Origin of the sequence: Vibrio sp. 10N.286.51.B11 (assembly GCF_041469245.1) — a bacterium.
Taxonomy (GTDB): domain Bacteria; phylum Pseudomonadota; class Gammaproteobacteria; order Enterobacterales; family Vibrionaceae; genus Vibrio; species Vibrio crassostreae_C.
Window position 1 is genome coordinate 8652 of sequence record NZ_JBFRKI010000005.1, and the last position, 57671, is coordinate 66322.

Genomic DNA, 57671 nt, shown 5'->3' on the forward strand with positions numbered 1-57671 from the left:
ACAGATACTTATCTGTCGCCCTTTTGTTTATTTCATCTCAGTGAATAAGCTAAAGCCAATTAAGCCGATACCAACTTAGTCGTCGGCATAAATCTTCACTTCAACACGACCTTGAGTATCAACGCTTGCACGATACATTCCTGAGCTGTTCATACCAAAATGTATATCGCCTTGGCCATCGATAGCGATCAAGCCACCTTCTCCACCCATGGTTTTCAATTCACCTTGAATGATCGTTTCACAAGCGGTGTGCACATCTTCTTTCAGATAACGCATTCGTGCTGCGACATCACTGGCGACCATTTTACGTAGGAAGAACTCACCCATCCCGGTTGTTGAGACGGCAACATTGCCATTTTCAGCGATGGTTCCTGCACCAATGATCGGAGAGTCACCCACACGACCGTATTTCTTATTGGTCACGCCACCGGTACTGGTTGCTGCCGCTAAGTTACCCGCTTGGTCTAATGCGACCGCACCAACCGTGCCGTACTTTTTATCGTCAGGGTATTTCTCAGCTTGCTGTTCATCATATTTCGCTTCAGACAGAGCAAAGATGCCTTTCTCTTTCATCGACTGAAGTTGGTCATAGCGGCGCTCAGTAAAGAAGTAGTCTTGCTCGGTAAAGGTGTAGTCATGCTCAAACGCAAACTTCTCGGCACCTTCACCAATCAGCAACACATGGTCGCTTTTCCGCATCACATCACGTGCAAGCTCAATTGGGTTTTTGATATGGCGAACGCCTGCAATAGCACCTGCATCCATTTCGCGGCCATGCATCACAGAAGCGTCCATCTCAACAAATTCATCATGCGTTAAAACAGAGCCCCTACCGGCATTAAAGTGCGGGCTGTCTTCCATCACCTTAACCGATGCCACTACCGCATCCAGAGCATCACCACCCGATTGCAATATTTGATAACCAGCCAAAACCGATTTTTCCAAAGCCTCGGTAATACCCGCTTTTAATTCATAGCTCATTTGCTCGCGCAAGATGGTTCCTGCACCACCATGAATGGCAATTGAAAAAGGCTGTGACATACAAACTCTCCACTGACGTCGTCTTATAATGTTGTGCTATCAATACCACATCCATGGTTCGATGTCTGATAACGAAAACCAAACTTTTACGAATGCTTAGATTTGCGGACACTTAGTTTGGTAGAGAAAAGCGAGGTCAAAAAGCGAGACTCCTAAACGCAAAAAGCCTCCACAAGGGAGGCTTTCAAGATTCTTAAACTAAACCGTTAATTCGGTATTAGTGAGAACCACAGCTACCGCCGCCGCAGCAGCCGTCTTTTTTCTCTTCACCGTGGTCATGGCCTTCGCCACCACAGCAACCGCCTTCGTGGTCATGATCGTAGTCGTGACCGCCACAGCCGCCTTCTTGGTGTACGTGACCGTGTTGAACTTCTTCTTCAGTCGCTTCACGAACCGCTACAACTTCAACGTCAAACGTTAGAGTTTGGCCAGCTAGCATGTGGTTACCATCAACAACAACTTCGTCGCCATCTACTTCAGTAACTTCAACTGGGATTGGACCTTGGTCAGTATCCGCTAGGAAACGCATGCCAACTTCGATTTGCTCAACACCTTGGAATACGTCAGCAGGAACACGTTGAACTAGTGCGTCGTTGTGTTCGCCGTATGCGTCTTCTGGAGTAACAGTTGCAGAGAACTTGTCGCCAGCTACTTTGCCTTCAAGCTCTTTTTCAAGACCTGTAATTAGGTTGTTGTGACCGTGAAGGTAATCTAGTGGAGCTTCTGCAGTTGATTGGTCAACTACTACGCCATCTTCAAGTTTCACTTGATATGCAACACTAACTACTACGTTCTTTTCAATTTTCATGAGAGCTCCAAGGAGGTTTGGACTAAGCTCGAACAGTTGAGCTTAGGAAAAATTCTGTACCGGGATATTATGGGGATCAATCAACGAAACTCAATCATTCTGGCTTAAAAATACCGATCATTTCTTGATTCGCGTGTTCAGATTTCTCTACAGTTTTCGGTTTACGCTGTTCTGTGAAGTCACAATCGACACATTCCACCAGCTCGATATTATTTTCAATCCACCAACGGAGTGTGTCTTGAGTGTTGCAACTTGGGCAGCTTGCCCCTGCGATAAAGCGTTTTTTCTGTTTCACGTTCATATCCTTTACTGCTCTGGATTCGCGGTTCTTCCCACTCACTTTATTGATAAGTTAAGCAGAGACCGCGTTTATTATTAGGTTAGTTCTATAGTCTGTTATTTCTATGCCCAAGCTCAAGCATGAGTTATCACTTCAAGCTACTGCCAATAGTTTCGAGATTGGTGATCGTTTTCCATCTCGTGTCCAAAGATCTCTTCAAGTTCTTTACGAGCCTCTTTCGCTCTTTGGGCTAACTCGGCATCTTCGTTATGCTGAGGCAGCAACTCTTTCAGCATACCATTATCCAACTTTCTAAAGTGTGCTTCTGCTCGCTTCGCTTTATATGGATGCATGCCAAGTTCAGTCAATGTTTGACGACCTAAATCCAATGCTCCAAGGAAGGTTTCACGCGAATAGTTACTCACACCGTGGTTAAGTAGTTGATACGCTTCAACACGGCTTCGTGCACGCGCCAAGATCTTTAAGCGTGGGAAGTGCTGCTTACATAAATCGACGGTTTTCATGATTTCATCTGGGGAGTCAGTACACAACACAATCGCCTCTGCTTTATCAGCACCGGCTGCGCGTAATAGCTCTAGGTGAGTCGAGTCTCCGTAAAACACCTTGTAGCCGAACTTTCTAAGGATGTGTATTTGGCTGGCATCACTTTCAAGGACAGTGATACGAATCTTGTTGGCATACATCAGACGACCAATGATCTGACCAAAACGACCAAAGCCCGCAATAATCACTCGAGGGCTGCGATCAACCACATCCGAAGACATCGCACTTTCACTGATTTGATTAAGCTGACGTGCAAAGAATCGGTCTTGCAGTTTAAGCATCAATGGCGTGGTCACCATAGAAAGGCTCACAACCACCAGTAAGAACGACACTTGTTCGCCACTTAAGATGCCTTGAGCACTCGCCGCAGTAAAAATAACGAAAGCGAACTCACCACCTTGGCTAAGGATCATCGCCATTCGGCTGCGTGCTTTAGCTTGAGTGCCGAAGATACGAGCCAGCGCATACAGCACCAAACCTTTCAATACGACTAGCGACGACACTGCAATAAGTATTGCGAATGGGCTTTCTGCCAGTAGACCTAGGTTTACCGCCATACCCACAGAGATAAAGAACAGACCAAGCAGTAAACCTTTGAATGGATCAATCGCGATCTCAAGCTCGTGTCGATATTCACTTTCAGCCAGAAGTACGCCCGCTAGGAAGGTACCTAATGCCATCGACAAGCCAATCCGTTGCATGATCACAGCAATACCAATCACAAGTAACAGCGCCGCGACGGTGAATAACTCACGCACACCACTCATCACTACGTATCGGAAAAGTGGTCTCAACAAGAAGTGGCCACCGACCAGTAGGCCAATCACGCCACCCAGCATCCACAGCATGTCAGCCCAGCTACCGCCGGTATTACCCGCAAGTAGAGGCAACATTGCTAGCATTGGAATAACAGCGATATCTTGGAAAAGCAGTACTGCAAAGCCCGACTGCCCTGCTTCTTTGCCGCCGAGCTCTCGCTCTTCAATAACACGCAAGGCAATCGCAGTCGAAGACAGCGCCAAACCCATACCTATCACGAGACTGGTTTGCCAGGTTAATCCAAATAGACAGGCGATGGCGGTAATAATTAGAGTGGTGATCAGCACTTGCGCGCCGCCCAACCCGAGAATGGGGGCTCGCATCTGCCACAGTTTTTTCGGGTTAAGCTCTAAACCAATCAGGAAGAGCAGCAGTACCACCCCGAATTCGGAGAAGTGCAGAATCGCCTCTACATCACTGATTAAGCCCAGCCCCCATGGGCCAATTGCCACACCTGCTAATAGGTAACCGAGTACTGAACCCAAACCGGCGCGCTGTGCGATAGGAACCGCAACCACAGCAGCCGCTAAAAATATAACGCTACTTTGTAGAAAATCATTAGTCAGAGCCATCATCTGCTCCTATATCTTGTAGCGGGTCTCGCAACCAATTTCGATACGCTTCGGCGTGTTGGTAACGCGTCATATCGGTGACATTTCGTGCCCAGTGTAAAACCAAAGGGGATATCCAGTTCATTTGACACAAAGCAGCGGTGAGCTCGAATGGTTGCAAGATCTCTTGTAATGGATATTTATTATAACCTGCGGCACCAAACGCCTCTTCTTTACCACCGGTAGTAATCACACTGCGCCAGTGTTTGCCTTTAAGCGCACTTTGCTCACCAAAAGCAAAGCCCTTGCCTAACACGCGATCAAACCACTCTTTTAACAATGAAGGACAGGAATACATGAACAGAGGATGCTGAAACACGATCACATCGTACTGAAGGAGCAATTCATGCTCATAAGGCACATCAATAAAGAAGTCAGGGTAGATGGCGTAGAGATCATGAACTTTGACATGACCGAGCGACTCTACCTTCTTAACCATCATCTGGTTAGCAATAGAGGTTTGCGGCTCTGGGTGCGCGTAGATGATCAACACCTTTGGCACGACTTTGTCTGTCGAGGGAGTATTACTCATTCCTTTGAAACATTCCTTTGAGGGCTAAACGGTGGCAAGGCCACAAGAATTTAAGCAAAAGTTATTAATATGTTATTGGCATCATAACGCAAATTGCATTGTGATCGACTTTTATCTGGTTTCAGCCTACTATGCAGGCGTCTGTTCACCTCTAATTTCTATGCTATTTCAATTATGATTACTTTCTCTGATATTCAATTGCTACGCGGCGGTAAGCCACTCCTCGACCAAGCATCTGCGACTTTTCACCCTGGCGACAAGATCGGTTTGGTTGGTAAAAACGGCTGTGGTAAATCTACGCTATTCGCCTTAATTAAGGACGAACTGTCTATTGATGCGGGCTCATTCAGCAAACCTGCCCATTGGGAAATGGCTTGGGTTGCTCAAGAAACCCCTGCATTAGAAAGAACAGCAATTGAATACGTGATTGATGGTGACCGTGAATACCGCGGCCTTGAAGATCAACTAGAGAAAGCTGAACAAGCCGACAATGGCACATTGGTAGCAGAGATCCACGGCAAGATTGAAACCATTGGTGGTTACAGCATAAAGGCACGTGCTGCCGAGTTACTGGATGGCCTAGGCTTTAGCCAAGAACAAATGACATGGAACCTGACTCAATTCTCAGGTGGTTGGCGTATGCGTTTGAACCTAGCGCAAGCCCTACTGTGTCGCAGTGACCTACTGCTACTCGATGAGCCTACCAACCACTTGGATTTAGACGCAGTAATGTGGTTAGAGCGTTGGTTACAAAGCTACCCTGGCACGCTAGTGCTTATCTCGCACGATAGAGACTTCTTAGACCCTATCGTCAACCGCATCGTGCACGTTGAAAACCAACAGCTCAATGAGTACACGGGTAACTACTCATCGTTCGAAACCCAACGAGCGCAAAAACTGATTCTGCAACAAGCGATGTACCAAAAGCAGCAGAAACAGATGTCTCACATGCAGAGCTACATTGACCGTTTCCGTTACAAAGCTTCAAAGGCTCGCCAAGCGCAAAGCCGTATTAAAGCGCTAGAGAAAATGGAACAAGTGCTGCCTGCTCAGTTTGATAATCCATTCAGCTTTGAGTTTAGAGAACCAGACGCGCTACCAAATCCAATCATGATGATGGATGAAGTATCAGCGGGCTATGATGACAATCTGATTCTAGAGAAAATTCGCCTGAACCTAGTACCGGGTAGCCGTATTGGTCTACTTGGTCGAAATGGTGCTGGTAAATCAACACTGATTAAACTGCTTTCTGGCGAACTTAAACAGCAAGGCGGTGAACTGAGTTATTCGCAAGGCGTTAAGATTGGTTACTTTGCACAGCACCAGTTAGAAACGTTGCACCCAGAAGAAACACCGCTGCAGCACATGATGCAGATTGCCCCTAAACACACCGAGCAACAATTGCGTGATTACCTAGGTAGCTTCGGTTTCCAAGGTGAAAAAGCACTTGATAAAGTAGCACCCTTCTCAGGTGGTGAAAAAGCGCGTTTAGTTCTGGCGCTACTGGTATGGCAAAAACCGAACCTGTTGCTACTCGATGAACCAACCAACCACTTGGATCTCGACATGCGTCAAGCGCTGACTTTTGCCCTGCAGACGTTTGAAGGCGCAATGGTTATCGTATCGCACGACCGTTACCTACTGCGTGCAACTACCGATGATTTATACCTTGTACACGACCGCCAAGTCGCACCGTTTGATGGTGACTTAAGCGATTACTACAAGTGGCTAACCGAGCAACAGAAAGTTGAGCGCAAAGAAGCACAAGCATTGGCACCAGCCAAAGACGGCGCCAACAGTGCAGCAGCGAAAAAAGAGCAGAAACGTAAAGAAGCCGAGTTCCGTAAACTGACGGCACCACTTCGTAAAAAGCTCACTCAATTTGAAAAGCAGATGGATAAATTAACGCAGGCTCTTGAAGAAGCTGAGCAAGAATTATCCGACACATCACTGTATGAAGCTGAAAATAAGGCTAAACTGAATAAAGTACTCGCTCTCCAAGCGAGCAGTAAGTCACAGCTAGAAGAAGTTGAAATGGATTGGATGTCCACTCAAGAAGAGCTTGAGCAGATGGAACAGGATATGGATAGCTTATGAGCCCAGAGCACGCCCCAATATCACTAACACTGGAACGACTATGGCAATTTAGCCTTCAGTATTACAGTGTGCGCGGTGTAAAGGATGTGTGCTTAGCTTTGCAAAACCAGTTCCACGGCAACGTCAATCTACTGCTGCTTCTCAAATGGCTTGATGAGCAGCAATTGTCTTTTGCTGAAGAAGAGTGGCATAAAGTTCAACAGTGTTTAAGCCGCTCTGAAACCCTGCTTCATAGCTATCGAGAGCTACGTAAACATCTCAAAGCACACGTTGTCGACTCTCTATACCGTGAAGCGCTAAAGTTTGAGTTACAGCTTGAAAAGCAACAACAGTCCGATCTGGTCGACTGTATAAACTCCCTACAGCTGTACGCTAACCAGCAATCACCGCTCACTTTTCAGTACTGTCGTTTATTAGGGGCTGAAAACCTCTACGACGCTTTTTCTGAACCAGCACCACAGCCCTAGCTCATTCTCTTTCCCTTTTATTCAATGAAGATCCAAGCTTAACCTTGATATTATTCAAACGGTTACCCATAGCCTGTTTTTGTATCTCGTATAAGTGAAGCCTTGCGCTTATGCCGAGAATCAACCAAGCTCAAATAAAAACGTGGGCGTTTCGTTACAAACTCAACACGTTATCAAAACCCGTAAAAGAAGCATGGATCGTTTTTATGACAATATTTACCGCAGCTGCTGGTCTCTCTAATCCGCACTTACAAACCTTAGTGCCACGGTTTATTCGAAAGCAGGCGCTGTTTCATCCTCACTGGCAAACCTTAGAAACACCCGATGGTGACTTTCTTGATCTTGCTTGGAGCGAATCACCAGACGGTGACACCTCAAATAAGAATGATCGCAGTAGCAAGCCGATATTCGTTCTATTCCACGGTTTAGAAGGTAGCTTTGAGAGCCCTTATGCCAATGGATTAATGAATGCGTTTGCTAAAGATGGTTGGTTGTCCGTGATGATGCACTTCAGAGGCTGCAGCGGAAAACCCAATCGCCTGGCTCGCGCTTACCATTCAGGTGAAGTCGAAGATGCGCGCTTTTTTCTAAGACACCTGCACGCCCAGTTTCCGAATAACCCTAAGGTTGCGGTTGGCATATCTTTAGGTGGAAACATGCTGGCGAACTATTTGGCTGAGTACGCAGACTACCCATTGCTGTCGGCGGCGACCATCGTATCTGCTCCTTTTGACTTAGCGTGTTGCTCTAGTCGCATTGAGCGCGGTTTCTCCAAGCTCTATAAGAAGTACCTGCTCAACTCTCTAAAATCGAATGCGCTAAAAAAGGTTAACCTGCTACAGGAAAAACTTGGCATCACCGCTGAAGCCATCAAGAACATCACCAAACTGTATGAGTTTGATGAACGAATCACTGCGCCTCTGCACGGCTTCAAAAATGCTCAGGACTACTATGCTCAGTGCTCAGCGCTTCCTAAACTTAATAAGATTAAACTACCGACTCAGATCATCCATGCCAAAGACGATCCGTTTATGACAGACGACGTAATTCCAAAGTTCGTGTTGCCTGACAACATCGACTATCGCCTGTTTCAAAAAGGCGGCCATGTGGGGTTCATTACCGGTAGCACGCTCAAACCAAGGTTTTGGTTAGAAGAAGCATTACCCGCCTACTATGAAAGTATTCAAGATTCGGCATAATGACCGAGCCTTTTTTAAGGACTGAGTAGTAGACGTCACTAGACACAGTAATCAACACATCAATAAACCTATTTATGAACATAAAAGAGAGAAGTATTTATGATCATCCCATGGCAAGACATTGCACCAGAAACACTGGAAAACCTCATTAAAGAATTCGTGCTGCGTGAAGGCACAGACTACGGCGACGTAGAGGTTTCACTGCAAAACAAGATTGATCAAGTGAAACATCAATTAGCCTCAAAGGAAGTCAGCATCGTATTTTCTGAGCTGCATGAAACCGTTGATATTCAAGTCACAAAACGCTTCTAGGCTGCGCTCATAAAGGAGCCGTGTTATAGTGGTAAACGATTGCTAACAAGTAAGTTACTCAAAAGACAAGGGTTGTCATGTCCGCTAAACATCCAATTATTGCGGTGACGGGTTCATCAGGAGCCGGCACCACCACTACCTCAGAAGCCTTCCGAAAAATGTTCAATATGATGGACGTGAAGGCCGCTTGGGTTGAAGGGGATAGTTTCCATCGCTTCACTCGACCAGAGATGGATGTCGAGATCCGTAAGGCTCGCGAGCAAGGTAAGCACATCAGCTACTTTGGTCCACAAGCCAACGATTTTGGCGCATTAGAAGAGTTCTTCCGTCAATACGGTAATGAAGGTACCGGTAAAGTCCGTAGCTATCTACATACCTTCGATGAAGCCGTGCCTTACAATCAAATGCCGGGCACCTTTACGCCATGGCAAGAGATCCCCGAAAATTCCGATGTGATGTTCTACGAAGGTCTTCATGGTGGCGTGGTAGATTGCGACATCAATGTCTCACAACACGTCGACTTGCTGATCGGCATGGTGCCAATCGTCAACCTTGAGTGGATCCAAAAATTCGTTCGTGACACACGCGATCGTGGCCACTCACGCGAAGCAGTAATGGATTCCATTGTTCGCTCAATGGATGATTACCTTAATTACATCACCCCACAATTTTCGCGTACTCACATCAACTTTCAGCGTGTCCCAACCGTAGATACATCGAACCCACTTAACGCTAAAGGGATTCCAAGTTTAGACGAAAGCTTCGTGGTTATACGTTTGCGTGGCATCAAAAACGTCGATTTCCCCTACCTTCTGGCTATGATAGATGGCTCATTTATGTCACGCCACAACACGCTTGTGGTGCCAGGCGGCAAGATGAGTTTTGCTATGGAGCTCATTGTAAGGCCCATCCTACAACAGCTCATCGAAACCGGAAAAATAGGCTAACAAGACGCCATTCTGGTTGATTACTTTTCATACCGTGATCATGTGCACAATTTTGCGTAAAAAATCGTAGCTTGGTCACGATTAAAATCAAGAAATAGTACCTGAAAAAGGATACTATTCTTAAACGAAACACAAGATAGCTTGCAGCGCTCAACGAGTGCTCTTATCCTACAAGTCAATCCAGGCTTAGCTAAAATACGGAAAGCGGCAAGCATACCCTGCAGAGGAAGTAAGATATTATGGTTCTAGGTAAACCCCAAACCGATCCAACATTAGAGTGGTTCCTTTCACACTGTCATATTCATAAGTACCCTTCAAAAAGTACTTTGATTCATGCTGGTGAAAAGGCAGAAACCTTGTACTACATCGTTAAAGGTTCTGTGGCAGTTCTTATCAAAGACGAAGAAGGTAAGGAAATGATTCTTTCTTACCTAAACCAAGGTGACTTCATTGGTGAACTTGGCCTCTTCGAAGAAGACCAAGAGCGTACTGCATGGGTTCGTGCAAAATCTCCTTGTGAAGTAGCTGAAATTTCTTTCAAGAAATTCCGTCAACTTATCCAAGTGAACCCAGATATCCTAATGCGCCTTTCAGCGCAAATGGCAAACCGTCTACAAGTAACTAGCCAAAAGGTTGGTGACTTAGCGTTCCTTGACGTAACAGGTCGTATCGCTCAAACGCTACTTAACCTAGCGAAACAGCCAGATGCAATGACTCACCCTGACGGCATGCAAATCAAGATCACTCGTCAAGAGATTGGCCAGATCGTTGGTTGTTCTCGTGAGACAGTAGGTCGTATCTTGAAGATGCTAGAAGAGCAGAACCTAATTTCTGCACACGGTAAAACTATCGTGGTATACGGCACTCGTTAATCTCGATTAACTGAGCCAAAAATTTGAAAGCCACCAAATGCAAATTTGGTGGCTTTTTTGTTTTCTAAAGATCTAGAGAGCAGATGCGAGATACGAGAAGAACTCACAAAATCCTATTTGTAAACTTCCTCGAAGCGAAGCGTACTCGAATCTCTAGGACAAAGTCCGTGCTCGTACCTTTTGTTAACCGTTGGTGCTCTCAAAGATTTTGTCAGCTGATGCTGCAACAAAACCTGTGTAAAGCTCACCGTTGACCATCGCATAACGCTTAGCGAACTCATAGAAGCCGCCAGGAATCATCTCATTGCCTTCAACAAATGAAACTGGGACTTTGTCTGCCATTGTTGATGATTGCTCTAATAAGACCTCTGGAGAGCCTTTAACCTGACCGCCAGATGCATTGATCGTAAAGCCTGACTCGCTCAGGTAGTCATTCACCGCCTGCACTTCATCAAATTCATTTAGCTGGTTCACACTCACCGTAAAGTGGTTTGCACCATATCCATGAGCCGCGAGCCAAGACGCGTATTCGCTCTCTTTCGCTAGTACTTGGAAGTCAGCGAAGCTCAAATCCCAAAGACGACCACCAAACAAGAACTCATGACCTTGAAGCTTACTTGAGTCCACTTGCTCAACCAACTTAGCAACGATCTGTTGCAAGTCACTTGAACACTCTTCGACCTTCAACTCACTAATGAACACTTTTGGTTGTTTTGGATCTGGGTGCTCGTAATGCTTAGCCACCAACTTCTTGCTCTCAAACAAGTAGTCGCCACACGCCTTATAGCCTAACTCTAGGAAAGGCTTCGCTAATGTTTCAATACCCAAAGGAGCAACATTGAAAGTACGCAATGCAATGTGATCATTAATCAGCGCTTCGTCTTCTTTCAGCAAGTGATGCACTTTCTCAGCCGATGGACAAAGCCTGTGAATGTAATCGTCCCAAAGTGATTTAAAGAGTAGATCGGGCGTCATGGTGACTCCTTGTCAAAGGTTCTAGCAAGCTAGTAATTTGGATAAGAGAGGGAGAGGCTGAGACACAGAGTCAGCAGCCATCAGCCTGTGACATACTTTTTCTATTATTATCTACCGCCCAATCTAGGTGTCGGACGTGATGGAAAAGGAAAGCGATAACACCACTTCCCTATTTCAAGCTTAACGCATGAGCCTAAGACTCATTAGCCTAAATTAAAGCTCAATACCCGGGCTAAACGTTGCTGGAAGTTGAGTTTCACCGCCTTCCATTGAAGCCATAGGATAAGCACAGTAGTCCGCCGCATAGTAAGCACTTGGGCGTAGGTTGCCTGAAGCACCCGGACCACCAAATGGTGCATCACCACTTGCGCCTGTTAGCTGACGGTTACGGTTAACAATACCCGCACGGATATGGTCAACGAAGTATTCCCATTCAGAATCATCTGTTGATACAAGACCCGCAGACAAACCAAAACGAGTGTCGTTAGCTAGCTCAACCGCTTGCTTTAGCGATTGGTAACGAACCACTTGTAGCAGTGGACCGAAGTACTCTTCATCTGGCAGTTCGGCAATGTTGGTTGCGTCGATAATACCCGGAGAAACAAACGCCGCTTGACCCGCTTTTGCTTCTACTAGGCTGACGCCGCCTAACGATTGTAGATTCGCTTGCGCGTCCAGAATGAACTTAGCCGCCGCTTCAGAGATCTGAGGACCCATGAAGGGTGCTGGTTCAGCGAATGGCTGATCAACACGAATCTTTTGCGTCGCTGCGACCAGCTTATCGAGTAGCAGATCCCCCTTCTCGCCAACAGGAACATACAAACGACGAGCACATGTACAACGTTGACCTGCACTGATGAAAGCCGATTGGATAATCGTATAAACCGTTGCGTCTGCATCACCATATTGGTCACTGATCACCATAGGGTTATTGCCACCCATCTCTAGTGCCAGCATCTTGCCCGGTTGGCCCGCGAATTGACGGTGAAGGATATGACCGGTATTTGCACTACCTGTGAACAGCACGCCATCAAGACCTTTAGCATCGGCTAGTGCGATACCTGTCTCTTTAGCGCCTTGTACTAGGTTGATTACGCCAGCTGGAAGGCCCGCTTCTTGCCATAGTTTCATCGTAAACTCACCCGTCCAAGGTGTCTGCTCTGAAGGCTTAAATACCACGGTATTACCCGATAGCAGTGCAGGAACAATATGACCGTTTGGTAGGTGACCAGGGAAGTTATAAGGGCCAAATACTGCCATCACGCCTAATGGACGGTGACGAAGTACAATCTGGTTGCCTGCCGCTTCACGTGAAGCTTCCCCGGTACGCTCATGGTAAGCACGAATGGAAATAGCAATCTTGCCCGCCATTGCGCCCGCTTCAGTGCGAGTTTCCCAAATCGGTTTACCCGTCTCTTTAGCGATGATTTGTGCGATTTCTTCGCTGTTCTCTTTAACTTTTTCAGCAAAGTTCAACACGATCGCTTCACGCTCTGCAAAGCTCAGTTTTTTCCAAACCAAGAAGGCTTCACGAGCTGATGCTACTGCAGATTCAACCTGTGCTGGTGTCGCGCTATCACCCTGCCACACTACTTCATTGTTGTATGGGCTTACTGATGTCATGGCGTCACCTTGACCTGCCACCCACTGTCCTGCTATCCACTGAGTCATACTTCTATCCTTAAAATCTTCGACAGATAATCGCCGCTCTTATTGAGCCAACATGCGAACGAATTCGCCTTCTTTTACTTCAAGAGCGCTTGCTACTTCAGATGATAAAATCACTGTGTCACTTGCTTGGTCATACGCACCTTTCGCGGCTACTGCGCGGAAGTTCTCAAACGAGGTATTACCAATTAGGAAGTCTTTAGAGCTAGAGTGCTCTGCAATTTGAACCTGTGCTCGAATTGAGTGACGCACAGATTCGATGTTTCTTAGATCACACTCAACCGTTGGGCCTGCATCAAAGATGTCGACATAACCACGGTTGGTGAAACCTTCACGTTCCAGCAACTTAAGTGCAGGGCGCGTATTGTCATGTACCTCTCCGATCACCGCTTGAGCTTCTTTGCTCAGTAGGTTCACGTAGATAGGTAGCTTAGGCATTAGGTCAGCAATGAAGCCTTTCTTACCAATACCGGTTAGGTAATCGGCAAGCGTGAAGTCAATCGAGAAGAAATGTTCTTGCAGCCATTGCCAGAAAGGAGAATTGCCTTCCGCATCTGATACACCACGCATCTCAGCAAAGATCGTTTTTGAGAAACGCTCTGGGTGCTCAGCCATCAGTAGGAAACGACACTTAGACATCAGTCGACCGTTTAAGCCTTTGCGGTAATCAGGACGTAAGAACAGCGTACAAATTTCGCTGCAGCCTGTGTAGTTATTACCAAACGTCAACAGCTTAACCACGTTATTCACTTTAAGGCGCTGTGAAGAGTGAACCACTTTACTGATGTGGTACGAGTAAAAAGGCACATCCCAGCCAATGGAAGCTTCGATACCCGTTGTACCAGCAACTTCGCCAGTTTCAGCGTCGAAACCCACCATTAGATAGCCTTCATCACCGGGTTTGGTCACGTCTGCTTTCGCAAAGCTGTATTCAGAATGGGTAATTCGGTTAGTTAACAATTCTTCGTTAACCGGAAGAGATGTGAATCCATGTCCTGACTCAACAGCGCAGGTATGCAACGCGTCGTAATCAGATAGTTTAATTGGGCGAACAACTAGCATCAATATTCCCTCCAGATGCAAAATAGGCCCAAAACCAGAAGCTTGGGCCTTTAGCAAAACGTCATGGGATCGCTCTAATGGCGATCATTCCTATGACGCCGCTTAGGCTAAACTAGCGTAGCGATTGCTTTGTCTAGTTTTGATAAGCCTTCTTCAATTTCTTGTGTAGTAATAACCAGTGATGGCGTAAAACGAACCACGTTTGCACCCGCAACCAGTACCATCAAGCCTTGTTCGCCTGCCGCTACTAATACGTCACGTGCACGTCCTTGCCACTCGTCATTTAGTGCAGCGCCTAACAATAGGCCTTTACCACGAACTTCACTGAATATTTGATATTTGTCATTAATCTTAGCTAAGCCGTCACGAAACAGCGCTTCACGCTCTTTTACGCCAGCTAAGGTTTCTGGTTGGCTAACGACGTCAACAACCGCTTCAGCAACGGCACACGCTAGTGGGTTACCGCCGTATGTTGAACCGTGCGTACCGACTTTTAGGTGTGTCGCGAGTTCAGTCGTTGTTAGCATCGCGCCGATAGGGAAACCACCACCGAGTGATTTTGCTGTACTTAAGATATCAGGTGTCACACCTAGGCCTTGATACGCATAAAAATTGCCCGTACGGCCATTACCTGTTTGCACTTCATCAAAAATAAGCAGCGCATTGTGCTTGTCACACAGCTCACGAACCGTGTTCACAAACTCAGAGGTTGGAGAGATGATGCCACCCTCACCTTGCAGAGGTTCCATCATGATTGCACATGTGCGATCAGAGATGTGCGCTTCTAGCGCGGCAATATCATTGTAAGGCAGGTGAGTTACATCGCCCGGTTTAGGACCGAAGCCGTCAGAATAAGCTTCTTGACCACCTACAGTTACAGTAAAGAAAGTACGACCATGGAAACCTTGTTTGAATGCAATGATTTCAGATTTCTCAGGGCCATGAACATCTGCCGCCCAACGACGAGCCAACTTCAATGCTGCTTCATTCGCTTCTGCGCCAGAGTTGGCAAAAAATACTTTTTCTGCAAAACATACGTCGGTTAGCTTCTTCGCTAGACGCAGTGCAGGTTCGTTGGTCATCACGTTACTCAGATGCCAAATCTTGTTTGCTTGCTCAGTAACGGCATTCACCATTGCTGGGTGACAGTGACCCAAGCAGCTCACAGCGATACCGCCAGCAAAGTCGATATACTCTCGGCCTTGTTGGTCCCAAACGCGTGCGCCTTCCCCTTTTACCGGGATCATTTCCATTGGGTTATAACAAGGCACCATCACCTCATTAAAAAGACTACGTTCTACATTATTTTCCACTGTCATCGTACATTCCTTCTCGATACCGCAAGCTTCGCAAATAAGCGTAATGGTTCATAAGTGAGATAAAGATATTTTGTCCCGCCATAATCCCGCTGCAGCATTATATTTACATTTAATTAACCTTTTCAATAGTAGATTATTCTTTAGCCATCCCTAACAACCAGCTAAACGTCACTACCTATGACTATTTATGCATCAAACAATCTGTTTTATGAAGCTTTTTTTAACTAAACGTCTATCCATCAACAGCAAAGCCTTACTGGTACAGCGGTATAAGGGGTTCGAGAGGAAATAAGGCGAATAATATTGCATAGACTAAAAACTTAGCCTGAAGAGGGAGAAATGTTATAAAAAGTGATCGGCGTCAGAGGGATGAAGACGCGGCGCGCCCGAATTAAAACGCTTAACGAACGAGGTAATACGTTTAACTGGCTTATTTGAACGAATGAAAAGCCAAATTTAAACACTCAACGCGCTAAGAAGTTAGCAAGAAGCTGGTGTCCTTGCTCTGTTTTAATCGATTCAGGGTGAAATTGGACGGCATCAATCGGCAAGGTTTTGTGTTGATAACCCATGATCTCATCCATACTGCCATCTTCAAATTCTGTCCAAGAAGTGAGTTCAAAGCAGTCAGGGAGCGTACCATTTTTCACCACTAAAGAGTGGTAACGAGTCACAGTCAGAGGATTATTGAGACCTTGAAAAACGCTCTTACCGTTATGACGGATCGGAGAGGTTTTACCATGCATCACTTGTCTGGCTCTCACCACTTCACCACCAAAGACTTGAGCAATGGCTTGATGACCAAGACACACACCTAAGATCGGCAGCTTACCAACGAAGTGTTCAATCACCTGCAGCGAAATTCCCGCATCATCGGGCGTACATGGGCCCGGCGAGATAACAAGATGGCTAGGATTTAGCGCTTCGATGCCCGCAATATCAATCTCATCGTTGCGAACAACTTTTACAGTTACCCCTAACTCACAGAAATACTGATACAAGTTATAGGTAAAAGAGTCGTAGTTATCGATGATAAGTAACATGGGTCGAAATCGTTTGCTAAATACTAAAGGATTGGGAGATATAGGGGCGGTATTGTGCAATACCCATAGCGAAAGGCAAGTGGAAACTGCATTTCGCCAATAATTAAGGCCAACCTAAGTTGACCTTAATTGTTTACAGATAGCGTTAAGTTATCTGAATTGGCTTACTTGTATGGCAAGCCAATCTATTTGTGATTGAGCTACTTACGACGACGCCACATTGCTAAGCCAAATAGTGACATAAGAGCACCGAAGCCAAATGAACCGCCTACTCTTAGCTCAAGAACGGCAGGATCATGATCCGATGAACGGAAGTGATCTTGGTACTTAGGTAGGTCACCTTTGTACTCTTCGTTGTAGTCAAACAACGTCGACTCACCACCATTGATGTGCCAATCGGTAGCATCGACAACCCTATCTTTCAGGCTTTCGCTGATCAGCAGGTGGTCTAGAGCGCCAACTTCATCATTGTATGAGTAGCTCCAGCTGTCTGGGTGCTTTTGAGCCACAGCATTGATATAACCGTAGTTCTTCGTAATCACCGCACCGCTATCACCAAACTGCTCAACACCATCAATGTAGGTATTACGAGCTGCTTTGATCTGCTTGCCGTATTTCTCTTCCGAGTAATCGGTTAGCACCAGCATTGGATCTTCCATGCCGTACGAGTTCATATCACCCAGAATCACTTTATGGCCTTTGATGCCATCGAGCGCTTCACCTAATGCAACCGCCGCAGCAACACGGAAGTTCTCACATGAACCTTGCTTATCGGCATCAACGCCGCCTTGGCCGCCCTGCTCAATCGGAGCAGCATCTTCCCAACACTTAGAGCCTTTCGATTTAAAGTGGTTGATCGCTACGGTGAGTTTCTCTTTGGTGCCTTTAACTTTAAAGGTTGGCGCCAATGAGTCACGTTGGTAGTTCTTACCGTCTTCAATCACCTTGCCTGAATCGTCTAACACCTCTGGTGCTTGTTGGCTTGGCATCGCGATAACACGGCTGTCTTTAAGCTTAACCACCTTCTTACGGTAGATAACACCCGTTGTGATAACGTCAGTACCAATAGAGTCCATCTCGTCGGTTACGCCGTCTTCGTTCGAGTCGACAGCCACAAAGGTATAACGGTCTTTCTTACGCTCAATGCGATCATTCAGTTGGTTTACAAGTTGCTGAATGGCAGAGCCTTCACCAAAGCCATTGTTCTCAATTTCCATCAAGCCAATGATGTCTGCATCTAAGCGAAGAATCGCGTTCACAATCTTCTCTTGCTGCACCTCAAACTCAGTGATGGTGTTCGCGCCACGGTTATTGCCGTGCTGATTCGCGTCGCCACCAAATGGAGAGTTGAAGTAGTTCAATACGTTGAAGGTCGCAATACGTAGGTCGCCTTCATCCATGTCTGGTTTGTCGGTACGCGGATCGTTACGCACATAGTTTTCAGCCGAGATCTGGTTAGTCGCAATTAAACGGTACTCACCGTAGCTGTAAGTCAGCACGCCTTCTAGGCCAACAATGGTGTCATCAATGCGGATGTAATCTTCTGTTGAACCATCTTGGTCGATATCAGTGCGGCCAAAATCTGGGTAGAAAGGGACTTGTCCATCAGCCGCTTTTTGATCGGTTTCAACGAAAAGACGGCGGTCTGCGTTGTCTTCAGTTTGCTGCTTCGCTTCGTCAGATCCCGCGGCGAAAAGCTGGTTCGGCTGCATGTTAATACGCTCATGCGCCAGTACCATGTTGTTACGACGACCTGCGTAGTCATAACCAAAGGTACGCGTCACACGCATATCAAGCGCTTCGGTTGTTTTCACCAACATGCCTTCGTAGCGTTCAAGCGTTGCAGCGAAGTTCTCGTCACTGTCTAGCACTTCAATCGCCGTAGCTTCAGGTGCCTGCTGCTCGCCCTGTTTTAGCCATTGGTTGTTTTCTACTTTCAGCTGAGTGTGGCTGTAGTATTCTTGAACCTTGCCTTTCACACACACTACATCACCGGCTACTAGCTCTGAGCTCGACTGGTTGGTATGAATAAATAGACCCTCAGAAGTGCTTGAGTTGAAATCATCCTCAAGTGCTTGCAGGTAGAAGCCTTTAGTTAGGCCTGTTGTTACCGCACTTACCACACCTTTTACGAAATATTCATCGTCGGTGATGTACGGGTAGCCATCGATGAATGGCGATGTAGCGCCCTCACCTTGGATTTCTTGAATGGTGGTGAATACTGGGTCAGAGCCATCTTGTGTACAAGTGAACGCTTCTGGCAGTTCAACGCTGTCTAGTGAACCTAGGCCTTCAATGCTGTCTTTTGGTAGCGATACCCATTGTGAAGCATCAAACGTCGCAGAAGGTGTTTGTGTCGCACGAACCAAAGTAACATCTTTGCCCCAGTCCACATCGCCCATCAAACCAACAACATCATGTACCGAGCCGTCTGAATTCAAGATAGCCAGCGGGTCGTCACCATTATGATTGGCGATAGAGGCATTAATGATGTCAGCTTGAGCTTTAATCTCATCACTCGCACTAGAATGTGCGACCACGAGTACTTCACCGGGTGCTAAAACGTGTCCATCTAAAGGTAAAGTGGCACCCCATGATCCGTTGCCATTGGCAGATTTCGCCAATGAGTAACCATCTAAACTAATGCTGCTATCGCCACTATTGGCAATCTCAACCGCTTTGTTATAGCTGCCGCCTTCCACATATTGTGAAATAAACAAATCAGCGTGTGCGCTTGTAGTTAACAAGCTACCAATTGCCACTGCTAGCAATGAAGGTTTGTGTAAAAGAGCCATCCGTTTCACCTGAGTTCATCGAGTTATAGTCACTGCCATCTATGGGCAGTCATGTATTTTGTGGTAACTATCAGGTTTATTTATGAAAGGAATAAGTCAGTTGGCAAGAAAATGAGGAACTTATCACTTTGGAATCATCAATTGTTTGGCACGTTATATATTTCCAACATATATAGAAACGAGTGTGATTTTATAAAGCTTGAGGGTACCAAATAAGATCATCTGCACAGCATTACAGCGATGGATATGCTAGCTAAATACTGGGTAAATTATCAATTCAAACAAGGGGGTTTCGAGGAAGGCAAATGGAATGGGCATGAAAAAGCCCAAAGTAAACAACAGCTACTTTGGGCTCAAATTCTCAAGCGAGTTGTGTTAGTTCACCCTATGGGCGAGTAACAAAACCTACTGCTTCGTATGCTTTTTTCAGTGTCACTGCAGCACGTTCAGAGGCTTTTTCAGCACCGGCTTTCATTACTGCGTCCATGTAGGCACGGTCAGCACGGATACGGTGATATTCAGCTTGAATCGGCTCAAGCATCTCAACCAATGCTGCGCCTACGTCTTTCTTGAACGGACCGTACATTTCAACGCCTTGGTACTGCGCTTCGATCTCTTCGAACGTTTTACCCGTCGCTGCAGAGTACAGACCCATTAGGTTAGAGATACCCGCTTTGTTTTCCCAATCGTGAGCAATGCGTGGTGGTGTTTCTGCATCGGTTTGCGCTTTGTTGATCTTCTTGATGATCGACTTAGGCTCTTCTAGCAGAGTAATCACGTTCTTACGGTTGTCGTCCGACTTAGACATCTTCTTCGTCGCGTCTTGCAGGCTCATTACACGTGCATTCACTGTTGGAATGTAAGGTTCTGGTACTTGGAAGATTGGCGTTTCAGGACCGTAGATGTTATTGAAGCGAGTTGCGATATCACGCGCTAGCTCTAGGTGTTGTTTCTGGTCGCTACCTACAGGTACTTGGTGAGCACCGTAAAGCAGGATGTCTGCAGCCATCAACACTGGGTAGTCGTATAGGCCTACGTTTACGTCGTTTGAGTGACGTGCAGACTTATCTTTAAACTGAGTCATACGGCTCAGTTCACCCATTTGTGTGTAACAGTTAAGAAGCCAACCAAGTTGAGCATGCTCTGGTACGTGTGACTGAACAAATAGCGTGCTCTTCTTTGGATCAACACCGACAGCAAGACAGATTGCTAGTGCGTCTAGAGTCGCTTCATGCAGTGCTTTCGGATCTTGGCGAACCGTAATTGCGTGAAGGTCTACAACACAGTATTGGCAATCGTAATCATCTTGCATCTGTTGCCATTGACGTAGAGCACCCAAGTAGTTACCGATACTTAGTTCACCAGATGGTTGAACACCACTCAATACGATGGGCTTGCTCATGGTTTTAATTCCTTTGCTTATTCGCTAAGTTTATTGAACGCTTAGCTTCTTAACTTAAATATAGAAAAGCCGCACAGCTCTTCTGTACGGCTCATCCAGTGTACTCATTGATAAGTATTTTGCTAGTAGGTTAGCTAACTTTTGTCCGCTTTATGCTGAAACTAGAACGACATCTAGTAATTGCGCGACGTTATCCGCGACATAGTCAGGGTTTGATGCTGAAATCGGCTCGCCGTGGTTATAACCGTAAGTCAGACCAAACGAGTGACAACCTGCATTCTTAGCCGCTTTAATGTCGTTGCTTGAATCGCCAACCATCAACATCTCTTCCGCTTTTACATTGTGCTTTTCTAGCAACCAGTTCAGAGCGACTGGGTTCGGTTTTTTCTCTGGGAAAGAGTCGCCACCCAACACATCAACAAAGTACTTATCAATACCGTGTTGCGCCAGTACGTCTGGTACAAACTTCGATGGCTTGTTGGTAACCAGCGCCATAGTGAAGCCGGCTTTATCCAGCTCAGCCAGCGTCTCTTTAACCGATGGGTAAAGGTGACTTAGCTTGTGACCGCCCTGCTCATAGAAATCATCAAACAGGATGCGTGCTTTTTTCAGTAGCTCTGGCTCTAGGCTTGGGTCAACCGTCAAGTTACGGCTGAGTGAACGTCCGATAAGAACATCAGCACCATTACCTACGTAGTCGCGAACTTGTTCTTCGCTCACTGAAGGGAAACCCAACTCCTGACAAGCTTGGTCAGCAGCAACGGCCAAATCAGGCACGCTGTCTAACAAGGTTCCATCCAAATCAAAGGCGATCAGTTTTATTGAGCTTAATGACATCTTACTTTCCTATTTATTATGTTCGTCTTATGAGTTGAGCTATAAGACGTAAAAAAGGGGCAAATTAGCCCCTTAATATTCAATCTATCTGTAGTTTTACGATTATGCGTTTACTTTTGCAAGCTCTGCACGCATCTCATCAATCACTTCTTTGTAATCTGGTTGATTGAAGATAGCTGAACCCGCAACGAACATATCTGCGCCCGCTTCTGCGATTTCACGGATGTTATCAACCTTCACGCCGCCATCAATCTCAAGGCGAATGTCACGGCCTGACTCATCAATCAGCTTACGAACAGCACGTAGTTTATCTAGCGTGTGCGGAATGAAAGATTGACCGCCGAAGCCTGGGTTCACAGACATCAGTAGAATCATGTCTACTTTGTCTAGGATGTAATCTAAGCAAGAAAGCGGCGTTGCAGGGTTAAGAACCACACCCGCTTTACAGCCGTGCTCTTTGATTAGCTGTAGAGTGCGATCGATGTGCTCTGAAGCTTCAACGTGGAAGGTAATCATTGATGCGCCGGCTTTAGCAAACTCAGGCACGATGCTGTCTACTGGCTTAACCATAAGGTGAACATCGATAGGAGCCGTAATACCGTAGTCGCGCAGCGCTTTACAGATAGGCGCGCCAAAAGTCAGGTTAGGTACGTAGTGGTTGTCCATCACATCGAAGTGCACAACATCAGCACCAGCTGCGAGTACTTTTTCTACGTCTTCACCAAGACGAGCAAAATCTGCAGACAAAATCGATGGAGCGATTAGAAAATCTTTCATACCAAACCTCTTAAGAGTGAGTAAATTGCGAATATCACCGCCTTGTGACATCTCATATACAAATACAAGACTCAATTCCAAGACTATTTGGTGTGCAATTCTACCTAAGCAACTAAGCAGATCCTAGCAGTTCGAAAGATTAGTTTATGAAAGTACCCGTTGGTCACTCAATTTAATGAGTTTGAGGGTTATGTTGGCCGCTACAATTCTTCTGAAGCGTGTTGCTGGTTTTTCTCTTTATGAAAAAGTGCCAGTAACTCATCGACTTTATTGCGCCCTGCGCCATTACGGCTAATGGTGCGCTTAACCTTGACCACGTTCAGTTCTGCACCATGGTATAAACGGCGCGTTAAGGTGGTGTCATGGTTTGAGATCAAGACAGGGATGCCTCGTTCCATCGCTGCTTTTTCAGCAACATCCGCCAGTGCAGCTTGGTCATCTAAGCTAAAGCCATTACCTGCGTAAGAGGTAAAGTTTGCCGTGTTCGACAGTGGTGCGTATGGAGGATCGCAGTAAACCACACAGCCTTTGCGCGCGCGGCTAAAGGTTTCATGGTATCCCTCACAGACGAAAGTGGCTTTTTTCGCTTTCTCGGCAAAAAATTCCAGCTCAGCTTCTGGGAAGTAAGGTTTTTTATAAGAACCAAATGGAACGTTAAAACCGCCCTTCTTGTTGTAACGACATAGGCCATTGAAGCCAAATCGGTTCATATACAAGAAAGCCAATGAACGATACATGACGTTATCTGTACCATTGAACTCAGCGCGAATATCTAAGAAGGCTTCTTTACGGTTGTTCTCAGGACAGAACCAGCGCTTCGCTTCCGTGATATAAGTTTCAGGATCGGTTTTAAGCAGGTTGTACAGGTTGATAAGATCGGGATTGATATCTGCAAGCAGGTACTGTTCAAAGTCAGTATTCAGAAATACTGAGCCGGCACCGACAAACGGTTCTACCAATTTACGAGCAGGTGGCAGGTGACGTTGGATGTCTTCAACTAGGCCATATTTACCACCAGCCCATTTTAGAAAGGCACGCTGCTTTTTCATTTACTGCTCTATCTATCAACTCAAAAATAAGGCTGCGGAATGTAACATATTTTGAGGCTAAGCTCAGGGTTATTTCGCACGTTCTATCTCTCGATGCACTTGATTCATCGATTTTGCCCAAGGTTCCAACTGTTGAAGGGATTTTGATAACGCACTTACCGCGTCTCTCGCCACTTGAATCGTTGGGTAATCTTGATAAGTGATAATAAACCACTTGGTGTCGTTGCGAAGTGTTGGGTAAATACGAACCTTGTTCTCAAGGTCATACTCTTCAATGAAAGACTGTACGTCGTCCAATGAGGTCATCGCACTCAACTGCAAAGTATAAGCTCGCGGAGAGATAGCTTGTAACTCTTCGCGAGAAAATGAGAATGTAATTTTCTTAGTCGGTGGCGTGGACTGTGTTAGGTCTGTTGCTTCATCGGCTGAAGGCTGTGACTCCACTTTGTCTGCATCTGATTGCGAACTCACCGCGGCACCTGTGTTTTCTTCAACAGCAGCATCAATCGCACTGGTATCGGCACTTTCAGGTTTATCATCAAGCAAGGCATCAACCACATCAGAGGTGATTACGACACGCTGCTGATCTTGTTCGACTTCTCCAACACTCGCGGTATCTTCAACGACAGTCGGTGGCAAAGATGAGCTGTCGTCATCAGCACCTTGATAACTCATGTCAGCTTCGGCTTCAGAATCGTCCATTCCGTCGATTCCAGCTTGCTCGGTACCACTTTCCACTTCAAAAGTTGGGATAGCTGTCTGTTCAATCGGAGCGATAAGAGATTGCGCTTTATCGTCAGGGGTTGGTTGACTGAACATCCACCAATAACCACCACCAATTAAAATCAACAGCAAGGCCACCACAATCGCGATATTGATGGGTGAGCCAATAATTGAGCGAATAATAATCCTTTTTTCCACTTTCAATTCTCCTAAAGCCATTAACTCACCGGGCAGAGGTTGCGCTTTATTAAACGCACGTCGCACGCAAGTTTCAGACTCATCATCAACATATCGAATCACCAGTGATTCAAAGAAATGTTCAGCTTCTGGTTGCGAAAGGTCATCGATCTCAAGATCGATAGGTTTGTGTTGTTGACCGTAGCTCAAACGCGTTAATAACGTATCTAAGTGGCCAGGTTCCGAGAAGAGAACGATATTGATCGTCCATTGAGGGTTTGATTGAGCTTCCAGTACCAACATCCATAATTCGGATACCAATAGATCAGAAAGTCGTTGGGCATCATCAACGACGATAACCACATTACACGGTTCTCCATCCAGTAACCTTGTTAGGCTATCCGATAAAGAATCATGTTGATTAAACAGGGGATCAGAAACAATTTGGCTAAGAATGAGCGCACGGCGTTGTTGATCGTCTTGGCTTGGATGACAAAGCAGTAAACACTGATTTTTTTCTGTCGACCATGCTTCAAGATAACGCTGAGCCAACCAAGATCGGCCAGAGCCAGCTTTGCCCGCCACCGTCACAAGGTTTGAACCAAAGTTAGTCAAAAGCTGTAAGCGCTCTAGCAGCTCAACTTGAGATTCTAACTCTAATACTCTTAATTCATGAGCCAAACTCATTGGGGATCCCTACTGATAAGATCGATCAGTAAAACGCTTCAGTTGCCTAGAGTTTAGCTAGGCAACCTCACAACCAAATTTAAAGAGTACGGCAGAAATCGATCGCTTGTTTAATGATGTCTTGAGGCACATCAGCAACCACTTCAGCAGTACCAATACTTGTTGGTAATACCAAACGCAACTGACCAGACAGCACTTTTTTATCGCGCATCATGTGCTTCATAAAGTCTTCAAAAGACATGCTTTCTGGCGTATGGATTGGTAGTTTCGCATTCTTGAGTATAGAAATAATTCGCTCAAGTTGCTGCTGAGAGATCAGTCCCTGTAATTGAGCTGTTTTAGCTGCCATTACAGTGCCTGACGACACAGCTTCACCATGTAGCCAATTACCATAGCCTAGTTCTGCTTCAATCGCATGACCAAATGTATGACCTAGGTTCAATAACGCTCTGATTCCTGACTCTTTTTCATCTAGAGCCACCACTTCAGCCTTAATTGCACAACAACGAGCAATCGCGGTAATCAGTGCTTCTTCATCAAGTTGATAAAGTTTCTCTAGATTCTGCTCCAACCAATCAAAGAAGGCTTCATCGTAAATGATGCCGTATTTGATCACCTCAGCAATGCCCGCTGCAAACTCACGCTCTGGAAGCGTTGATAAACAGTTGGTATCGATGATCACAGATTTCGGTTGGTAAAAAGCGCCGATCATATTCTTACCAAGAGGATGGTTTACTGCGGTTTTACCACCAACAGAAGAGTCCACTTGAGAAAGAAGGGTCGTCGGGATTTGAATGAAATCAATACCGCGCTGGTAACAAGAGGCAGCAAAACCGACCAAGTCACCGATAACACCACCTCCTAAAGCAATCACCACCACATCGCGGCTGTAATTTCCTTCAAGCATGTAGCTCATCACTGAATTGAACGTTTCAAGGGTTTTGTACTGTTCACCGTCTGGCAGCTCGAGAAGAGATGTCTGACAGCCGACTTGATCCAATAGCGATAAAATTTTATCAGCATAAAGAGGCGCTACTGTCACATTACTGATAACAACAACTTTCTGCTTACCTGATAAAAAAGAAAGGTACGCCGGGTCTTCAAATAACCCGGCGCCAATAGAGATAGGGTAGCTACGCTCAGCTAGATTGACCGTAATCCGTTCCATGGGTTTGCTCTCCGAAAAAATGAACTTAACGTTCTTCTAGCATTTTTACGATCTGGTTGGCTACCACTTTTGCACTTTGGTCGTCAGTACGAACTGTGTAGTCCGCCACTTCTTCGTATAGTGCGTTGCGAGATACAGCTAGATCTTCTAGCACATCACGCGGGTTGTCTGTTTGAAGTAGAGGGCGTTTCTTGTCGCGGTTAGTGCGAGCAAGTTGCTTTTCAATTGTTGTCTCTAGGTATACAACAATGCCTCGTGCAGATAGACGGTTACGGTTTTCTTTGCTCAACACTGAACCACCACCTGTCGCAAGAACAATACCTTGTTCTTCTGTCAGATCATTGATTACAGATTCTTCGCGCTTACGGAAACCTTCTTCGCCCTCAACATCAAAAACCCATGCGATGTCTGCGCCAGTGCGCTCTTCGATCACAGTGTCAGAGTCTAGAAACTCCATATGAAGTTGGGAAGCTAGGTGTCTACCAATTGTACTTTTGCCGGCGCCCATTGGGCCAACAAGAAAAATATTGCGTTTCTCAGCCATGTTTTTAGCAGTAATTTACAACGTTAATTCAATGACATCGCCACAAGGTAGGTCAGTACAAGTACTGAAATTAAAAGGCCCGTGGCACCGATTCCTCACAGATAATTCGTGATAAGACCCGAAATTATCAAGGTTAGGTGCCACTAATGCAACTTTATTTTTAATCTAATTGTTCATTACTGAATCACAACTTTGGGTGTGACAAAAATAAGTAGTTCACTTTTACCCACATTTTCATAGCTGCGACGGAACAATGCGCCCAAAACTGGCAGGTCCCCCAACAGAGGAACTTTATCCACTGTACTGCTCACGCTGTGCTGAAATATCCCGCCAAGCACGACAGTTTCACCATTATTAACAAGCACTTGCGTACCTATTCTTTGCGTATCAATGGCGACCGCTTCACCGGTTCCAGTTTTTACCACTTGCCCTGGCCTATCTTGAGTCACGCTCAAATCCAATACCAAACGATTATCGGGCGTGATCTGCGGTGTCACCTTAAGACTCAACACGGCTTTCTTAAATGCAACCGACGTAGCGCCACTTGAAGATGACTCTAAGTAAGGAATTTCAGTACCTTGCTCAATATAAGCCGGCTTTTTATTGGTGGTGATTAAGCGTGGACTAGAAATGATTTCAGCTTTTGACTCTTGTTGCAGTGCCGACAGTTCAAGATCGAGTAAGGTATCTGAACCCAGTTTGGCCACCTGAAACGCAATACTCGAGGCGTTCGGCGATGTTGCCCCTAAATTGACGTTGAGATAGTCATCAATCACGCTGCTGCCGCTATCGTCGTCATACGGCGTAATCGCTGATGGGTGGTTACCTTCGATTGAGCCACCAACGGTGAAGCTTCCGTTGGTTGAGGAAACGCCCCAGCGCACGCCAAGCTCATCAAGATTACCCTCAGTAACCGTGACAATACGTGCCTCTATCTGTACCTGCTTCACGGGAATGTCTAACGATTCAATGATGCCTCGGATCACGGCAATGTTTTCTTCCAATTCACGAATGAGCAGTGAGTTGGTGCGCTCATCAATGGTAATCGAACCACGATCGGACAACATGCTGACCGCACCTTCACCTCCAATCATGTCAGCGATGTCGGTGGCTTTAGCAAAGTTAATCTTGATGATTTCCGATTTAAGCTCCCCTAACTCCTCTTCTAAGCGCGATTTCTCTAACGCTTGTTGCTCTCGAAGGTCGAGCTCCGCTTTCGGCGCGACCAAGATAACATTGCCATCAACACGCTTATCCAAGCCTTTAACTTGCAAGATAATGTCGAGAACTTGCTGCCAAGGTACGCCATCTAAGCGTAACGTCAGGTTTCCGGCTACCGAATCAGACACCACGAGATTGAAGTCGTTGTAATCGGCAATCAGTTGCATGACATTTCGTACCGGGATATCCTGGAAGTTAATCGATATCAGCTTGCCCTCTTTCTCTAGAACGCTTTTTTCTTTGGTCGCTTCATCGAGCACCGGTTTGCTGATCACCACCTCAATAAAGCGCCCCTTTAGGTTGTATTCATACTGATAGTCATTGCTAATCGTCGCTAGAAGCCGAGTGCTTGGTGTCTCTTTATAGACTTCAATGCCTTCAACCAAGGTAGCGAAATCCTTCACATCCAGCAGGTAGAGCTTGTCATCATCAACTTGAGTATTGATTAGCTCGATACTTAACCCTTCCTGAGCTCGTTGAACATCCACCACTGCTGTGCTGGTCGCCAGCTCAATAATGATGACGGCGTCTTTATCCTTATTGACCCTAAAATCAATATTCTCCAATTTGTTCGGTAAGCTCTCGGCATGGCTGAGCACGCTAACAACCAACATCACAGACACAGCAAAACCTTGTAGAGCCTTGCTCACTAATCCACTTATTCCTTTAATCATATTTACATCTCATATCCACATCATGTGACATTGGTTTACTTCAGAGCCAGCCTAACGTTGCGCTTATGCCAACAACCTAAGCCATCTGGAAGAGTTTCATTAATCTGAACGTATTGGCTCGTCACCTTAGTAACTCGGCCATTGTTTAAGCCGATAAACTGGCCTTTCTTGACGTTTACCACGTTGCCTTTGGGTGTTTGCACTAAGCCAAACACGCTTGAGCCATTGCCCATCACGCCTCTTAAACGAAGCTTACTCAGCGGGTACTTCTCTAACTTGCCATTACGAGAACGGGCGCTGGGTTGCCAACAGTCTTTCTTAACCAAGGGTTGGTTTTGCACAATGGCTTCTTTAGGCAGTTCAAAGGGAGGACGCAAAGATCGGCGCTGATAAGTCGCCGCCGTGAATTCAGTTGCTGGGACAAGTTGCTCGACATCTTTTCTCGCCTTGGCTTCAACCTGCGCCACAAAATCTTGCAGTGAGTCTTGATTAGCTTTGCAGCCTGACAACGCAAGCATCAATACGATTGAGTAAAACGCGCTATTGGGTTTCATCATTAACCTCCGATTTAAACTGGTAGGTATAAGCTCGAACCCTAAAGTGCAGCGTGCTACTTTCTTGACTGACTCGCTGCCAATTCACATCATCAAAGCTAATAATACGCGGCAGCTTGGCGATGGCAGCTGAGAAGTCACCAATCTCGTGATAGTCACCTGTCAGCTCTATATTGAGAGGCAATCGATAGAGAAACTCCTTATTCTGCTTTTGCCCCCAATCGATTCGTGTGAAGGTCAGCGAGTTATCCAAGCCGAGCTCATTCACGGAGGCCAACATGCTCGCTAACTCCTTTTGAACGGGCAGCTGCTCTAATAGATAATCGTAGCGACTAGTTAGCTCATCCAACTGGCTCTGCAACTTAGGCAAGGCTGCAACCTTATTCGCCTTTATCCTCAAGGTCGTTTTTAAGGTCTGCTCCTGTTGCTTCATCTGTTTCAGTTCCTCGTCGAGCGGCAGCAGATACAGCCAAGTGCCAACACCTTGGATTAACACCATCAACACCAGAATCACGAGAAGCTGAGGCAACAATGGCCATTCGGTGATCTCATCAACATCGAGATCTTGCAAGCTCATCCTGTTTTGCCTACTAATCCTATTTTGAAGGTTAGCCATGATGCGCCCCCTTATCTTTTCTGCTCGCGGTTGTGTTTTCTAAAGACACAGGGCTAAACACAAAAGAGACCTTGAAGGTCTGAAACTCTTTATTGAAGCGCTTGCGGTTATGAACGATAGAGTGCATCTCGACCCCTTTCAAAGAATCTGAACGTTCGAGGTTGTCCAACATGGTGGCGAGACGAGCAGTGCTGTCGCTGATGCCCGACATTTCAATCTCCTGACCATTCATCTTTATCTTGTCGACATAGACACCCTCTGGAATCAGCTCCGGCATCAAGTTCATGAAATCGGTGGTCTTATTACGGCCAAGCTGCAGCGACTCAACCACATCAAGTCGAGTCAGAATGGCTTTGTGTTCTTGCTCTGCGACTTTTAACGACTGAATTTGTCGGTCGAGCTCAGCAATGTACTGATTGAGGTAATTGAGGCGAGCTTGCTGCTTGGCTTGTTGATCGTGAAAATAGTGACCAACCGCCCATTGCCCTATAAGCGCAATGATGACGCCAAGAATGACCAGATGGATAAAACGCTTCTTGTGCTGAGCACGAATCTCATCACGCCACGGCAGCAGGTTAATTTGATGCAACATGCTTCTCTCCCTGCCACTTGAGCCCACTCATCGCCATACCCGCCGCGATACCAAAGTGTTGCCAGTCAATCGGCAGTCGGCGTCTCTTGGCGACCTTATTCTCAAATAAAGACAAAGGATTCAATGACTCGCAGCTCAACTGAAAATGGCGTTCTAGCTCTTCGGTTACCATAGGGATGCTGGCGCCCTCGCCCATCAACCAAATCCCTGAGATAGGTTGCTGCGCATTTCCCGATGAATAGAGCTGCAATTGACGCTTGAGCTTCTCAATCAGGTTAACAATGAATTGATGTGTCTCTTCCATAGTACCGAACACGCTCTCGATATCACTCGGGTCATCTGAGCTGCGAAGATCTTGAGTGCCAAAGGCGATGTCTTTATAGAAAGGCGCCGAATTCTGCGGGATAACCCCTAGCGAGGTTTGGTCGATTCCAACATCCACTAGCAACCAGTTTTTCTTATCGGGATACAGGCGCGAGGCCAATTGCCAGATATTAAGTAGCCCATGCGCCTGTGTATCCACCACCACAGGTTTGAAGCCAGCCTTGGTTAATGCATCCGCTCGGCTATCCACAACTTCTTTACGAGTGGCGTATACCTGATAACTGCTTGTCGAACCTTTACCAAATCGTTTGTCTTCCAGCTTTACAAAATCTAAACTCAGCTCCTCGATAGGAAAGGGAGATTGATGGGCGAAGGTTTGATAGATAGAAAACTCTTTTTCTCTGTCTTCTAACTCACTCTCTATTTGCAGTACTTTGCTGATCACCGTGTTATCAGGTACCGAAATGGCGACGTTGCGACAGCCAAAAGGCAGTCCTTTCCTAAGTTCTTTAAGTTTCTTAACAGTTTTCTGATACTCCAAAGTATGGTTAGCTGTAAAAATGTCGTCCGAAATCGGCAGCTCTTTGTATCCCACTAGGGCATACAACTCCCCCACGGGTTTTAGTACCACGGCTTTGATGCTGTGATGATTTATATCTATACCTGTAATTAATGATGAACCCATGTGACCTAGCTCCTGAAGTGCCAAGCATTTCGTTGATTATCTAGGGGTTGTGATTATTAGTTAAATAAGCGTTAATAAACGAAAGCTAAGTTTTTAGCCTAGAGTACAAGGGTTTGCTGCTTATCAGCCTTAACTAATCAGGGATTATCCGGTGAAGTTCATAAAGCGATTATTCATATTTACATTGATTTGCATGATTCTTGGAGTCAGTACAATTTTCGGGTTTTATTTTTACGTAAAACCAGAGTTGCCTGATGTTGCCACTTTGCGCGACGTAGAACTCCAAACGCCGATGCAAGTCTTCAGTCAAGACGGTAAGCTGATCTCTCAATTTGGTGAAAAGCGTCGTAATCCAGTCACTTATGACGAGATTCCTCGCCACTTAGTTGAGGCTCTGATTGCCACCGAAGATAGCCGTTTCTATGAACACCCAGGTATTGACCCAATCGGTATCACACGTGCAGCACTCGTGGTTGCAATGTCGGGTTCAGCCAAACAAGGTGCGAGTACCATTACTCAGCAGCTTGCGCGTAACTTCTTCTTATCTAATGAGAAAAAGATTATGCGTAAGATCAAAGAGATCTTCATTGCGATCCACATTGAGCAACTTCTTAGTAAAGAAGAGATCATGGAGCTTTACGTCAACAAGATCTTCCTTGGTCACCGTTCGTATGGTTTTGGCGCGGCAGCACGTGTTTACTTCGGTAAAGATCTTCCTGATCTCACGCTGAGTGAAATTGCGACCCTTGCGGGTATGCCAAAAGCACCTTCGACAATGAACCCTATTTACTCTGTTGAGCGCGCGACTAACCGTCGTAACGTTGTATTGCGTCGTATGTTAGACGAGAAATACATCACTCAAGCAGAGTTTGATGAAGCTCGCAGTGAAAAGCTGATCTCGAAGTACCATGGTGCAGAAATTGAACTGAGCGCACCGTATGTTGCAGAAGTTGCACGTGCTTGGATGGTGGAACGCTATGGCGAAGCCGCTTATACATCAGGTATGAAGGTCTACACCACCGTTGATTCAAAACTGCAAAAAGCAGCGAACCAAGCAGCGATTAAGAACCTGCTTGGCTACGATGAGCGTCACGGCTACCGCGGTGCTGAAAAAGTCTTATGGCAAACCGAGCAATCAGCTTGGGACCACGACAAGATCGTTAAACACCTTAAGTCTCAGCCAACCTATGGTGACCTAGTCCCTGCGGTTGTAACTTCAGTTGACTCGAAAAGCGCTCAGGTTTGGGTTAAAAACCAAGGTGAAGGCACAATTGAATGGCAAGGCATGAACTGGGCACGTAAGTTCCTAACAGACAATCGCCAAGGCCCTGCTCCATCTCAAGCAAAAGAGATTCTAGCTGTTGGTGAGCAAGTTTGGGTTCGCCATGAAGCCGTAACAGGCGACGAAGTCTCTGAAGAGCCGACAGAAGAGTCAGCAACGGCAGAATCAAAAACGCCGATTGTATGGCGACTAAGCCAAGTACCTAATGCGAATACCGCATTTGTTGCAATGAACCCGAACAACGGCGCGGTATTGTCGATGGTCGGTGGCTTTAACTTTGTTCACAACAAGTTCAACCGTGCAACGCAATCTATTCGTCAGGTGGGTTCTGGTATCAAACCATTTATCTACTCAGCAGCGATTGAGAAAGGCTTAACGCTAGCCTCACTAATCAACGATGCACCGATTAACCAATGGGATAAGAGCCAAGGTACAGCATGGCGACCAAAGAACTCGCCACCGACTTACGTGGGTCCAACTCGTTTACGTATTGGCTTAGCTCAATCTAAAAACGTAATGGCGGTACGTGTACTGCGTGAAGTTGGCTTAGATGACACTCGTAACTACCTAACTCGCTTTGGCTTTGATATTGACGAAGTACCGCGTTCTGAAACTATTGCGCTAGGTGCTGGTAGCTTAACGCCAATGAAAGTAGCGCAAGGTTACTCAGTATTCGCTAACGGTGGTTACTACGTTGAACCTTTCTACATCAGCCGCATTGAGACACCATTTGGTGAGACTGAGTTTGAAGCGACACCAAAAGTAGTTTGTAAAGACGATTGCCAACAGCAAATAACCACAGACCCAATGGCTGATGAATTTGCAGAACAAGATGTGGATGCCAAAGTACAATACGCACCTCAAGTTATCTCTGAACAGAACGCATTCCTTGTTCGTGAAATGATGTACAGCAACATCTGGGGTGGCGGTGATTGGAGCGCTGGCACTGGTTGGAACGGTACTGGTTGGCGTGCGCAGCCGTTGAAGCGTCGTGACATTGGCGGCAAAACGGGTACCACCAACGATTCAAAAGATACTTGGTACAGCGGCTACGGCCCTGGCATGGTTGCAACGGTATGGGTTGGTTTTGATAACCACAACCGCAACCTAGGCAGAACCAAAGCGAACTCGAACCTTGGTAAGAATCAGATTACTGGTGCAGAAGCTGGCGCGAAAACAGCAGAACCTGCATGGGTTGATTTCATGGGTACGGCGTTAGCGGGCGTTCCTGCTGAGCGTAAAGAGCTTCCAGAAAACATCGTTCGTGTTCGTATCGACCGTGAGACTGGCTTACTGACCAACAAGTTCGATAGCTCATCAATGTTCGAGTACTTCGAGAAAGGCACAGAGCCAACCGAATACATCACTGAACGTTTCAATGACGACATCTACTCAACCTCATCAGGTGAAGCAGTAGAAGAGCTGTTCTAACTAGGGTTTGTTGAACCTAGTAACATGAACCAATAAAAAGGGTTGATATGCATTCATATCAACCCTTTTTTTATATCTATATCTGACCAGACTAGGCTCTATACTCAAGCACTAAGCCGTCTTCTCCAGTTGAGTTCGAATCGTATCAGCCAATTGCTCGAAACGTCCCTTCAATGGAGAGCCCGGACGGTAAGCCACGACAATTCGACGTGAAGGTGTTGGATTCACCGCAGGTACGTAACACACACCATCTTTCTGCTTTTCCTTTGGCACCGATAACTGAGGTAGCAAGGTAATGCCCGCCCCTGCTGCCACCATGTTACGTAGCGTTTCTAAGCTTGTCGCTTTAAAGCGCTCGTCATCTTTTGCACCCGCAGCAAAACAGAACCCTAGGGCTTGGTCTCTTAAACAGTGACCGTCACCTAACGCCAATACTGTCTGTCCATTGAGTTGGAGCATATCAACGGTGTCCTGCTGAGCCCACTCATGGTCACATGGAACCGCGACACTTAATGGTTCGTCATACACATCAATCTCTTTGAACACCGCGGTTTCATCAACCGCAGCCAGTACCAAGCAGTCCAGCTTGCCATCTTCAAGTTGACTCACTAACTGGTGGGTCTGAGCTTCATGAAGGTAAAGCTCAAGATCTGGGAAGCTCTCTTTAAGATGAGGAACAATCTTAGGCAGAATGTAAGGACCAACGGTTGGAATAAAACCAATGTGCATTGGTCCGGTCATCGCTTCACCGTGTCCACTCGCCATATCCTTAAAAGTTTTCACTTCATTGAGAATACGCTTGGCTTGTTCAACAAGTTGTAACCCTGATTCTGTAAATATTACCTTCCTTGGACTACGCTCGGTTAACTGAAGTCCAATTTCATCTTCTAGTTTGCGTATTTGACCGCTTAGTGTCGGCTGACTGACAAAGCACGCTTCTGCCGCTTTTCGGAAGTGTTTATGCTCTGCGAGCGCCACCAAGTATTCAAAGTCACGAATGTTCATGATCAGTCTCTTACCTCAGGTTTTAATAAGAACAAGAGTTCTAATAGAAACATTTAAAAGAAAAATGCTCTTGATAGAATTTACCTATCAAAACCATAACATCAAACGATTAGAGCTATCAAAGGATTTATCTAATAATGGGCTCAACGAAACGAAACAGAGCGAAGAAAAACGTTAAGCTCTGATAGAACAAAATTAAAAATACTATTTAAGGAAATCAATATGTTTGCATCTAAAGAAGGTCAATCAATCCCTCAAGTAACATTCCCAACTCGCCAAGGTGATGCATGGGTTAACGTAACGACGGAAGAGCTATTCAAAGACAAGACAGTTATCGTATTCAGCCTACCAGGTGCGTTTACACCAACATGTTCGTCAAGCCACCTACCTCGTTACAACGAACTACATTCAGTGTTCAAAGAAAACGGCGTTGATGACATCCTTTGTGTTTCTGTAAACGACACGTTCGTAATGAACGCATGGAAAGCAGACCAAGAAGCGGAAAACATCACATTCATCCCTGATGGTAACGGTGATTTCACAGACGGCATGGGTATGCTAGTTGAGAAAAACGACATCGGCTTCGGCAAACGTTCGTGGCGCTACAGCATGCTGGTTAAAAACGGCGTGGTAGAAAAAATGTTCATCGAAGAAGACGTACCAGGCGACCCGTTCAAGGTTTCTGATGCAGACACTATGCTGAACTACCTTGCTCCTGAGCACAAAGAGCAAGAGTCAATCACAGTATTCACTAAGCCAGGCTGTCCTTTCTGTATGAAAGCAAAACAGAACCTAATCGACAAAGGTCTGAACTACGAAGAAGTGGTTCTAGGTAAAGATGCAACAACAGTAAGCCTACGTGCAATCTCTGGTCGCACTACCGTTCCTCAAGTATTCATCGGTGGCAAACACATCGGTGGTAGTGAAGAACTAGAAACTTTCCTAGGCTAATAGCTTCATCGCCGATATAGGCTTAGAAGTATCAGCTAACCCACCCTCTTGTGGGTTAGCTATTCCAAACACTCTTATCTGAGTTTTGGGAAAAAGAATATAGCTGGTGACTCGCCTGTCTTTTACTAACCTATAGTTAGCAATAAAAGCAGAGTCACAAGCTAAACCTAATAAAACAGAATCACAAAACTGACCCGTTATCCTGACTCTCAAAAAAATCACCAGAGTTGGAGGGGTTCGTTCAAACTAAATTCAGCCATTGCGAGAAAATTATTATGAAACAAGTCAATGTAGATGTAGCAGTTATCGGGGGCGGTACGGCAGGTCTAGGTTCTTACCGCGCTGCAAAAGCACACACTGACAGTGTCGTGATGATTGAAGGCGGCCCTTACGGTACTACCTGTGCTCGCGTTGGTTGTATGCCATCTAAACTGCTTATTGCAGCTGCAGAAAGCGTACACCAAATCGAGAAAGCTCCGGCTTTTGGCGTTCACCCACAAGGCGATATCGTGATTAACGGTCGTGAAGTGATGGAGCGAGTGAAGTTTGAGCGTGACCGTTTTGTTGGTTTTGTTTTAGAAGGCGTTGATGAAATCCCAGAGCAAGACAAGATCTCTGGTTACGCAAAATTCTTAGACGATAACACGCTACAAATTGATGACCACACGGTTGTCACCGCTAAGCGTATTGTTATCGCGACCGGTTCTCGCCCTGCATACCCTGCCGTTTGGAATGAACTTGGCGATCGCCTGATCATTAACGACGACGTGTTCAGCTGGGATGATTTACCAGAATCGGTTGCGGTATTTGGCCCTGGTGTTATTGGTCTTGAGCTTGGTCAGTCACTGCACCGCTTAGGTGTGAAGACCAAACTGTTCGGTTTGGGTGGTCAAGTTGGCCCAGTAACTGATCCAGAGATCATGGCTTATGCAGATAAAGCTTTCAATGAAGAGTTCTATCTCGATGCCGACGTGAAAATCGAAAGCATGAAGCGCATTACCACTGAATCGGGTGAGCCACGTGTCGAAATCCAGTTCATCAATAAACAAGGTGAATTAGAAACTAACGTCGTTGAATACGTACTAGCAGCAACAGGTCGTCGCCCTAACACTGACAAGCTTGGCTTAGAGAATACCTCTCTAGAGCTTGATGAACGTGGTGTGCCAATCGCAGACCACTACACGCTACAAACATCACTACCATCAATATTTATCGCTGGTGATGCGAGTAACCAACTGCCTCTACTGCATGAAGCAGCAGACCAAGCTCGTATTGCGGGTGACAATGCAGGTCGCTTCCCAGAGATTCGTGCAGGCCTACGCCGCTCTAAAATCTCGGCAGTATTCTCTGACCCGCAAATCGCGATGGTTGGTGAAACCTACAAAGAGATCACCACACGCTTGGGCACATGTGGCTGTTTCGCAACGGGTGAAGTGTCTTTCGAAAACCAAGGTCGTTCTCGAGTGATGCTGCGCAACAAAGGTATTCTGCACGTATACGGCGAGCAAGGTACAGGCCGCTTCCTTGGTGCTGAGATGATGGGACCAAACGCAGAACACTTGGCTCACTTGTTAGCATGGGCACACCAGAACAAGATGACGGTTTCTGAGATGCTAGACATGCCGTTCTACCACCCAGTAATCGAAGAGGGTGTACGAACTGCCCTACGTGACCTGAATGCGAAACTGCACCTAGGCCCAGAGATGGTGAAACACTGCCTAGATTGTGGCCCTGGTTGTTAAATTATTGATATTTAATATAAATAGCTTACCTTTGGTAAGCTATTTTTCTATTTACCCACATATTTCATAATGTTTTCCACACCAAGTATGATTAAAGTCACTTGGTTACTTTTAGATACATTTCGACACTTCCATTCATCCCCTTGCATACCTCTATAATAGTAACTCATCGAAAGGTGACCTTTATTCCATAAAGGGAATTTTCAGCAATTTACTACAACTAAAATGTTCACAAGGAAGATGTAATGTTCAAACAAAGTTTGCTAGCAGCAACCATTACTTTGGCTTTAATTGGGTGCGGCTCAGACTCCAATTCAGGATCAAGCGAGGAAACTATAACCTCATACCAATTTATTGATTCTGCTGTTGAAGGGTTATCATACACAACAAGCTCAGGGTTAAATGGAGTAACGGATTCAGAAGGGAATTTCAACGCCCTCCCGAACGATTCAGTCACCTTTTATATTGGTGGTCCTGATGGTGTAAAAGTAGGAGCAGCTTCAGTGCAAGAAGTAGTAACACCGTTTGAAGCAGCTGGTAAATACAACAGAGCGATAAACTTAGCGGTTCTACTCCAGTCTGTTAATAACCAATTTGGTAGTTCCGGAAGCGGCGTTTTAACTATCCCGGAAAAGCTACAAGACAGAGACGATCAGCAAGTTGCTGATGCGTTAGTCAACCTTAGACTCGACAATATCAGCAGTGTTGAGACTTTTTTAACTGAGATTGGCGTTGCTTCCACGAACATAGTGACTGACGCTGAAGCTATCGCACATATGTCTGATTCTTTTGGTGAAATGGTGCGTGGAGACGTTGATACCAACAACCCGTTCGCACAAGGTGGTCATAAACACGTACGCTATATCGATGTTACTCAGTATAAAATCGCTACAGACTTAGACCCACAAACATTTACCTACGTACATGCAGATAAAACCCTGCCAATCGAGCTCTTTGAAAAAACTCGTGGCATGACATCTATGGACTTCACTTTAGATTCAGAAAACGTAGTTATGCTTGCTGGCTCAAACGACACATCCCTTTCGGAAAGCAGAGCTGAAGATTATTTAAACTGCCTCGCGGCAGGCCATAACTTTGTTGATAAAAGCTGTGATGGAATCCCCGACGAAAATTATTCGATCATTAAAAATGGGACATTCGCTTACCAACTGCAAGACCCTGAAGGTGTTCAAGAAACCAACGAACCATTTCCTTGGGATGAGTTCAATTTTGGTCCATTCCAAGCAAGCACTATTAGTGAGTTAAATCACTTCAATGAACGAGTTCGAGACGATAAAGATGATGGAGATATCGACTCCGCATGGCAGCGTGAAGTTATCTCAGGAGCTTACGACCCGATTACTGGCATCTACACAGAGATTACTAACAAAACAGAGTTAAATGGAGATAGCTGTGATCTATCGCCATCAAGTTGCACCGATAGCCGAAACACTCAGTTAGTCGCATTCTATTATCCTGTAGATGAGGCTGGAGGTGAGCGCTACGTAAACTTTGAAGGTGAATGGGTTAACACTCAGATTTGCGCAGACAACTCCGTAGCGAAGGAAAGCTACTCTTTCTCAGAATCCAATGTCACCATCAGCGGTTCGGAATGTCAAAATGGAACCGCACAAGACAATACCCATGACGAACCATACACCTATGAAGATTTAGCTAACATCGATTATTGGTGGTTCAACCAAACAGGTCGACAATCTCAGGCAACCCTTACAGAGTTGAACACGGTCGTGCGCTTCTGTGATCAAGATGACTATGTTCAGGGTGACGTGTGCTCTGACAATAAAGAGTATTTCGTCAAATGGGAATACCAACCTGCTGGGACAGACTGGGATCAAGGCTTGTTAATCCGTACGAAGAAATCTAAGTCGGGTCAAGTTGTTGGTCGTAGCATAATGCAAAAAGTATCTAGCTAACTGTTTCAGAATTAGTCATATAAAAAAGCCTCGCATAACAGCGAGGCTTTTCATTGAACTAAGAATGACTTAACAACAGCTGTTTTTCTCAGCAGCAATCACAGAGATCTCAACAAGTAGCGCTTCGCGAGCCATGTCGCCAGTCACACATGCGCGAGCTGGAGCGTGACCTTCTGGAACCCATGCATCCCAAACTGCGTTCATTTCTTGGAAGTCTTTCATGTCTTTCAAGTAAATCGTTGCTGACAGCATGTGCTCTTTGTCGCTGCCTGCTTGCTCAAGTAGCGCTTCTACTTTATCTAACATGGTTTGAGTTTGTTCAGTGATGTCTTTAGTTGCATCAGCACAAACTTGGCCACATAGGTAGATAGTACCGTTGTGTTTAACAATACGGCTCATACGTTGCTTGGTTTCTTGGCGCTCAATCATCGACTTTCTCTCTCTGTGTCACCGTGATCCAATATCTTGTGACGTGTTATTATCAGGGCAACAAGCATAACGCGAATCAAACCCAAGATGACATGCATTCATTGCAATAAAAGTGAAAAAATCCGTAACAAGCTCGGTCGCTGCCAGCGTTGCATGAATCAGCTGATGGTGTTGTCGATTTTGAGTTGGGGAGTATGGTGGCTGTTTTTCAGAGAAGACCCAAAAACCATCAATGCCATCGCGTTGATGATGGCCGCTTTCGCGTTCAGTGGCTTGCTGTCGTTGCATTGGGTCATGAAGTTTGTGGTGCTACCGTTAAAGGGCAAAAAACGTTAGCTGGAAGTCTTTATTGGATAAAGAGTAGTGATTAGAGACAGGGCTAAACAATCCGATAATTCATCATAATTTTCGAGCTATTGTCATTTCCCGAACAGCAGATAGAAAAAAGCCCCAGAACCAATCGATTCTAGGGCTTTCTTAGAAAATTCTAAGAAAAAGCAGTGGTACTTTAATAGACCGGGCTTTTCTTAGTTTGTTCCCAAAAAAGATCAGATTTTTGATCTTTTTTTTAGGAGCTATAAAATCAATGCCTTATGCAACATTAACCTTAGCAATTATCTGCTCTACCAAGTTCACTTCCAATGCCACTTCATCACACGCATGTTGACGAGGACACTGGTCACAATCTTTCAGTACCTTCTCAGGCAGCAGAGATTTCGATGTTGGTAAGAAATCATGCTTCATAAAGAACTCTGGAGTACGAGTCAGCACAAACACCTTCTTGATGGCCATTTGTCGCGCTTTCTCAACCAAGTGCTGCACAATTGCGGTACCCTGCCCTTGACCTTGCCAGCCAGCTTCGACACCCAGTGAACGGATTTCCGCTAGGCCAGAGTCATACACATAGAGTGATGCACAACCTGTCACCTCACCATGATGCTCTGCGACCGCAAACGAGCCAATATCACGCACCAGTTCATTACGAGAACGAGGTAGGTTTTCACCCATGTTCGCCCAGTAAGCGACCATACCTTCCAACGCTTCAATATCGGTCAGACGAGCAGGACGAACCTTGACGATGGACGTATCACGCTGTGATAAACGTTTCTCAGCTTGGTCAACCGCGTAAGCCACTTGCTGTGGAGATACACCGCCTAGCGCGCTACGTTTTTCAAGACACGATTCAATGGTCAGGATGTCATACACATCTTCCTCAATCACCTCAGAGAACTCTTTCATCTCTGCGATGGTTAATTCTTCTAATGCACAGCCTTTAGCAATCGCCGCCACTACCGTCACACCAACAATATGGTGAGCTTCACGGAAAGGAATCCCTTTCGCTACTAGGTAATCAGCCAATTCAGTTGAGTTCGCGTAGCCTTGTTTCGCGGCTTCAAGTGTACGTTCGCCGTTCACTTTAATGCCGTCAAAACAGAGTGCTGCCATTTCCATACAATCATTCCAAGTATCTAAAGCGTCGAACAGACCTTCTTTATCTTCTTGCATGTCTTTGTTGTACGCCAAAGGCAGAGCTTTTACTGTCATCATCATTGCCGCTAATGAACCGTAAACACGGCCAGTTTTGCCACGGATAAGCTCTAGCGCATCTGGGTTTTTCTTTTGTGGCATCAGAGATGAACCTGACGTCACGGTATCCGCTAACTCGATGAAGTTTGATTCACCTGAGTTGTAGAAAATCATATCTTCTGCAAGACGCGAAAGGTGAAGCATAGAGATAGAAGCAATCGACATTAGCTCCATCACATGGTCGCGGTCAGAAACTGAATCTAGAGAGTTGCGCGTTGCACGACGGAAACCTAAGTTGTGAGCTAACTCTTCACGGTCCATCGGGTAAGCTGTTCCAGCAAGGGCACCAGAACCCAGCGGACATGTGTCTAGACGCTTAATCGCATCATTCAAACGTGAATAATCACGCTCAAGCATTTCAACGTAAGCCAAGCACCAGTGAGCAAAAGTTACCGGCTGAGCACGTTGTAAGTGAGTGTAGCCAGGAAGCACGGTTTCTTGATGCTGAGAAGCAACGTTCACCATTTGGCTTTGTAGGCGATCCAATGCCAGTAGCAGTTGGTTACCTTGCTGACGACACCATAGTTTCAGGTCTGTCGCCACTTGGTCGTTACGAGAACGGCCAGTGTGAAGTTTTTTGCCCAAGTCACCGACTTTGCCGATAAGTTGCTGCTCAACCCAGCTGTGAATATCTTCTGCATCAGAACGTAGAATCTGTTCAGGATCTTCCATCACCTCAAGTTTTAGCTCATTCAGCGCTAACTCAAGCTTCTGTTGCTCTTCTTCTGTTAATACGTTGACCGACAGTAGAGCTTTAGACCAGGCAATTGAGCCCACAATGTCTTGCTCAGCCAATCGGTAATCAAAACGAAGAGAATCGTTAAAATCTTTGAACCGGGTGTCTGCTGCTTGGGTAAATCTACCGCCCCATAATGCCATTGTGTATCTCCTAATTGCACAGTGCTCACTGTTTTTGCAAATGATAATTCTGATTAAGATTCAGTATTTTTCTGATGGTTTAAACTTACGGCAATTCAAAATGAAAATAAAGTATTAATTCATTATTTTCACATATTTATTCACCAACAGTTCAATCCATTGATTATTTTTAGCGTGGAGCGCGAATTATATGCCATCCGATAGGAAAAACCGAAGCTGATTTATTAGGCAAATAGAAAGTAAAAAGCCCACTCACTAATCAATAGTGAATGGGCTTTGCATAATAATGTCTGTTTACTAACCTTCAATCTTTCATCAAAGGCTAGCTCACTAACTCATTGTTAGGATTACTTTTGGCTATTCAAAGCACGGATACGGCTTGATAGCGAGTAAAGGCGGATGAAGCCTTCAGCATGGCTTTGGTCGTAAACTTCATCTTCACCAAAGGTTGCAAACTCTTCTGAGTACAGGCTGTTGTCAGAACGCTTCTGAGTCACCGTTGCATGGCCTTTGTAAAGCTTGATAACCACTTCACCATTCACGTCTTGTGCTAGCTCTTCTGTCGCGGCAAGGATTGACTTACATAGTGGAGTGAACCAACGACCATCGTATACAAGGTGAGAAGCCTTAACACCGAGCTCTTCACGGAATTCGAATGCCGCTTTATCAAGAACCAGTTGCTCTACTGCACGCAGTGCTTCCATCATGATTGTGCCACCCGGAGTTTCGTAACAACCACGAGACTTCATGCCAACAAGACGGTTCTCTACGATATCGATACGACCAACACCGTGCTTAGCACCTTTCTCGTTTAGGTAAACCAGTGCGTTGTATGGCGTCATTGTTTCGCCATCAACCGCAACCACTTCGCCTTTTTCAACTTTAAGCGTCACTGTTTCAGATTCGTTTGGCGCTTGCTCAGGGTCTACAGTCCAAGCCCAGCAATCTTCGTTAGGTGCATTCCATGTGTTTTCTAGAACGCCGCCTTCTGTTGAGATGTGCCATGCGTTTGCATCACGCGAGTAAATCTTAGTAAGAGAAGCCGTACAAGGGATGTTACGCTCAGCCAGGTAATCTAGACACTCTTCACGACTCACTAGATCCCATTCACGCCATGGTGCAATTACGTGTAGATCAGGTGCTAGTGCAGCAAATGCGCCTTCAAAACGAACTTGGTCATTACCTTTACCAGTACAGCCGTGACACAGTGCGTCTGCACCTACTTTACGTGCGACTTCAACCTGTGCTTTCGCGATGATTGGACGCGCCATCGACGTACCTAGTAGGTATTTACCTTCGTAGTAAGCGCCCGTTTTCAGCGTTGGGTAGATGTAGTCAGCAACCATCTCTTCTTTAAGGTCTGCGATGTAACACTCAGATGCACCAGAAGCTTTTGCTTTCTCTTCGATACCAATCAACTCTTCGTCGCCTTGACCAACATCCGCAACAAACGCAACCACTTCACAGTCATAGTTCTCTTTCAACCATGGAATGATTACTGATGTGTCTAGACCGCCAGAGTAGGCTACTACAACTTTCTTTACGTTAACTTTGCTCATTTTCTTTCTCCTAGTTTCCATACTGCACATGGCGGTCAGCGTTGGAAATGACTTCATAATTATATGTTTATTTAATTTGTCTAAATTCTTTAAGTAGTGACTCGTTGTGAGACCTACTGAGGTAAAAACTGTGTTCCTATGCTTTTACCTGAAAACAGTTGTGTTAGCTTTTCTGGGTATCGCCAAGTGGCAACTTCGATTGGTCGTCCAAGGTCGTTAGCGGCTTCTAGTGCAGCTTGAACCTTAACGATCATGCCGTCGGTAATCACTTTGCCGGCAATAAGGTCATCGGCTTGCTGTTGATTAAGACTTGGAATGAGGTGGCCTTTGCCATCCAACACACCACTTACATCAGAAAGCAGTACCAGTTCAGCATCAAGTGCGCCCGCAACGGCAACCGCAGCTTGGTCGGCATTGACGTTCATCAGTTGACCTTGCTCAGTAAGACCAATTGAGCTAATGATTGGCAGTGCGCCCGCATTAAGAATCGCTTGCAGAACGGTTGAGTCGCCCGGCTCCGCTTTTCCTACCGCGCCCAGTTCAGGGTTCAGTTCGCTCACTTTGCATAAACCACCGTCTGCTAGGCTTAAACCAACGGCATTGATACCGTCTTTAATTGCCTGACCTTGAAGTAGTTTGTTGGCCGTGCCCGCTAGTGCACCAGCGATCACAGGGATCTGATCATAAGGAGTAACACGTAGCCCTTCTTTCTTAACGGTTTCTAGATTCAACTTATTCATCAAATCATCAACAAGGTAACCGCCACCGTGAACAATCACGATTGGTCGTTGTGCCTGTTGTTGGTAAGCAGAGATAGCACCAAATAACTTGCTAAGTGTTTCACCACAAGATAGCGCAGCGCCACCTAACTTTATGATTAATGGTTGATTATTAAGGCTCATATCTAGATTTCCTTACACTAACGCAGTTAATGGCGCAAAACCATAACGTAAATTTAAACACTGCATCGCTTGGCTAGATGCACCCTTTAATAAGTTATCAATCGCTGAAACAACGATGATGTGTTGACCTTGAACCTTCCAACCTAAGTCGCAGAAAGGTGTCTGTTCTACATCTTGAATTCTTGGCAGTGTCTCTTCGAGTAGTCTCACTGCTGGTTTACCTTGGTAAGCTTGTTCAAAGGCATCTTGTATCTGTTGTTCTGTCACGCCTTCAGCCAGTTTCATGGTGATGGTCGCTAAAATACCGCGCTTAAAGTTGCCGAGGTGTGGAGTGAAAATCACATCACATCCTAAATGTGCAGCCATTTCAGGTTGATGACGGTGATTGAAGACGCCATAAGCTTGCAGGCTTACTTCGCAGAAGCTGTTAACCATCGTTGCCTTGCGGCCTGCACCAGTCACACCGCTAGTCGCGTTAATCACTGGCCATTGGTTTTCATCCAGTAACTTGGCCTCAACCAAAGGTTTAATCGCCAGTTGTGATGCCGTTGGGTAACAACCCGCGACAGCGACAAGCTGAGCTTCTTTAATTTCTTGTTCGTTCCATTCCGCTAAACCGTAAGCCGCTTTGTCTAGCCATTGTTCGTGTTGATGTTCAAAACCGTAAAACTCTTGATAGAAGTTTTCGCCTTTAACTCTGAATGCACCCGATAGGTCGAACACTTGGCAATCGTTCTCTAGAAAGATTGGCGCTAGGTCGTGACTGACTTCGTGTGCAGTGGCTAAGAAAATCACATCAGACTGTTTAGCTACTTCTTCCGGATTTGTTAAAGGTTGTACTGGCATATCAATCAAACCAGCTAACTTACCGTGCAGTGCCGCAATAGGTTTACCTGCGTCTACACTATTGGCTGAGACATATAAACCTGATAGCGTGAGCTCAGGGTGTCTGTTTATCATTAGAGCCAGTTCTGCTCCTGTGTAGCCGCTTGCGCCAATGATCGTGGTTTTCAACATCTCAACACATCCATTTTTGAGGTAAGTTACATTTCAAATTTGACTATTCATACTTAATTTTTAGCTTTATTTGATTTCTTATGCATTAAATATGATTTAATATGTGTTTTACCGACTTATGGTTTTCCTGTCAATAGTAGAAGTGAAGTTATTATGCAATTACCGAGTTTTCTTGAGGTCTACAAAGGCCTAATTTCCACAGACTCTATTAGCTCGACCGATCCAAGCTGGGATCATGGCAACGAGAAAGTGATCGAAAAAATGGCTCAATGGTTTAAAGACGTAGGCTTTAGCGTTGAAGTCGTGGAAGTCGAACCCGGCAAGCATAATATGGTCGCTAAGATGGGATCGGGCGAAGGTGGCTTGCTACTCGCAGGACACAGCGACACAGTGCCATTTGATGAAGGACGTTGGAACTTCGACCCTCACGCACTAACAGAACACAACAATCGCTTCTATGGATTAGGCACAGCCGATATGAAAGGCTTTTTCGCTTTCGTTTATGAAGCGGCAAAGAAGATGGATTGGAGCAAACAGACCAAGCCGCTATATGTATTGGCAACCTGTGACGAAGAGACCACCATGCTGGGTGCGCGTCATTTCACTGAAAATGCACCGTTTAAACCGGATTACTGCATTATTGGTGAGCCAACCAGCCTTGTGCCGATTCGTGGCCATAAAGGCCATGTTGCTAACGCTGTGCGAGTAACGGGTAAATCAGGTCACTCTTCTGATCCTGCATTAGGTGTCAACGCCATCGAGATCATGCATGAAGTGTTGTTCGCTTTAATGCAACTGCGTGACAAGCTAGTCAAAGAGTATCACCACCCGGGTTTCGCAATTCCAAGCCCCACTCTAAACCTTGGCCATATTCACGGTGGCGACAGCGCGAACCGTATCTGTGGTTGCTGTGAGCTGCACTACGATGTACGTCCTTTACCGGGTATCAGCTTAGATGGTTTGGATAACATGCTGCGCAGCGCACTCAAAGAAGTAGAAGCAAAATGGCCGGGCAGAATTGAGATTACGCCACTGCACGAACCTATCCCGGGTTACGAGTGCCAACATGACCATCCATTTATCGGTGGCATGGAATCAGTTTGCGAAACTGAATCACAAACCGTGAACTACTGTACAGAAGCACCTTTCCTTCAAGAACTTTGCCCAACCTTAGTGCTGGGTCCAGGCTCAATCGACCAAGCTCACCAACCAGATGAGTTCCTAAGCTTCGATTTTATCGATCCAACGATTGATGTTCTGAGTAAGTCGATCCGCAAATATTGTTTCTAGTTATTACTTTTCTTCCAATATTTTCGTATAAAAGCTACCCGAAAAGGTGGCTTTTATTCTGTTATCCCAGACACAGCCTGATCTTGTAATTAAATTTCACTTTAATTCCGAACTATTGGGAAATTTACTTCTCCCGCATTTCGAAAACTAATAATTGCAAACTTAGAATGCTTTATTTGACTAGATACAGCACTTTTCGCTAGATTGTGTACTTAACAAGGAACAATGGATGTAATTTTTTTACGAGGCAGGATGACAATGAACGAGAAATACGCCGCTCTCAAGAGTAACGTAAGCATGCTGGGACGCTTGCTAGGTAACACAATCCAAGATGCACATGGTGACGTTATCTTAGAGAAAGTGGAGACTATCCGTAAACTTTCCAAATCCGCCCGCGCAGGCAACAAAGCTGACCGTGACAGCCTAGTTGAAGAAATCAAAAACCTGCCGAACGAACAACTCACTCCTGTTGCTCGTGCATTTAACCAATTTCTCAACCTCACCAACATGGCAGAGCAGTACCACACCATCTCTCGCCACTGTGAGGAGCATGTTTGTGAACCAGACGTGCTGCAATCTCTATTTTCCAAATTAAACCAGAATGACATCAGCAAGCTAGACGCGGCTCAAGCCGTTCGCGACCTGAACATTGAACTCGTTCTGACTGCACACCCAACAGAAATCACTCGTCGCACCATGATCAACAAGCTAGTTAAGATCAACGAGTGTCTGTCTAAATTAGAATTAAGCGACCTATCACACAAAGAGCGCGTGAAAACCGAACGCCGCCTAGAGCAACTGATCGCTCAAGGTTGGCACTCAGATGTGATTCGTCAGCAACGCCCTACGCCACTTGATGAAGCGAAATGGGGCTTTGCGGTTGTTGAAAACTCACTTTGGGAAGCTGTTCCAGATTTCCTACGTGAAATGGACGGCCGACTAAAAGGCTACCTTGGTGAAGGTCTACCAATTGATGCGCGCCCGGTACACTTCTCATCTTGGATGGGCGGTGATCGCGATGGTAACCCATTCGTAACGCACACCATCACCAAAGAAGTACTGCGCCTATCTCGCTGGAAAGCCGCTGACCTTTACCTAGGTGACGTAAACGAGCTGATTACCGAACTATCGATGACTAAGTGTAATGATGCCGTTCGTGAACTAGCGGGTGATGAGCATGAAGCTTACCGAGCAATCCTAAAGAGCCTACGTACTCTGCTGAACAACACGTTAGAAGTGCTCGATGCAAAACTGCATGATGCTGAAGTACCGAAGAAAGAAACACTACAGAACATCGACCAACTTTGGACACCGCTTTACGCATGTTACCAATCGCTGCACGAATGTGGCATGGGCGTAATCGCAGACGGTTCTCTGCTTGATACTCTGCGCCGCCTAAAAGCGTTCGGTGTACACCTAGTTCGTCTCGATGTTCGTCAAGAAAGTACTCGTCACTCAGATGTACTGTCTGAACTGACTCGCTACCTAGGCATTGGCGACTACGACCAATGGAACGAGCAAGACAAGATTGCTTTCTTAACCAATGAATTAAGCTCTAAGCGTCCGCTTCTTCCTCGCGATTGGGAGCCATCTGAACAGGTTAAAGAGGTTTTAGACACCTGCAAGGTTATTGCTGCTCAACCTCGTGAAGCCTTCGGTGCTTACGTAATTTCTATGGCTCGTACTGCATCAGATGTACTGGCTGTTCACTTACTACTGCAAGAATGTGGCTGCCCATACCGCATGGACGTATGTCCGCTGTTCGAAACGCTAGACGACTTGAACAACTCAGAAGCAGTAATGAAACAGCTAATGAGCATCGACTTGTACCGTGGCTTTATCCAGAACCACCAAATGGTGATGATCGGATACTCTGACTCAGCGAAAGATGCGGGCGTAATGTCTGCAGGTTGGGCTCAATATGATGCAATGGACAAACTGGTTAAGGTTTGTGATGAAGAAGGCATTGAACTGACTCTATTCCACGGTCGTGGCGGTACGGTTGGTCGTGGTGGTGCTCCGGCGCACGCTGCTCTTCTTTCTCAGCCACCTAAGAGCTTGAAAGGCGGTTTACGTGTAACAGAGCAAGGCGAAATGATCCGCTTTAAACTTGGCTTACCAGACGTTGCTGTAAACAGCTTCAACCTTTACGCAAGCGCGATTCTAGAGGCGAACCTTCTGCCGCCACCTGAGCCAAAACAAGAGTGGCGCGACCTAATGGAAGTGCTATCTCAAGTATCTTGTGAGGCTTACCGCAACGTGGTTCGTGGCGAAGAGAAATTCGTACCTTACTTCCGTCAAGCGACACCTGAACTGGAGCTAGGTAAACTGCCTCTTGGCTCTCGCCCTGCGAAACGTAACCCGAACGGCGGCGTAGAAAGCCTACGTGCGATTCCATGGATCTTCTCTTGGAGCCAAAACCGTTTGGTACTGCCTGCATGGTTAGGCGCTGGTGAAGCGATTCAGTACTCTGTAGATCAAGGCCATCAAGCCCTGCTCGAAGAGATGTGTCGCGAGTGGCCGTTCTTCTCTACCCGTCTCGGTATGTTGGAAATGGTGTACTCGAAGTGCAACATGGAAATCGCTAAGTACTACGACCAACGCCTTGTTGACGAAGAGCTATTACCATTAGGTGAGTTACTGCGTGAACAGCTGCAAAAAGACATCAAAGCCGTGCTAAATGTTGAGAACAACGAGAACCTAATGCAGAGCGACCCTTGGGGACTTGAGTCAATCCGCCTACGTAACATCTACGTTGAGCCACTAAACATGCTTCAAGCTGAACTGCTTTACCGTACTCGTAAGTGTGAAACACCACCAGCAGAGCTTGAAGAAGCGCTAATGGTGACGATTGCAGGCATTGCAGCAGGTATGCGAAACACTGGTTAATTAGTGATTCCTACTATAACCTGATCAGCATTTATATCTAAAAAAAGAACAAAAGGTCGCCACGTGCGACCTTTTTATTTTGCAAAATAACCACTAGTGAGTATTTTGCCAGTTTTTTGGGTTATTTTGTCCATGTATTCTACTTTATGCTTATTATTTAGATATACTACTGCTCCGCTGCGGAAACACTCCAAAAAATAATCTGCAGCATCTTGACCAATAAACTGGTCAACCTAGGTGATAAACGGCTTTGTAAGGTGACATAACCAACCGATGAGTTGGTGCTACTTAGACATAACCAATATAACGTGCCATTAGAAGCACACTTGTTGTTTAAGTATTTGTTTACTGTTTACCATTTGGATTTCAGACATGTCATTACCACACGTAATTCTAACCGTTTTAAGTACACGCGATGCTACTGGTTACGATATCACAAAAGAATTCTCCGCAAGCATTGGTTACTTCTGGAAAGCTAGCCATCAACAAGTTTACCGCGAGCTAAATAAAATGGCTCAGAACGACCAGGTAACTTGCGTGCTTGAGCCTCAAGAAGGCAAACCTGATCGTAAAGTTTACTCTATCACTGATGCTGGCCGTGGCGCGCTAGGTGAATGGTTTGAACAACCAACTGCACACCCAACCGTTCGTGACGAGTTCTCAGCTAAGCTAATGGCTTGTGCTGTACAACCTTCTGACGCTTACCGTGTACAACTTGCTGAGCTAGTAGAAGAGTCTCGCAAACTGGTTTCTCACTACCGTGAAATCGAAGCAGCTTACTACGCAACGCCATCGACACTAGACAAGCAAGCACGCCTTGAGCGTCTAACACTTCGTCGTAACCTACTTATCCGTGAAGCATGGATTGTATGGGCTGAAGAAGTACTGCTTGAACTTGGCGCTCTAGCTTAAGTTAAGCTAGAAAAGCAAAAGGCTTGAACTCTATGAGTCCAAGCCTTTTTTGTATCTATAGGATTTGAAATGTTACTGCCAGAGGCTTTTTACAAGTGCTTAGGCTTTACTTCTTAGACTTTTCTTACAGCGCAGCGACTTGCGGACGAACACCTAGCGTATGGCAAAGTGCATAAGTCATTTCTGCACGGTTTAGCGTGTAGAAGTGGAAATCTTTCACACCTTCACGGCTCAGTGTACGAACCATATCAATTGCTTGGCTAGCACCAACAAGCTGACGAGTCGTTGGATCATCATCCAAACCTTCAAACTGCTTCGCCATCCAGCCCGGTACTTTTACGTTGTTCATCGCAGCAAAGCGAGATGCTTGCTTGAAGTTAGAAACCGGCAGAATGCCCGGTACAATCTCAACATCAACGCCAGCCGCTACACAGCGGTCACGAAAGCGTAGGTAGCTCTCTACATCAAAGAAGAACTGAGTGATGGCACGGTTGGCACCCGCATCCACTTTACGCTTTAGGTTAATAAGATCAGATTGAGCGCTTTTTGCTTCAGGGTGAACCTCAGGGAATGCCGCTACTGAGATATCAAAATCGTGGCGAGATTTAAGTAGCTCGACTAGGTCAGATGCGTACATCTCTGGCGCGCCGCCGCCTGCTGGAATATCACCACGTAGCGCAACAATACTCTCGATACCATTTGCCCAGTAATCGTCGGCAATTTGAATCAGCTCTTCACGGCTTGCATCAATACACGTTAGGTGCGGTGCAGCCACTAGGCCGGTTTGGTTTTTAATTTCTTTAATGATTGAGTGGGTACGGTCACGTTCACCCGAGTTTGCACCGTAAGTTACCGATACAAATTTTGGTTGAAGTGTTTTAAGGCGGTGAACAGAGTTCCACAGGGTCTCTTCCATCTTCTCACTGCTCGGTGGAAAAAACTCAAATGACACATTGATGTTGTCAGAAAGCTCAGCGATATTCTGATTTAAAGCGTCGATATGACTAGCGTGTGTGTATCCCATCTTACTCTCCCTGTGGCAAAAGCAACCACTAAAAACTCAAATCCTTAAACGACGTTTAGACGTCTATATGTCTGTAGAATGTATTGAATACGATTTAATGTCAACAGATCCATTATGAATTTTTCTCAAGTAGATCGTGAGTAAAACTCAAGTCGTTAGATGGGTCGCAAAGCAGAAATAATGTAGAAAAAAGGCTGAAAAACACATCGTGCTTTCAGCCTTATTTATCTTAGTGAATAGTATGCCATTTACGTACTAAAACAATTGATCTGAGTTTCAAACCAACCGATATGAGTATCAGAACAGACTAGACATTCTGTTTAGATCAGATTGAATTGCACCTGCCGTTACTTCACGACCGGCACCTGGGCCACGAATAACCAACGGATTATCTTTGTACCATTTGCTCTCAATCGCAAAGATGTTATCGCAAGGCAGCAAGTTCGCTAGAGCGTGTTCTTTAGATAGGGCTTCAACACCTACGGTTGCCTTACCATTCTTCTCTAAACGCGCTACGTAACGCAGAACCTTCTGTTGAGAGTGCGCTTTCTCTAAGCGCTCCGCCAACTCTTCGCTTAGCACAGAAGCCTTATCAAAGAAGTCATCTACCGACAGGTCTTGCAACTCTTCAGGTACCAGTGATTCCACTTTTACGTTTTCAGGTTCGATATCCAAACCAGATTCACGCGCCAGAATCACCAGCTTACGCATCACGTCTGAGCCATCTAGGTCAGCACGAGGGTCAGGTTCCGTAAGGCCTTGTTGCCATGCTAAGTCAACCAACTCGCTGAACGGTACGGTGCCATCAAACTGTTGGAACAACCAAGACAACGTGCCCGAGAAAATGCCAGACAACGCAATGATGTCATCGCCACTTTCACGTAGGTCACGTACCGTGTGGTTAATCGGCAATCCAGCACCCACTGTCGCGTTGTACAACCAATGACGGCTGATCTTAGCGAAAGCATCTTGTACTTGATGGTAATACTCGCTCGATGCAGAACCTGCCACCTTGTTCGCCGAGATTAGGTGAATACCTTGTTGTGCGATTTGCAGATACTTTGCTGCAAGCACTGGGCTCGCAGTCACATCCAGAACCACTGCTTCGTCATAACCTTGAATAGAGCCCAAACGCTCTAACCAGTCGTTACCATTGTTAGCAATAGCTTCGTCGTCAAAGCGCTTACCTACCGAAGTCGCATCAATGCCTTGATCGTCGAACCAATAGGTTTGGCTATCAACCACGGCAACCAATTCAAAGTTCATTCCACGGCGCTTTTCAAGTTCCGCTTTTTGCTCAGCAAACAGGCTTAACCAGCTTGAACCAATATTGCCCTTACCACACAAGGCAATCGCAACACGCTTCTGCGCTTGGAACAGTTGAGAATGAATGCCTTTCACTAGACTTGATGTTTCACTCTTACGAATCACAGCCACCAAGCTTAAGCCTGAGTTCGCTTCTGAGATGAACTCAACCGGCGAGCTCTTAAGCTGCTGGTAGAAACCGTAGCAATGGTTAGGGTTCTTAGTCACACCCGCACCCACTGCAGCAATCAGAGAGAAACCTTCTTTTAGCTTAATTTCCGCTTCAATCGCATGGTCTTGGAGATATTCTAATGCACCACCAGCGATCTCTTCTGTGTAGGCAAGACGCAAACAGTGTTGATCCGGTTCAAGCTCATAAGCAAGCGGCTCAAGTTGAGCACGCTTAAGCCCTTCAAGCACTTCACTCTCTAGACGGTCGAAATCATGGCCGTGACCAAAGGTCAGTTGCACGATAAGCACTTCATCCAAAGAGGTAATGATTTTTGCGCCACGACCCGATGCCAGTACACGCTCGATCTGTGTAGAGCCCGCCTCCGGCTGATAGCTGCAGCGTAAGCTGAGATCCATAGCACTTTGAGCCACAGGCTGTAGCGTTCGGCTGTGAAGCACTGGAGCGGCAAGACGAGCCAATTCGCTGGCTTCATCAAGGCGAAGTAGAGGCAATAGACACGCATCTGAAACCAGACGAGGGTCAGCGCTGTAAACGCCTGCCACATCACTCCAAATCGTCACACGTTCAACTTCAGCCAAAGCACCAATCACGGTTGCTGAGTAATCCGAACCGTTACGGCCAAGCAATACCGTTTCACCCTCGCAGTTCTGAGCCATAAAGCCCGTAATCACCACGCGGCAATGTGCATGCTGCGCCAAGGCTTCTTTGATCAGAGGGTAAGAACGTGCGCGGTCGACTTCAGGCTGAGCGCCCACTTCTGCACGTAAAAAAGCACGCGCATCTTGAGCAACGGCTTGTAAATCATGCTGGCACAACAAAGCCGCGAGTAGACGTGAAGACCAAACCTCACCGTGTCCAAGCACTTTTGCTTTTTGTGCTTCGCTCAAGGGAGCCGTTAGCTCACCCAAAGCGGTAAATTCTTGTTGAATGGTTGAAGTAAGTTGTGCGGCTGATTCACCCTCAAGCAGTGCTTCAATCAGATCGAGTTGGAACTGACGAAGTGCTTGTAGGCATTCATGGGCAATACGACCATCTTTGTCGAGCGCTTCAACAAATTCAATCAAACGGTTGGTTGTTTTGCCTGCTGCCGATACCACCACCAAATCAGATGCTGATGAGTATTCTCTAAGAATGTTGACCACGCGTTGGTAACATTCAGGATTCGCTAAACTGCTGCCACCAAATTTATGTAGCTGGCGAAAGGTTGCCATTATTAACCCTCCCCTTCAGCGATAAAGCGCTGTGTTCTTTCAAACGCTTGCTTGAGGTCATCGATTAGGTCTTCTGCATCTTCAAGGCCAACAGATAGACGCAGTAGTTGCTGAGAAACACCCGCTTCTGCTAAGGCTTCTTCACCCATCGCGCGGTGAGTCATCGACGCAGGGTGACAAATCAGGCTTTCAACACCGCCCAATGATTCTGCCAAAGAAAACAGCTCTAACTTATCAACAAAGTATTTAAGCGCCTCGAATGAGCCCGCAAACTCAAAACTGAGCATGGAACCAAAGCCCGATTGCTGTTTCTTCGCGATATCATGACCCGGATGTTCAGGAAGGCTTGGGTGGTAAATAGTGCCCACCAGATCTTGTTGTTGCAGAGCCGTCAGAATTTCACGTGAACTATCTTCGTGAACACGCATACGCGCACCTAGCGTACGAATACCACGTAGAGTCATGTAACTATCAAATGGTGTTCCGGTCGCACCAATACAGTTGCCCCACCATGCAAGCTCTTCCGCGTGCTCTTCAGTTTTAGTGACCACAACGCCACCAATAACATCCGAGTGTCCGTTGATGTATTTGGTGGTTGAGTGGATAACAAAATCAGCACCCAGCTCTAAAGGCTTTTGGAACACAGGCGTCAAAAATGTGTTATCGACAGCAACCAGAGCACCAACCTCTTTCGCTTTACGGCAAGTCTCTGCAATATCAACCACACGAACCAACGGGTTCGATGGCGTTTCGATTAAGATCAACTTTGGCTTGAGCGCGATCGCCGCATCCAACGCTGCTTGATCCGATTGATCAACGAACAGAACTTTGAAGTCACCTTTTAGCGAGCGAGTGTTAAACAGACGGTAAGTACCGCCGTAGCAGTCATGCGGTGCAATAATAAGATCATCGCCACCTAAGAAAGCAGAAATCCATAAGTTAAGCGCCGAAGTACCACAGTTAGTGACCACCGCGCCTTTGCCCGATTCAAGCTCAAACAGTGCCGTTTCTAGTAAACCGCGGTTTGGGTTACCAGAACGGGTGTAATCGTACTTTGGCACTTCACCAAAAGCGGGAAACCCATAGTTAGTCGAAAGATAAATAGGTGGGACAACGGCATGGTGTTGCGTGTCTGACTCGATACCAGTACGTACTGCGATGGTTGCTGGCTTCCGGCTGCTCATAGGTGCTTCCTTACAAGTTTTGCGTCTGAGAATCACAGCTGCTTGTCGGCATTTTGCGGCTGTGTTAGATATATGTTATTCACTTTACTTTCATAAACGTGAGACGTCAACACTTCTAGACGTCTATATGTCTTTGCTTATGGCAGTAAATCCCGCTAAAATCACCACTATTAATTTATTCTAACAACTAAAGTGATGAAGGTACGCAATGGCCGACTGGAATGGTGAATACATAAGCCCATATGCTGAGCATGGAAAGAAAAGCGAACAAGTAAAGAAAATTACAGTTTCTATCCCTCTAAAAGTGTTAAAGGTTCTAACTGATGAGCGTACTCGCCGCCAGATTAATAACCTACGCCATGCAACAAACAGTGAGCTACTGTGCGAAGCCTTTCTACATGCGTACACAGGCCAACCACTACCAACGGATGAAGACCTTCGTAAAGATCGTCCTGACGATATCCCTGCTGAAGTTAAAAAACTGATGACAGAAATGGGTATCGAGTTCGAAGCGTTTGACGAAGAATAAAAACAACTCAGTCACTGCCTTCATTATTGATTCGCTATAGCTGACCCTATCTATCACATTATGCATTGCGTTTTTATGACTACGCTGCGAATGATAGACATAAAAAAACCGACTCCAGATGAGTCGGTTTTTTATTATTCTTTTCTCTCAATAGAGCAGCAGCTACTACGCCATGTAGTTAGCAGGCATCTCGATACGAGCTACGCCAGATTCAACAGCCGCTTCCGCAACTGCTCGTGCTACGCGAGGAAGTAGACGTGGGTCCATTGGCTTAGGAATGATGTAGCCTTTACCAAATTCCAGTGCGGTCTCACCCGCCGCTGCTAGTACTTCAGCTGGAACTGCTTCTTTCGCCAGTTCACGAATCGCTTTAACCGCCGCTAGCTTCATTTCGTCATTGATTTCGCTTGCACGCACATCTAATGCACCACGGAAAATGAATGGGAAACAAAGTACGTTGTTTACTTGGTTAGGGTAATCACTACGGCCTGTACCCATGATAAGGTCAGAACGAACTTCGTGTGCAAGCTCAGGTTTGATCTCTGGATCTGGGTTTGAACATGCAAACACAACTGGCTTATCAGCCATCAACGTTAGTGCTTCAGCAGGCAGTAGGTTAGGACCCGATACACCTAAGAACAGGTCAGCGCCTTCGATAACATCTTCAAGTGTGCGCTTATCCGTGTTGTTTGCGAATAGCTCTTTGTATTCGTTCAGATCATCACGACGAGTGTGAATCACCCCTTTACGGTCAAGCATGTAAATCTTCTCACGCTGAGCGCCACACTTAATCAGTAGTTCCATACATGCAACCGCTGCTGCGCCAGCACCTAAACAAACGATCTTACACTCTTCAAGTTTCTTACCTTGAAGTTCGATCGCGTTCAACATACCCGCTGCCGTTACAATCGCAGTACCGTGTTGGTCATCGTGGAATACCGGTACATCACAACGCTCAATCAGGCGACGTTCAAT

The 57671-nt window shown here is 46.0% G+C and carries 49 protein-coding genes (1 of these 49 only partly in view); 16 read left to right on the forward strand and 33 right to left on the reverse strand.

The features are described 5' to 3' along the window. Window positions 1-75 precede the first annotated feature (75 nt). The 5 genes from AB4154_RS02100 to kefG form a co-directional block, all read right to left on the reverse strand. Window positions 76-1041, reverse strand: a complete 966-nt coding sequence (locus tag AB4154_RS02100; RefSeq protein ID WP_017061107.1) for an isoaspartyl peptidase/L-asparaginase family protein — start codon at window positions 1039-1041, stop codon at window positions 76-78. Between the two features lie 217 nt (window positions 1042-1258). Then, complete coding sequence (gene slyD, locus AB4154_RS02105) at window positions 1259-1849, reverse strand: peptidylprolyl isomerase (RefSeq protein ID WP_372122088.1); 591 nt, start codon at window positions 1847-1849, stop codon at window positions 1259-1261. 94 nt (window positions 1850-1943) lie between these two features. Beyond that, window positions 1944-2144, reverse strand: coding sequence for a YheV family putative zinc ribbon protein (locus AB4154_RS02110; protein ID WP_029235422.1), 201 nt, complete (start codon window positions 2142-2144; stop codon window positions 1944-1946). A 143-nt stretch (window positions 2145-2287) separates the two neighbouring features. Then, entirely contained in the window at window positions 2288-4084 is a 1797-nt protein-coding gene (kefB, locus tag AB4154_RS02115) for a glutathione-regulated potassium-efflux system protein KefB (protein ID WP_017063703.1), read from the reverse strand. After that, on the reverse strand, window positions 4071-4655 hold the full coding sequence (gene kefG / locus AB4154_RS02120) for a glutathione-regulated potassium-efflux system ancillary protein KefG (protein ID WP_017061111.1): 585 nt from the start codon (window positions 4653-4655) through the stop codon (window positions 4071-4073). The genes kefB and kefG overlap by 14 nt, the downstream gene beginning before the upstream one ends. Before the next feature lie 174 nt (window positions 4656-4829). On the opposite strand from kefG, the gene AB4154_RS02125 reads away from it, so the two are divergent. The 6 genes from AB4154_RS02125 to crp all read left to right on the forward strand — a co-directional run bounded on the left by AB4154_RS02125 (window position 4830) and on the right by crp (window position 10549). Then, a complete protein-coding gene (locus tag AB4154_RS02125) occupies window positions 4830-6752 on the forward strand; it encodes an ABC transporter ATP-binding protein (protein ID WP_017061112.1) in 1923 nt (640 codons plus the stop codon). After that, a complete protein-coding gene (locus AB4154_RS02130; RefSeq protein ID WP_372122090.1) occupies window positions 6749-7219 on the forward strand; it encodes a TIGR02444 family protein in 471 nt (156 codons plus the stop codon). Before AB4154_RS02125 ends, AB4154_RS02130 begins: the two co-directional genes overlap by 4 nt. 206 nt (window positions 7220-7425) lie before the next feature. Beyond that, window positions 7426-8418, forward strand: a complete 993-nt coding sequence (locus AB4154_RS02135) for a hydrolase (protein WP_102393048.1) — start codon at window positions 7426-7428, stop codon at window positions 8416-8418. A 99-nt stretch (window positions 8419-8517) separates the two neighbouring features. Continuing rightward, window positions 8518-8730, forward strand: a complete 213-nt coding sequence (locus AB4154_RS02140; protein WP_004729649.1) for a YheU family protein — start codon at window positions 8518-8520, stop codon at window positions 8728-8730. 77 nt (window positions 8731-8807) lie between these two features. Beyond that, a complete protein-coding gene (locus AB4154_RS02145) occupies window positions 8808-9677 on the forward strand; it encodes a phosphoribulokinase (RefSeq protein WP_372122092.1) in 870 nt (289 codons plus the stop codon). A 239-nt stretch (window positions 9678-9916) separates the two neighbouring features. Beyond that, window positions 9917-10549, forward strand: coding sequence for a cAMP-activated global transcriptional regulator CRP (crp, locus tag AB4154_RS02150; RefSeq protein ID WP_004729651.1), 633 nt, complete (start codon window positions 9917-9919; stop codon window positions 10547-10549). A gap of 183 nt (window positions 10550-10732) precedes the next feature. On the opposite strand, the gene AB4154_RS02155 is transcribed toward crp, so the two are convergent. The 18 genes from AB4154_RS02155 to pilM form a co-directional block, all read right to left on the reverse strand. Further along, window positions 10733-11524, reverse strand: a complete 792-nt coding sequence (locus AB4154_RS02155) for a DUF1338 domain-containing protein (protein ID WP_017071309.1) — start codon at window positions 11522-11524, stop codon at window positions 10733-10735. A 213-nt stretch (window positions 11525-11737) separates the two neighbouring features. Next, window positions 11738-13195 carry a succinylglutamate-semialdehyde dehydrogenase gene (gene astD, locus AB4154_RS02160; RefSeq protein WP_229647427.1) on the reverse strand — a complete coding sequence of 486 codons (1458 nt, stop codon included), beginning with the start codon at window positions 13193-13195 and terminating at the stop codon, window positions 11738-11740. A gap of 39 nt (window positions 13196-13234) precedes the next feature. Beyond that, window positions 13235-14254, reverse strand: a complete 1020-nt coding sequence (astA, locus tag AB4154_RS02165; RefSeq protein WP_372122094.1) for an arginine N-succinyltransferase — start codon at window positions 14252-14254, stop codon at window positions 13235-13237. Between the two features lie 107 nt (window positions 14255-14361). Next, the gene (locus AB4154_RS02170) at window positions 14362-15573 is read right to left on the reverse strand and encodes an aspartate aminotransferase family protein (protein ID WP_010435225.1); all 1212 of its coding nucleotides are present in this window, start codon (window positions 15571-15573) and stop codon (window positions 14362-14364) included. Between the two features lie 464 nt (window positions 15574-16037). Next, window positions 16038-16616: an aminodeoxychorismate/anthranilate synthase component II gene (locus AB4154_RS02175; protein WP_009848915.1), complete on the reverse strand. Its 579-nt coding sequence runs from the start codon at window positions 16614-16616 to the stop codon at window positions 16038-16040. A 200-nt stretch (window positions 16617-16816) separates the two neighbouring features. After that, entirely contained in the window at window positions 16817-19411 is a 2595-nt protein-coding gene (locus AB4154_RS02180) for an ExeM/NucH family extracellular endonuclease (protein ID WP_372122096.1), read from the reverse strand. Window positions 19412-19796: 385 nt separating this feature from the next. Next, complete coding sequence (trpS, locus tag AB4154_RS02185) at window positions 19797-20813, reverse strand: tryptophan--tRNA ligase (protein ID WP_016796005.1); 1017 nt, start codon at window positions 20811-20813, stop codon at window positions 19797-19799. A gap of 150 nt (window positions 20814-20963) precedes the next feature. Further along, a complete protein-coding gene (locus AB4154_RS02190; RefSeq protein ID WP_017061120.1) occupies window positions 20964-21650 on the reverse strand; it encodes a phosphoglycolate phosphatase in 687 nt (228 codons plus the stop codon). Between the two features lie 102 nt (window positions 21651-21752). Further along, entirely contained in the window at window positions 21753-22427 is a 675-nt protein-coding gene (gene rpe, locus AB4154_RS02195; protein WP_010435263.1) for a ribulose-phosphate 3-epimerase, read from the reverse strand. A gap of 200 nt (window positions 22428-22627) precedes the next feature. Continuing rightward, a complete protein-coding gene (locus AB4154_RS02200) occupies window positions 22628-23476 on the reverse strand; it encodes a Dam family site-specific DNA-(adenine-N6)-methyltransferase (RefSeq protein ID WP_017061122.1) in 849 nt (282 codons plus the stop codon). 69 nt (window positions 23477-23545) lie between these two features. Beyond that, window positions 23546-25063 (reverse strand): SPOR domain-containing protein, encoded by a 1518-nt coding sequence (locus tag AB4154_RS02205; protein ID WP_372122098.1) that lies wholly within the window; start codon window positions 25061-25063, stop codon window positions 23546-23548. A 79-nt stretch (window positions 25064-25142) separates the two neighbouring features. Then, window positions 25143-26231: a 3-dehydroquinate synthase gene (gene aroB, locus AB4154_RS02210; protein WP_017061124.1), complete on the reverse strand. Its 1089-nt coding sequence runs from the start codon at window positions 26229-26231 to the stop codon at window positions 25143-25145. 25 nt (window positions 26232-26256) lie between these two features. Beyond that, window positions 26257-26775 carry a shikimate kinase AroK gene (aroK, locus tag AB4154_RS02215; RefSeq protein WP_017061125.1) on the reverse strand — a complete coding sequence of 173 codons (519 nt, stop codon included), beginning with the start codon at window positions 26773-26775 and terminating at the stop codon, window positions 26257-26259. Window positions 26776-26951: 176 nt separating this feature from the next. Continuing rightward, window positions 26952-28670 (reverse strand): type IV pilus secretin PilQ, encoded by a 1719-nt coding sequence (locus AB4154_RS02220; protein WP_137001068.1) that lies wholly within the window; start codon window positions 28668-28670, stop codon window positions 26952-26954. A 35-nt stretch (window positions 28671-28705) separates the two neighbouring features. Continuing rightward, complete coding sequence (locus AB4154_RS02225) at window positions 28706-29224, reverse strand: pilus assembly protein PilP (RefSeq protein ID WP_017061127.1); 519 nt, start codon at window positions 29222-29224, stop codon at window positions 28706-28708. After that, entirely contained in the window at window positions 29211-29840 is a 630-nt protein-coding gene (locus AB4154_RS02230; protein ID WP_017061128.1) for a type 4a pilus biogenesis protein PilO, read from the reverse strand. Before AB4154_RS02230 ends, AB4154_RS02225 begins: the two co-directional genes overlap by 14 nt. Then, window positions 29833-30432, reverse strand: a complete 600-nt coding sequence (locus tag AB4154_RS02235) for a PilN domain-containing protein (RefSeq protein ID WP_017061129.1) — start codon at window positions 30430-30432, stop codon at window positions 29833-29835. Before AB4154_RS02235 ends, AB4154_RS02230 begins: the two co-directional genes overlap by 8 nt. Further along, window positions 30416-31441 carry a type IV pilus assembly protein PilM gene (gene pilM, locus AB4154_RS02240; protein ID WP_017061130.1) on the reverse strand — a complete coding sequence of 342 codons (1026 nt, stop codon included), beginning with the start codon at window positions 31439-31441 and terminating at the stop codon, window positions 30416-30418. The genes AB4154_RS02235 and pilM overlap by 17 nt, the downstream gene beginning before the upstream one ends. Window positions 31442-31592: 151 nt before the next feature. Between pilM and AB4154_RS02245 the strand changes: the two genes are divergently transcribed. Next, the gene (locus AB4154_RS02245; RefSeq protein ID WP_170962810.1) at window positions 31593-34154 is read left to right on the forward strand and encodes a penicillin-binding protein 1A; all 2562 of its coding nucleotides are present in this window, start codon (window positions 31593-31595) and stop codon (window positions 34152-34154) included. Between the two features lie 111 nt (window positions 34155-34265). Here AB4154_RS02245 and oxyR read toward each other — a convergent pair whose 3' ends face one another. Further along, the gene (gene oxyR, locus AB4154_RS02250) at window positions 34266-35159 is read right to left on the reverse strand and encodes a DNA-binding transcriptional regulator OxyR (protein ID WP_136974333.1); all 894 of its coding nucleotides are present in this window, start codon (window positions 35157-35159) and stop codon (window positions 34266-34268) included. Here oxyR and AB4154_RS02255 point away from each other — a divergent pair. From AB4154_RS02255 to AB4154_RS02270, 4 genes are all read left to right on the forward strand, one after another. After that, the gene (locus AB4154_RS02255) at window positions 35158-35337 is read left to right on the forward strand and encodes a hypothetical protein (protein WP_017096544.1); all 180 of its coding nucleotides are present in this window, start codon (window positions 35158-35160) and stop codon (window positions 35335-35337) included. The two genes, oxyR and AB4154_RS02255, sit on opposite strands and share 2 nt — an antisense overlap. A gap of 44 nt (window positions 35338-35381) precedes the next feature. Next, a complete protein-coding gene (locus tag AB4154_RS02260) occupies window positions 35382-36110 on the forward strand; it encodes a glutathione peroxidase (RefSeq protein WP_017061133.1) in 729 nt (242 codons plus the stop codon). A gap of 275 nt (window positions 36111-36385) precedes the next feature. Then, window positions 36386-37852, forward strand: coding sequence for a dihydrolipoyl dehydrogenase (locus AB4154_RS02265; RefSeq protein ID WP_102370803.1), 1467 nt, complete (start codon window positions 36386-36388; stop codon window positions 37850-37852). Between the two features lie 245 nt (window positions 37853-38097). Further along, the gene (locus AB4154_RS02270; RefSeq protein ID WP_017063690.1) at window positions 38098-39786 is read left to right on the forward strand and encodes a hypothetical protein; all 1689 of its coding nucleotides are present in this window, start codon (window positions 38098-38100) and stop codon (window positions 39784-39786) included. A gap of 69 nt (window positions 39787-39855) precedes the next feature. Here AB4154_RS02270 and AB4154_RS02275 read toward each other — a convergent pair whose 3' ends face one another. Continuing rightward, window positions 39856-40215: a RidA family protein gene (locus AB4154_RS02275; RefSeq protein ID WP_017071317.1), complete on the reverse strand. Its 360-nt coding sequence runs from the start codon at window positions 40213-40215 to the stop codon at window positions 39856-39858. Between the two features lie 87 nt (window positions 40216-40302). On the opposite strand from AB4154_RS02275, the gene AB4154_RS02280 reads away from it, so the two are divergent. Then, window positions 40303-40551, forward strand: coding sequence for a DUF3624 domain-containing protein (locus AB4154_RS02280; RefSeq protein ID WP_029235423.1), 249 nt, complete (start codon window positions 40303-40305; stop codon window positions 40549-40551). Window positions 40552-40806: 255 nt separating this feature from the next. Here AB4154_RS02280 and argH read toward each other — a convergent pair whose 3' ends face one another. The 4 genes from argH to argC form a co-directional block, all read right to left on the reverse strand. Continuing rightward, window positions 40807-42681, reverse strand: coding sequence for an argininosuccinate lyase (argH, locus tag AB4154_RS02285; protein WP_017061136.1), 1875 nt, complete (start codon window positions 42679-42681; stop codon window positions 40807-40809). Between the two features lie 347 nt (window positions 42682-43028). Then, entirely contained in the window at window positions 43029-44240 is a 1212-nt protein-coding gene (locus AB4154_RS02290; protein ID WP_017061137.1) for an argininosuccinate synthase, read from the reverse strand. A gap of 113 nt (window positions 44241-44353) precedes the next feature. Then, on the reverse strand, window positions 44354-45142 hold the full coding sequence (gene argB, locus AB4154_RS02295; RefSeq protein ID WP_017063686.1) for an acetylglutamate kinase: 789 nt from the start codon (window positions 45140-45142) through the stop codon (window positions 44354-44356). A 12-nt stretch (window positions 45143-45154) separates the two neighbouring features. Further along, complete coding sequence (gene argC, locus AB4154_RS02300; protein WP_017063685.1) at window positions 45155-46159, reverse strand: N-acetyl-gamma-glutamyl-phosphate reductase; 1005 nt, start codon at window positions 46157-46159, stop codon at window positions 45155-45157. Window positions 46160-46312: 153 nt separating this feature from the next. Between argC and argE the strand changes: the two genes are divergently transcribed. The 3 genes from argE (at window position 46313) to AB4154_RS02315 (ending at window position 51250) form a co-directional block, all read left to right on the forward strand. Continuing rightward, window positions 46313-47449 (forward strand): acetylornithine deacetylase, encoded by a 1137-nt coding sequence (argE, locus tag AB4154_RS02305; protein ID WP_009848891.1) that lies wholly within the window; start codon window positions 46313-46315, stop codon window positions 47447-47449. A 252-nt stretch (window positions 47450-47701) separates the two neighbouring features. Then, window positions 47702-50338: a phosphoenolpyruvate carboxylase gene (gene ppc, locus AB4154_RS02310; RefSeq protein WP_017071318.1), complete on the forward strand. Its 2637-nt coding sequence runs from the start codon at window positions 47702-47704 to the stop codon at window positions 50336-50338. A gap of 372 nt (window positions 50339-50710) precedes the next feature. Further along, entirely contained in the window at window positions 50711-51250 is a 540-nt protein-coding gene (locus AB4154_RS02315) for a PadR family transcriptional regulator (RefSeq protein WP_017061141.1), read from the forward strand. Window positions 51251-51374: 124 nt separating this feature from the next. Here AB4154_RS02315 and metF read toward each other — a convergent pair whose 3' ends face one another. The 3 genes from metF to AB4154_RS02330 form a co-directional block, all read right to left on the reverse strand. Beyond that, window positions 51375-52274, reverse strand: coding sequence for a methylenetetrahydrofolate reductase (metF, locus tag AB4154_RS02320; protein WP_004729683.1), 900 nt, complete (start codon window positions 52272-52274; stop codon window positions 51375-51377). Between the two features lie 297 nt (window positions 52275-52571). Next, window positions 52572-54983, reverse strand: coding sequence for a bifunctional aspartate kinase/homoserine dehydrogenase II (locus AB4154_RS02325; protein WP_372122100.1), 2412 nt, complete (start codon window positions 54981-54983; stop codon window positions 52572-52574). Window positions 54984-54985: 2 nt separating this feature from the next. Beyond that, complete coding sequence (locus AB4154_RS02330; protein ID WP_372122102.1) at window positions 54986-56167, reverse strand: O-succinylhomoserine (thiol)-lyase; 1182 nt, start codon at window positions 56165-56167, stop codon at window positions 54986-54988. 208 nt (window positions 56168-56375) lie between these two features. Here AB4154_RS02330 and metJ point away from each other — a divergent pair, with 208 nt between their 5' ends. Then, window positions 56376-56696, forward strand: a complete 321-nt coding sequence (gene metJ / locus AB4154_RS02335; RefSeq protein WP_004415993.1) for a met regulon transcriptional regulator MetJ — start codon at window positions 56376-56378, stop codon at window positions 56694-56696. Between the two features lie 165 nt (window positions 56697-56861). Here metJ and AB4154_RS02340 read toward each other — a convergent pair whose 3' ends face one another. Then, on the reverse strand, window positions 56862-57671 hold the 3' portion of the coding sequence (locus tag AB4154_RS02340; protein ID WP_019821524.1) for a malic enzyme-like NAD(P)-binding protein. 480 nt of this gene lie beyond the right edge of the window; only the last 810 of its 1290 coding nucleotides appear in the window; the start codon falls outside the window, past its right edge; it ends in the stop codon at window positions 56862-56864.

What these genes read in the sequence shown, in the direction of transcription:
- AB4154_RS02260 (WP_017061133.1), top strand. Translation starts at nt 35,382, where the DNA reads ATGTTTGCATCTAAAGAAGGTCAATCAATCCCTCAAGTAACATTCCCA.
- AB4154_RS02135 (WP_102393048.1), top strand. Translation starts at nt 7,426, where the DNA reads ATGACAATATTTACCGCAGCTGCTGGTCTCTCTAATCCGCACTTACAA.
- AB4154_RS02175 (WP_009848915.1), bottom strand. Translation starts at nt 16,616, where the DNA reads ATGTTACTTATCATCGATAACTACGACTCTTTTACCTATAACTTGTAT.
- argE (WP_009848891.1), top strand. Translation starts at nt 46,313, where the DNA reads ATGCAATTACCGAGTTTTCTTGAGGTCTACAAAGGCCTAATTTCCACA.
- AB4154_RS02170 (WP_010435225.1), bottom strand. Translation starts at nt 15,573, where the DNA reads ATGACAGTGGAAAATAATGTAGAACGTAGTCTTTTTAATGAGGTGATG.
- crp (WP_004729651.1), top strand. Translation starts at nt 9,917, where the DNA reads ATGGTTCTAGGTAAACCCCAAACCGATCCAACATTAGAGTGGTTCCTT.
- metF (WP_004729683.1), bottom strand. Translation starts at nt 52,274, where the DNA reads ATGGGATACACACACGCTAGTCATATCGACGCTTTAAATCAGAATATC.
- argB (WP_017063686.1), bottom strand. Translation starts at nt 45,142, where the DNA reads ATGAGCCTTAATAATCAACCATTAATCATAAAGTTAGGTGGCGCTGCG.
- AB4154_RS02235 (WP_017061129.1), bottom strand. Translation starts at nt 30,432, where the DNA reads ATGTTGCATCAAATTAACCTGCTGCCGTGGCGTGATGAGATTCGTGCT.
- argH (WP_017061136.1), bottom strand. Translation starts at nt 42,681, where the DNA reads ATGGCATTATGGGGCGGTAGATTTACCCAAGCAGCAGACACCCGGTTC.
- AB4154_RS02330 (WP_372122102.1), bottom strand. Translation starts at nt 56,167, where the DNA reads ATGAGCAGCCGGAAGCCAGCAACCATCGCAGTACGTACTGGTATCGAG.
- AB4154_RS02275 (WP_017071317.1), bottom strand. Translation starts at nt 40,215, where the DNA reads ATGATTGAGCGCCAAGAAACCAAGCAACGTATGAGCCGTATTGTTAAA.
- oxyR (WP_136974333.1), bottom strand. Translation starts at nt 35,159, where the DNA reads ATGAACATTCGTGACTTTGAATACTTGGTGGCGCTCGCAGAGCATAAA.
- kefG (WP_017061111.1), bottom strand. Translation starts at nt 4,655, where the DNA reads ATGAGTAATACTCCCTCGACAGACAAAGTCGTGCCAAAGGTGTTGATC.
- astA (WP_372122094.1), bottom strand. Translation starts at nt 14,254, where the DNA reads ATGCTAGTTGTTCGCCCAATTAAACTATCTGATTACGACGCGTTGCAT.
- astD (WP_229647427.1), bottom strand. Translation starts at nt 13,195, where the DNA reads ATGACTCAGTGGATAGCAGGACAGTGGGTGGCAGGTCAAGGTGACGCC.
- AB4154_RS02180 (WP_372122096.1), bottom strand. Translation starts at nt 19,411, where the DNA reads ATGGCTCTTTTACACAAACCTTCATTGCTAGCAGTGGCAATTGGTAGC.
- AB4154_RS02125 (WP_017061112.1), top strand. Translation starts at nt 4,830, where the DNA reads ATGATTACTTTCTCTGATATTCAATTGCTACGCGGCGGTAAGCCACTC.
- rpe (WP_010435263.1), bottom strand. Translation starts at nt 22,427, where the DNA reads ATGAAAGATTTTCTAATCGCTCCATCGATTTTGTCTGCAGATTTTGCT.
- AB4154_RS02130 (WP_372122090.1), top strand. Translation starts at nt 6,749, where the DNA reads ATGAGCCCAGAGCACGCCCCAATATCACTAACACTGGAACGACTATGG.
- AB4154_RS02205 (WP_372122098.1), bottom strand. Translation starts at nt 25,063, where the DNA reads ATGAGTTTGGCTCATGAATTAAGAGTATTAGAGTTAGAATCTCAAGTT.
- AB4154_RS02280 (WP_029235423.1), top strand. Translation starts at nt 40,303, where the DNA reads ATGACATGCATTCATTGCAATAAAAGTGAAAAAATCCGTAACAAGCTC.
- AB4154_RS02100 (WP_017061107.1), bottom strand. Translation starts at nt 1,041, where the DNA reads ATGTCACAGCCTTTTTCAATTGCCATTCATGGTGGTGCAGGAACCATC.
- AB4154_RS02155 (WP_017071309.1), bottom strand. Translation starts at nt 11,524, where the DNA reads ATGACGCCCGATCTACTCTTTAAATCACTTTGGGACGATTACATTCAC.
- AB4154_RS02270 (WP_017063690.1), top strand. Translation starts at nt 38,098, where the DNA reads ATGTTCAAACAAAGTTTGCTAGCAGCAACCATTACTTTGGCTTTAATT.
- kefB (WP_017063703.1), bottom strand. Translation starts at nt 4,084, where the DNA reads ATGGCTCTGACTAATGATTTTCTACAAAGTAGCGTTATATTTTTAGCG.
- AB4154_RS02265 (WP_102370803.1), top strand. Translation starts at nt 36,386, where the DNA reads ATGAAACAAGTCAATGTAGATGTAGCAGTTATCGGGGGCGGTACGGCA.
- AB4154_RS02140 (WP_004729649.1), top strand. Translation starts at nt 8,518, where the DNA reads ATGATCATCCCATGGCAAGACATTGCACCAGAAACACTGGAAAACCTC.
- AB4154_RS02190 (WP_017061120.1), bottom strand. Translation starts at nt 21,650, where the DNA reads ATGTCATTAAGCTCAATAAAACTGATCGCCTTTGATTTGGATGGAACC.
- ppc (WP_017071318.1), top strand. Translation starts at nt 47,702, where the DNA reads ATGACAATGAACGAGAAATACGCCGCTCTCAAGAGTAACGTAAGCATG.
- pilM (WP_017061130.1), bottom strand. Translation starts at nt 31,441, where the DNA reads ATGGGTTCATCATTAATTACAGGTATAGATATAAATCATCACAGCATC.
- AB4154_RS02315 (WP_017061141.1), top strand. Translation starts at nt 50,711, where the DNA reads ATGTCATTACCACACGTAATTCTAACCGTTTTAAGTACACGCGATGCT.
- AB4154_RS02200 (WP_017061122.1), bottom strand. Translation starts at nt 23,476, where the DNA reads ATGAAAAAGCAGCGTGCCTTTCTAAAATGGGCTGGTGGTAAATATGGC.
- aroB (WP_017061124.1), bottom strand. Translation starts at nt 26,231, where the DNA reads ATGGAACGGATTACGGTCAATCTAGCTGAGCGTAGCTACCCTATCTCT.
- metJ (WP_004415993.1), top strand. Translation starts at nt 56,376, where the DNA reads ATGGCCGACTGGAATGGTGAATACATAAGCCCATATGCTGAGCATGGA.
- AB4154_RS02225 (WP_017061127.1), bottom strand. Translation starts at nt 29,224, where the DNA reads ATGAAACCCAATAGCGCGTTTTACTCAATCGTATTGATGCTTGCGTTG.
- AB4154_RS02290 (WP_017061137.1), bottom strand. Translation starts at nt 44,240, where the DNA reads ATGAGCAAAGTTAACGTAAAGAAAGTTGTAGTAGCCTACTCTGGCGGT.
- aroK (WP_017061125.1), bottom strand. Translation starts at nt 26,775, where the DNA reads ATGGCTGAGAAACGCAATATTTTTCTTGTTGGCCCAATGGGCGCCGGC.
- AB4154_RS02325 (WP_372122100.1), bottom strand. Translation starts at nt 54,983, where the DNA reads ATGGCAACCTTTCGCCAGCTACATAAATTTGGTGGCAGCAGTTTAGCG.
- AB4154_RS02145 (WP_372122092.1), top strand. Translation starts at nt 8,808, where the DNA reads ATGTCCGCTAAACATCCAATTATTGCGGTGACGGGTTCATCAGGAGCC.
- argC (WP_017063685.1), bottom strand. Translation starts at nt 46,159, where the DNA reads ATGTTGAAAACCACGATCATTGGCGCAAGCGGCTACACAGGAGCAGAA.
- slyD (WP_372122088.1), bottom strand. Translation starts at nt 1,849, where the DNA reads ATGAAAATTGAAAAGAACGTAGTAGTTAGTGTTGCATATCAAGTGAAA.
- AB4154_RS02255 (WP_017096544.1), top strand. Translation starts at nt 35,158, where the DNA reads ATGATCAGTCTCTTACCTCAGGTTTTAATAAGAACAAGAGTTCTAATA.
- AB4154_RS02220 (WP_137001068.1), bottom strand. Translation starts at nt 28,670, where the DNA reads ATGATTAAAGGAATAAGTGGATTAGTGAGCAAGGCTCTACAAGGTTTT.
- trpS (WP_016796005.1), bottom strand. Translation starts at nt 20,813, where the DNA reads ATGAGCAAGCCCATCGTATTGAGTGGTGTTCAACCATCTGGTGAACTA.
- AB4154_RS02230 (WP_017061128.1), bottom strand. Translation starts at nt 29,840, where the DNA reads ATGGCTAACCTTCAAAATAGGATTAGTAGGCAAAACAGGATGAGCTTG.